45 protein-coding genes and 1 riboswitch are annotated in these 50,811 nt (G+C 29.9%); of the genes, 43 read left to right on the top strand and 2 right to left on the bottom strand.

Annotation, left to right across the window (positions count from 1 at the left end; genetic code table 11):
• Nucleotides 1–54 precede the first annotated feature (54 nt).
• From HUU89_RS09770 to tenA, 3 genes are all read left to right on the top strand, one after another.
• Entirely contained in the window at nucleotides 55–342 is a 288-nt protein-coding gene (locus tag HUU89_RS09770) for a hypothetical protein (RefSeq protein WP_032090643.1), read from the top strand.
• 40 nt (nucleotides 343–382) lie between these two features.
• A riboswitch (TPP riboswitch) is annotated at nucleotides 383–489 on the top strand.
• Nucleotides 490–737: 248 nt separating this feature from the next.
• On the top strand, nucleotides 738–1,559 hold the full coding sequence (gene thiM / locus HUU89_RS09765; protein WP_175301638.1) for a hydroxyethylthiazole kinase: 822 nt from the start codon (nucleotides 738–740) through the stop codon (nucleotides 1,557–1,559).
• Nucleotides 1,560–1,601: 42 nt separating this feature from the next.
• Nucleotides 1,602–2,261: a thiaminase II gene (tenA, locus tag HUU89_RS09760; protein ID WP_175301637.1), complete on the top strand. Its 660-nt coding sequence runs from the start codon at nucleotides 1,602–1,604 to the stop codon at nucleotides 2,259–2,261.
• 65 nt (nucleotides 2,262–2,326) lie between these two features.
• Here tenA and HUU89_RS09755 read toward each other — a convergent pair whose 3' ends face one another.
• A complete protein-coding gene (locus HUU89_RS09755) occupies nucleotides 2,327–3,058 on the bottom strand; it encodes a YebC/PmpR family DNA-binding transcriptional regulator (protein WP_032090637.1) in 732 nt (243 codons plus the stop codon).
• Nucleotides 3,059–3,192: 134 nt separating this feature from the next.
• Here HUU89_RS09755 and HUU89_RS09750 point away from each other — a divergent pair, with 134 nt between their 5' ends.
• From HUU89_RS09750 to HUU89_RS09590, 35 genes are all read left to right on the top strand, one after another.
• Nucleotides 3,193–4,269, top strand: a complete 1,077-nt coding sequence (locus HUU89_RS09750) for an NAD(P)/FAD-dependent oxidoreductase (RefSeq protein ID WP_175301636.1) — start codon at nucleotides 3,193–3,195, stop codon at nucleotides 4,267–4,269.
• 38 nt (nucleotides 4,270–4,307) lie between these two features.
• Nucleotides 4,308–4,484 (top strand): winged helix-turn-helix domain-containing protein, encoded by a 177-nt coding sequence (locus HUU89_RS09745; RefSeq protein WP_117850408.1) that lies wholly within the window; start codon nucleotides 4,308–4,310, stop codon nucleotides 4,482–4,484.
• 8 nt (nucleotides 4,485–4,492) lie between these two features.
• Entirely contained in the window at nucleotides 4,493–6,052 is a 1,560-nt protein-coding gene (locus HUU89_RS09740; protein WP_175301635.1) for an NAD(P)/FAD-dependent oxidoreductase, read from the top strand.
• Nucleotide 6,053: 1 nt separating this feature from the next.
• Nucleotides 6,054–6,602 carry a manganese efflux pump MntP family protein gene (locus HUU89_RS09735; protein WP_175301634.1) on the top strand — a complete coding sequence of 183 codons (549 nt, stop codon included), beginning with the start codon at nucleotides 6,054–6,056 and terminating at the stop codon, nucleotides 6,600–6,602.
• Between the two features lie 30 nt (nucleotides 6,603–6,632).
• Nucleotides 6,633–7,808, top strand: coding sequence for an HD domain-containing protein (locus tag HUU89_RS09730; protein WP_032090632.1), 1,176 nt, complete (start codon nucleotides 6,633–6,635; stop codon nucleotides 7,806–7,808).
• Nucleotides 7,809–7,856: 48 nt separating this feature from the next.
• Nucleotides 7,857–8,183: a cyclic-di-AMP receptor gene (locus HUU89_RS09725; protein ID WP_022000754.1), complete on the top strand. Its 327-nt coding sequence runs from the start codon at nucleotides 7,857–7,859 to the stop codon at nucleotides 8,181–8,183.
• 54 nt (nucleotides 8,184–8,237) lie between these two features.
• On the top strand, nucleotides 8,238–9,749 hold the full coding sequence (locus HUU89_RS09720; protein WP_052010937.1) for a bifunctional folylpolyglutamate synthase/dihydrofolate synthase: 1,512 nt from the start codon (nucleotides 8,238–8,240) through the stop codon (nucleotides 9,747–9,749).
• 249 nt (nucleotides 9,750–9,998) lie between these two features.
• On the top strand, nucleotides 9,999–10,802 hold the full coding sequence (locus tag HUU89_RS09715) for a folate family ECF transporter S component (RefSeq protein ID WP_175301633.1): 804 nt from the start codon (nucleotides 9,999–10,001) through the stop codon (nucleotides 10,800–10,802).
• Between the two features lie 96 nt (nucleotides 10,803–10,898).
• Nucleotides 10,899–11,324 carry a MarR family winged helix-turn-helix transcriptional regulator gene (locus tag HUU89_RS09710; RefSeq protein ID WP_117827013.1) on the top strand — a complete coding sequence of 142 codons (426 nt, stop codon included), beginning with the start codon at nucleotides 10,899–10,901 and terminating at the stop codon, nucleotides 11,322–11,324.
• 13 nt (nucleotides 11,325–11,337) lie between these two features.
• A complete protein-coding gene (locus HUU89_RS09705) occupies nucleotides 11,338–13,062 on the top strand; it encodes an ABC transporter ATP-binding protein (protein ID WP_175301632.1) in 1,725 nt (574 codons plus the stop codon).
• Nucleotides 13,062–14,918 (top strand): ABC transporter ATP-binding protein, encoded by a 1,857-nt coding sequence (locus HUU89_RS09700; protein ID WP_175301631.1) that lies wholly within the window; start codon nucleotides 13,062–13,064, stop codon nucleotides 14,916–14,918. Before HUU89_RS09705 ends, HUU89_RS09700 begins: the two co-directional genes overlap by 1 nt.
• 130 nt (nucleotides 14,919–15,048) lie before the next feature.
• A complete protein-coding gene (locus HUU89_RS09695; RefSeq protein WP_175301630.1) occupies nucleotides 15,049–16,983 on the top strand; it encodes an MATE family efflux transporter in 1,935 nt (644 codons plus the stop codon).
• 80 nt (nucleotides 16,984–17,063) lie between these two features.
• Nucleotides 17,064–18,227: an MFS transporter gene (locus HUU89_RS09690; protein WP_175301629.1), complete on the top strand. Its 1,164-nt coding sequence runs from the start codon at nucleotides 17,064–17,066 to the stop codon at nucleotides 18,225–18,227.
• 1 nt (nucleotide 18,228) lies between these two features.
• Complete coding sequence (locus HUU89_RS09685) at nucleotides 18,229–18,897, top strand: HAD family hydrolase (protein WP_032090626.1); 669 nt, start codon at nucleotides 18,229–18,231, stop codon at nucleotides 18,895–18,897.
• Complete coding sequence (locus HUU89_RS09680) at nucleotides 18,884–19,363, top strand: DNA-deoxyinosine glycosylase (protein ID WP_119364354.1); 480 nt, start codon at nucleotides 18,884–18,886, stop codon at nucleotides 19,361–19,363. The genes HUU89_RS09685 and HUU89_RS09680 overlap by 14 nt, the downstream gene beginning before the upstream one ends.
• Nucleotides 19,348–19,491: a hypothetical protein gene (locus HUU89_RS15065; RefSeq protein WP_254697753.1), complete on the top strand. Its 144-nt coding sequence runs from the start codon at nucleotides 19,348–19,350 to the stop codon at nucleotides 19,489–19,491. Before HUU89_RS09680 ends, HUU89_RS15065 begins: the two co-directional genes overlap by 16 nt.
• An 82-nt stretch (nucleotides 19,492–19,573) precedes the next feature.
• On the top strand, nucleotides 19,574–19,780 hold the full coding sequence (locus tag HUU89_RS15060; RefSeq protein WP_199596391.1) for a hypothetical protein: 207 nt from the start codon (nucleotides 19,574–19,576) through the stop codon (nucleotides 19,778–19,780).
• A gap of 127 nt (nucleotides 19,781–19,907) precedes the next feature.
• Nucleotides 19,908–21,341 carry an N-acetylglucosamine-specific PTS transporter subunit IIBC gene (nagE, locus tag HUU89_RS09670; RefSeq protein ID WP_175301628.1) on the top strand — a complete coding sequence of 478 codons (1,434 nt, stop codon included), beginning with the start codon at nucleotides 19,908–19,910 and terminating at the stop codon, nucleotides 21,339–21,341.
• 5 nt (nucleotides 21,342–21,346) lie between these two features.
• Entirely contained in the window at nucleotides 21,347–22,183 is an 837-nt protein-coding gene (locus tag HUU89_RS09665; protein ID WP_254697752.1) for a PRD domain-containing protein, read from the top strand.
• A 151-nt stretch (nucleotides 22,184–22,334) separates the two neighbouring features.
• Nucleotides 22,335–27,203: a discoidin domain-containing protein gene (locus tag HUU89_RS09660; protein ID WP_175301626.1), complete on the top strand. Its 4,869-nt coding sequence runs from the start codon at nucleotides 22,335–22,337 to the stop codon at nucleotides 27,201–27,203.
• Between the two features lie 253 nt (nucleotides 27,204–27,456).
• Entirely contained in the window at nucleotides 27,457–33,084 is a 5,628-nt protein-coding gene (locus tag HUU89_RS09655; RefSeq protein WP_175301625.1) for a beta-N-acetylglucosaminidase domain-containing protein, read from the top strand.
• A 124-nt stretch (nucleotides 33,085–33,208) separates the two neighbouring features.
• Nucleotides 33,209–34,675: a 4-alpha-glucanotransferase gene (gene malQ / locus HUU89_RS09650; RefSeq protein WP_032090622.1), complete on the top strand. Its 1,467-nt coding sequence runs from the start codon at nucleotides 33,209–33,211 to the stop codon at nucleotides 34,673–34,675.
• A 441-nt stretch (nucleotides 34,676–35,116) separates the two neighbouring features.
• Nucleotides 35,117–35,245, top strand: coding sequence for a glycoside hydrolase family 125 protein (locus HUU89_RS15055; RefSeq protein ID WP_317989751.1), 129 nt, complete (start codon nucleotides 35,117–35,119; stop codon nucleotides 35,243–35,245).
• Nucleotides 35,246–35,299: 54 nt separating this feature from the next.
• Nucleotides 35,300–35,755, top strand: a complete 456-nt coding sequence (locus HUU89_RS15050) for a glycoside hydrolase family 125 protein (protein ID WP_317992339.1) — start codon at nucleotides 35,300–35,302, stop codon at nucleotides 35,753–35,755.
• Between the two features lie 366 nt (nucleotides 35,756–36,121).
• Nucleotides 36,122–37,594, top strand: coding sequence for an anthranilate synthase component I family protein (locus HUU89_RS09640; protein ID WP_175301624.1), 1,473 nt, complete (start codon nucleotides 36,122–36,124; stop codon nucleotides 37,592–37,594).
• Nucleotides 37,578–38,156 carry an anthranilate synthase component II gene (locus HUU89_RS09635; protein ID WP_032090621.1) on the top strand — a complete coding sequence of 193 codons (579 nt, stop codon included), beginning with the start codon at nucleotides 37,578–37,580 and terminating at the stop codon, nucleotides 38,154–38,156. The genes HUU89_RS09640 and HUU89_RS09635 overlap by 17 nt, the downstream gene beginning before the upstream one ends.
• The gene (gene trpD / locus HUU89_RS09630) at nucleotides 38,149–39,156 is read left to right on the top strand and encodes an anthranilate phosphoribosyltransferase (RefSeq protein WP_175301623.1); all 1,008 of its coding nucleotides are present in this window, start codon (nucleotides 38,149–38,151) and stop codon (nucleotides 39,154–39,156) included. The genes HUU89_RS09635 and trpD overlap by 8 nt, the downstream gene beginning before the upstream one ends.
• An 11-nt stretch (nucleotides 39,157–39,167) precedes the next feature.
• Nucleotides 39,168–39,959: an indole-3-glycerol phosphate synthase TrpC gene (gene trpC / locus HUU89_RS09625; RefSeq protein ID WP_175301622.1), complete on the top strand. Its 792-nt coding sequence runs from the start codon at nucleotides 39,168–39,170 to the stop codon at nucleotides 39,957–39,959.
• Entirely contained in the window at nucleotides 39,946–40,539 is a 594-nt protein-coding gene (locus tag HUU89_RS09620) for a phosphoribosylanthranilate isomerase (RefSeq protein ID WP_175301621.1), read from the top strand. Before trpC ends, HUU89_RS09620 begins: the two co-directional genes overlap by 14 nt.
• Nucleotides 40,529–41,710, top strand: a complete 1,182-nt coding sequence (gene trpB / locus HUU89_RS09615; RefSeq protein ID WP_175301620.1) for a tryptophan synthase subunit beta — start codon at nucleotides 40,529–40,531, stop codon at nucleotides 41,708–41,710. The genes HUU89_RS09620 and trpB overlap by 11 nt, the downstream gene beginning before the upstream one ends.
• Nucleotides 41,703–42,476 (top strand): tryptophan synthase subunit alpha, encoded by a 774-nt coding sequence (gene trpA / locus HUU89_RS09610; RefSeq protein WP_175301619.1) that lies wholly within the window; start codon nucleotides 41,703–41,705, stop codon nucleotides 42,474–42,476. The genes trpB and trpA overlap by 8 nt, the downstream gene beginning before the upstream one ends.
• A gap of 115 nt (nucleotides 42,477–42,591) precedes the next feature.
• Nucleotides 42,592–43,035, top strand: a complete 444-nt coding sequence (gene spoVAC / locus HUU89_RS09605) for a stage V sporulation protein AC (protein ID WP_032090615.1) — start codon at nucleotides 42,592–42,594, stop codon at nucleotides 43,033–43,035.
• The gene (locus tag HUU89_RS09600; protein ID WP_175301618.1) at nucleotides 43,013–44,017 is read left to right on the top strand and encodes a stage V sporulation protein AD; all 1,005 of its coding nucleotides are present in this window, start codon (nucleotides 43,013–43,015) and stop codon (nucleotides 44,015–44,017) included. The genes spoVAC and HUU89_RS09600 overlap by 23 nt, the downstream gene beginning before the upstream one ends.
• Nucleotides 44,014–44,364 carry a stage V sporulation protein AE gene (gene spoVAE, locus HUU89_RS09595; protein WP_032090613.1) on the top strand — a complete coding sequence of 117 codons (351 nt, stop codon included), beginning with the start codon at nucleotides 44,014–44,016 and terminating at the stop codon, nucleotides 44,362–44,364. The genes HUU89_RS09600 and spoVAE overlap by 4 nt, the downstream gene beginning before the upstream one ends.
• Nucleotides 44,361–45,632: a spore germination protein gene (locus HUU89_RS09590; RefSeq protein WP_175301617.1), complete on the top strand. Its 1,272-nt coding sequence runs from the start codon at nucleotides 44,361–44,363 to the stop codon at nucleotides 45,630–45,632. The genes spoVAE and HUU89_RS09590 overlap by 4 nt, the downstream gene beginning before the upstream one ends.
• A 68-nt stretch (nucleotides 45,633–45,700) precedes the next feature.
• Here the strand turns inward: HUU89_RS09590 and HUU89_RS09585 are convergent, their stop codons facing one another.
• Nucleotides 45,701–46,522: a hypothetical protein gene (locus HUU89_RS09585; protein ID WP_032090611.1), complete on the bottom strand. Its 822-nt coding sequence runs from the start codon at nucleotides 46,520–46,522 to the stop codon at nucleotides 45,701–45,703.
• Between the two features lie 93 nt (nucleotides 46,523–46,615).
• Here HUU89_RS09585 and HUU89_RS09580 point away from each other — a divergent pair, with 93 nt between their 5' ends.
• The 5 genes from HUU89_RS09580 (at nucleotide 46,616) to HUU89_RS09560 (ending at nucleotide 50,733) form a co-directional block, all read left to right on the top strand.
• Nucleotides 46,616–47,344, top strand: coding sequence for a segregation and condensation protein A (locus HUU89_RS09580; protein ID WP_032090610.1), 729 nt, complete (start codon nucleotides 46,616–46,618; stop codon nucleotides 47,342–47,344).
• Nucleotides 47,344–47,910 (top strand): SMC-Scp complex subunit ScpB, encoded by a 567-nt coding sequence (gene scpB, locus HUU89_RS09575; protein WP_032090609.1) that lies wholly within the window; start codon nucleotides 47,344–47,346, stop codon nucleotides 47,908–47,910. The genes HUU89_RS09580 and scpB overlap by 1 nt, the downstream gene beginning before the upstream one ends.
• On the top strand, nucleotides 47,910–48,425 hold the full coding sequence (locus HUU89_RS09570; RefSeq protein WP_119363765.1) for a DUF5662 family protein: 516 nt from the start codon (nucleotides 47,910–47,912) through the stop codon (nucleotides 48,423–48,425). The genes scpB and HUU89_RS09570 overlap by 1 nt, the downstream gene beginning before the upstream one ends.
• 71 nt (nucleotides 48,426–48,496) lie before the next feature.
• Nucleotides 48,497–49,384, top strand: coding sequence for a LysR family transcriptional regulator (locus HUU89_RS09565; protein ID WP_119363764.1), 888 nt, complete (start codon nucleotides 48,497–48,499; stop codon nucleotides 49,382–49,384).
• A gap of 131 nt (nucleotides 49,385–49,515) precedes the next feature.
• Nucleotides 49,516–50,733, top strand: coding sequence for an iron-containing alcohol dehydrogenase (locus HUU89_RS09560; protein ID WP_022001846.1), 1,218 nt, complete (start codon nucleotides 49,516–49,518; stop codon nucleotides 50,731–50,733).
• Nucleotides 50,734–50,811: the final 78 nt, after the last annotated feature.

Raw genomic sequence — 50,811 nt, 5'->3', positions numbered from 1 at the left:
TCAAAAAGAAGTTGATTTTGATGGAACAATGACAGTAATGATTTGTACATTATAATGAGATGTTATCATTGTAGTCATGAAATAAAAGATTCTGCTTTTGCTTATAAGGGTAGACAAGAATGTAAAGAATGTCATAGTATTTATCAAATCCATTTTCCTTCAGGAGTAGGATTTATTCCTATTGTGATTGCCTTTATACCGGCTTTATATATGGTAACAATTTTAAGATATGCATTTATTGTTGGACTTGCGGTCTTTGTTATCTTTTATTGGGCCATTGATATTATTATGAATAATATTTTAATTTATTTAGGTAAATATGAAATTGAAGAAATTGAATAAAACTTGTATTTAAAAAAATAAAGAGTATCATTAAATATGTAAATAGAAACAGGGGAGCTTGTATGCAGGCTGAGAGGAAGTCATCAAACTTCGACCCTTTAACCTGATATGGATAATGCCATCGTAGGAAGTCAACATTTCGATTTTTTTACAGGAGCATGTCTCCTGTTTTTTATTTAAAAAGAAGTATCCACATATGTGGCGGATTGAAGGGGAGCGCCTTGAATCTTGTATTAAGCGAAGGGAAGCTGTGTTCCAGCGTGAGAGGATACCACAAAGTATCGACCGAACTACCATAAAGTTATTTCATAAACGAAGTTTATGTTTTTGATGATGGGTAAGTTTGGTCATCTTCATATTTATGAAATAACTTGTAAAAAACAAGGAGAGAAAATATGTTAGAAGAAATGTTAAAAAATGTTAGAGAAAAAAGTCCACTCATTCACAATATTACAAATTATGTTACAGTCAATGATTGTGCTAATGTCGTTCTTGCATGTGGAGCATCACCAATTATGGCAGATGATCAAGAAGAAGTTGCTGAAATTACTTCGATTTGTACAGGACTTAATATTAATATTGGAACACTTAATACGCGAACGATTGAATCAATGGTCATTGCCGGGAAAAAAACTAATGAACTTCATCATCCAGTTGTATTAGATCCTGTAGGAGTTGGAGCATCTACGTTAAGAACTCAAACAGCTTTAAAGTTGTTAAAAGAAATTCAGTTTTCAGTTATTCGTGGAAATATTTCAGAAATCAAAACTTTAGCTTTAGGAAGTGGTACAACGAAGGGTGTTGATGCTAATCTTGCAGATAAAGTGACAGCAGAAAATATCCATGAAGTTGTCAGTTTTGCTCAAGAGTTTTCTAAAAAAACAGGAGCAGTTATCGCTATTACAGGAGCTATTGACTTAGTATGCAATGAAAATATTGCTTATGCAATTTATAATGGTCATGAAATGATGTCTTCGATTACAGGAACAGGATGTCAATTATCAGCACTTACGGCTTCGTTTGTTTCCGCAAATCCTGATTATTTACTTGAAGCAACAGTTGCTGCAGTATGTACCATGGGTCTTGCTGGAGAAATCGCACATGAAAGATTAACAGCGTTAGATGGTAATGCAAGTTATCGAAATTATATTATTGATGCTATTTATAATATGACTCCTAAGCAATTACAAGAAGGATCTCAATATAAAAAAATCTAACTAGATATGTGATTACTCTAAAATAATGAAAAGAGGAAGATTATGAAAACAACAGATAAGATGTTAGAAGCAACAAAAGAACTATGGAAATCTTATAATGAACATCCTTTTGTTAAAGGAATACAAGATGGTTCATTGGATAAAGATAAATTTAAATATTATATTATGCAAGATTATCTTTATTTAAAAGAATACGCTAAAGTTTTTGCGATTGGAGTTGCTAAAGCAAAAACTTTAGAAACAGCAAATCTTTTTGCTAAATATATTGCTGTAATGAATGGTGAATTAGATGTTCATAGTGGTTATATGGGAAAATTTAATGTAAGCCAAGAAGAAATAGATGATATGAAACCATCACTTGATAATTTATCTTATACCTCTTATATGCTACGTGTTGCTTATGAAGAAGGAGAAGCAGAAATCTTGGCAGCTATATTATCTTGTGCTTATAGTTATGAAGTTATTGCGAAAAAGATTGTTGAAAATAATCCAAATTCAATCAATGATGAATTTTATGGGGATTGGATCAAAGGCTATGCTTCTAATGAATATGCTAGTGGTAATATTATTTTAATAGAAACAATGAATCAACTTACTAAAGATTATACAGAAAAACAAATTCAACATCTTATTGATATCTTTGTAGCGTGTTCAAGATATGAACTTGCATTTTGGCAAATGTCATGGGATAAAAGTTGTTAGTAAATAAAAAAATGAAAGAGACAAAACATCTTTCATTTTTTCATTATAAAGAAAAAGAAGGAGAATTATTCTCCTTCATAATTTTCAACGTTATGGTAGATTTTATCTACATCATCACAAGCATTTAAAAGATTCATTAATCTTTCAAATAATTCCATATCTTCACCTTCAAGAGATACATATTCTTGAGGTGTTGTAGCGATTTCTTCTACATCAAATTCAGCATTAGGACAAGCTGCTTCAATAGCATCTTTCATTTTATATAAATCAGTTGGTGCACCAGTCAATTCAATTGAACCATCTTCATGAGTTTCAATTTCTTGACAATCGGCTTCACCTTCCATTAAAGCTTCTAAAGTTTGTTCTTCATCTAATCCTTTAAAAGTTAAAATAGAATATGTATCATATAAATAAGATACTGAACCTTCATTTCCTAATTTAGCTTTAGATTTTGTAAATGCAGGACGTACTTGAGAAATAGTACGATTAATATTATCAGTTAAGCATTTAACAATAACAGTTGAACCACTTGGACCATATCCTTCAAATGTTTTTTCTTGATAATCTTCAGTAGCTCCACTTTTTACTTTATCAACTGCACGTTTAATAACGTCAGCAGGAACTTGTTCTTTTTTAGCTTTAGCAATAATTCTTCTTAATGCTAAGTTACCATCTGGATCAGTACCACCAGCTTTAGCAGCTAAATAGATTTCTTTTCCATAACGAGAATATAATTTTGCTTTTGCTGCAGCAGTTTTTGCCATAGCAACTTTACGCACTTCATGTGCTCTACCCATAAAAAAGCCTCCTTAATTGTATGTAATCTCAATACTTGGTTATTATAGCGAATACATCGAGGTTTTTCAAGGTTTAATATAAATGACAAACGAGTTTTGTTCATGTATAATGAAAAAGCAAATGAGGGATAAAGATGGAAACAATTGTTATTATTGGAGCAGGTGCAAGTGGACTTGCATGTATGAATGAATTAGTAAAAACAAATAAATATAATATTATTGTCTTGGAACAATCTAATAAAGCAGCTAGAAAAATACTTGCTAGCGGTAATGGAAGATGTAATGTTTCAAATTTGAATATGGATATTAAGTACTATAATCATCAAGACCCTTTAATAGAAAAATTAATTAAAGAGTTTGATGTTGTCAATTTTTTTAAACAACTTTCTTTAAAACTACGTTATGAAAAGAACCTTGTTTATCCATATTCACTTTCAAGTTTATCTGTTAAAAATGCTTTAATGAAAAATATGGATAATGTATCGTATATCGATAATTGTGAGGTTCTAGCAATAAAAAAAGCTAAAACATATGAAATTATTACGACTAATGGTCATTATCAAGCGGATAAAATAGTCATTGCGACAGGATCACCAGCCAGTCATTTATCAGGACAAAATAATTTAAAAATGTTAGAAAAAATGCATATTTCCATGATTCCATTTACACCAAGTCTTGTTCAAGTAAAAACAAAACCCGTTTTTAAAGCTTTAAAAGGCCAAAGAGTAAAGGGAATTGCAATGCTTTATGATCAAAATCAATTGATTGAAAAACAAACAGGAGAAATCATGTTTACAGATTATGGTCTATCAGGTATTTGTGTTATGCAATTATCTAGATATTTAGAGCATTTAAAAAATCCAAAACTTGTTTTAAATTTATTGCCTGATATTGAAAAAGAAGAATTTCAACACTATGGTTTGGAAGGATTCTTTCATGAAAAAATCGTTCAGTTTTTTAAAGAAAAAAATATTGATCCTCAACATATAGAAATAAAGATTCTTGATACCATGTCAATTGAAAAAGCACAAGTTTGTCATGGAGGCGTTTCTTTAAAAGAAGTAGATGAAAATTTACAACTTAAGAAATATCCAGGCATTTATGTTTGTGGAGAAGCTTTGGATGTTGATGGTGATTGTGGAGGTTACAATTTACATTTTGCTTTTGCAAGTGGTGTACATGTGGCAAAATCTTTTAGAGAAGATAAGTAGTTTAGTAATCTTAGGTGACTAATAGGGTGAACGATACAATGAATAAGATACTAGAATCCCTATATGATGATCCTGGATATACAATTACCGAACTTGCAAATATTATGAAAATGAGTAGAAAGAGTATTTCAAATAATATTAAAAAGTTAAAGGATTTAGGAATTATTGAAAGAGTTGGAAATAACAAAAAAGGATATTGGAAAATAAAGAGATAGGAGAAGGTATGTTAAAAGTAAGTAATATTGCAGTTTCTTTAGATGAAAAAGATTATGCTAAAGTTATTGCGAATACATTAAATATAAGAAAATCACAAGTAAAGAATGTAAAGATTGCTAAAAAGGCAGTCGATGCAAGAAGAAAGAATAAAGTACATTTTAATATGGGCTTTACTTTTGAATATGTCGATGAAGATCAATTATTAAAAACACATAGTAAACAAGTAAGTAAAGTTAAAGAATATCATTATGACAAGTTAACACCAAATAATCAAACAATTATGGTTGTTGGAAGTGGGCCAGCAGGATTATTCTGTGCCTATAATTTAGCGCGTAGTGGGCAAAAGGTAATCTTGATTGAACAAGGTAAATGTGTTGATGAAAGAAAAAAAGACATTGATACTTATTTAGAAACAGGTAAGTTAAATACTCAAAGTAATGTTCAATTTGGAGAAGGAGGAGCAGGAACGTTCTCTGATGGAAAGTTGACGACAGGTATTAAGGATTATCGTAAACAATTTGTATTGAATACTTTTTATGAACATGGTGCAAGTGAAGATATTCTTTATTTAAATAAACCACATTTAGGAACAGATGTTTTAATTAATGTGGTTAAAAATATTAGAAAAGATATTGAAAAATGTGGAGATGTTCGTTTTGAAACAAAATTAGTAGATATCATTATTGAAGATAATCAATTAAAAGAAGTTGTTTTAGAAAATAATGAAGGAACATATAAAGAAAAAGTAGATCAACTGGTATTGGCTATTGGTCATAGTGCGAGAAAAACATATGAAATGCTTTATCAAAAACAATTAGAAATTTCTCAAAAAGCTTTTGCAGTAGGAATGCGTATTGAACACAGTCAAGAATTTATTAATAAAAGCCAATATGGAAAATTCTATGATCATCCTGCATTAAAAGCGGCTGATTATAAATTGGCGGTGCATACAAGTCAAAAAAGAGGAGTCTATACTTTCTGTATGTGTCCTGGTGGTTATGTCATGAATGCAGCCAGTGAAGAAAAAAGACTGGTTGTTAACGGTATGTCTAATTACAAACGTGATAATAAATACGCTAATAGTGCTGTCTTAGTCAATGTGACACCTGATGATTTTGGTAGTTCACATCCTCTTGCTGGGATGTATTTTCAAAGAAAATTGGAAGAAAAAGCTTTTGAACTCGGTGGAAGTGATTATTCAATACCTGTTCAAAAAGTAGAAGATTATTTAGAAAATAAAGAAGGTATTGAAAATATTGAAACAAGTTTAAAAAGAGTTAAAAATGCTAATCTCAATGCATTACTTCCTGAAACCTTGAATATAAATTTAAAAGAAGGACTTCTTTTAATGAATAATAAGATTAATGGATTTACAAGTAATGCCACATTACTTGGTGTTGAATCAAGAAGTTCTGCACCAATCCGTTTTTATCGAGATGAAAATATGGAAAGTAATATTAAAGGGATTTATCCAATTGGCGAAGGTGCTGGATATGCTGGAGGTATTATGTCAAGTGCAATTGATGGTTTGAAATGTAGTGAGGTATTACTCAAAGGAGAGAGATAATGTGTCATTATTTGAACTTGTTGTTATTTCAATTTCATTAGCGATGGATGCTTTTACTGTTTCGATGATGTATGGTATTTCTATGCCAAAAGGAAATATTAAGAAACAAAGCTTCATTGCTTTTTATTTTGGCTTTTTTCAGGCATTGATGCCTTTTTTAGGATATCATTTAGGATGTGTATTTTCAAAAAAGATACAAGCTTATGATCATTATATCGCTCTTATCTTTTTAATGATTGTTGGCATCAATATGTTAAAAGATGCTTTTAGTGAAGAAGAAACAAATTATAATTTTAAATTATTAGATTTAACAATTCTTGCTTTTGCAACAAGTATTGATGCTTTTGCTATTGGTATGACTTTTGCTTTTTTAGAAGTAGCTATTTATCAAGCTTTATTGATTATAGGAATTATTACTTTTCTATTATGTTTGTTTGCTTTACAAATTGGACGTTATTTAAACAATAAGTTTCAAAATAAGGCACTTATTTTTGGGGGCATTGTTTTGATTTTAATTGCTTTTAAAACATTGTTGGAGCATCTCTTTTGAAAAAAGTATATAATGAAATAGGTGACAAGTATGAAAGAAGAAGAAAAAATTATAAAAAATACTATAAAGAGAACAAAAGAATATGATCGAACACTTTCTCCCTATGCTTGTAAAACAAGTGAATGCCAAAAATTAAGAAAAGAAGAAAGTGAACATGAAGAGTTTGATATTCGTTGGCCTTTTGAAGAAGATATTGATCGTATTTTATATTGTAAATCTTATCAACGTTACACAGATAAAACACAGGCTCTTTCATTTTTTCAAAGTGCCCATATTTCTAAACGTTCAATCCATGTTCAATGGGTTTCACGTATTGCCAGACAAATAGGAAAAGGTTTGAATTTAAATTTAGATTTAATTGAAGCGGCTGCTTTAGGACATGATTTAGGACATGCTCCTTATGGTCATGTAGGAGAAAGAGCGTTGAATGAAAAACTACAAGAAAAAGGTTTTGGATATTTTTGTCATAATGCTAATAGTGTACGAAATATTCTTTATTTAGAAAGAAATGGGAAAGGCTATAATGTTTCTTTACAAGTCTTAGATGCTATTTTGTGTCATAATGGTGAAATGCTTTCTAAAAAATATGAACCAGATCGTAAAAAAACAAAAGAACAATTCTTACAAGAGTATCATGATTGTTGGCATAAAGAAAATGCCAGTCTTGAGTTAAAACCAATGACTTTAGAAGGATGTGTGGTTCGTATTTCAGATGTGATTTCTTATATTGGAAAAGATATTGAAGATGCTATGAGTGTAGGTATCTTACAAAAGAAAGATCTTCCTGAAAATGTAGTAAAAGTATTAGGAGATAATAATAAATCAATTATGAATAAATTAATTGGTGATTTGATGATTCATAGTTATCAAAAACCATATTTACGTTTTTCTCATGAAGTCTTTGAAGCATTATCATCCCTACTTTCCTTTTTAGGAGAAAAAGTCCATCATCATCCTGTTCTTGAAAAAGAAAATGCTAAACTTTCAAGAATGGTTAAAGAACTCTTTGATGTTTATTTAGAAGAATTGGAAAATAATGATCAAGATTCGAATATTGTTAAGTTTAAAAATAAGATGGTAGAAAATTATCAAAATATGCCCAATCCTTTGATTGTTTCTGATTATTTATCAATGATGACGGATACTTATGTTTTAAATGATTATGAAAGAAAGTTTTTACCAATTCTTCATGGTGAAAAACTTTAATAATTATTTTATTTGGTGTAAAATATAAATATACAGGAGGGATGGCTTATGAAATTAATTATTGCTATCGTAAATTCTGATGATAGTTCATCAGTACAAGCCGCACTTACAGAAGAAGGATACTTCGTTACAAAATTATCAACAACAGGTGGATTCTTAAAGAAAGGAAATACAACATTCTTTATTGGAACAAATGATGATAAAGTTGAACATGCTGTAGGTATTATTAAAGAAAATTCTAAAAAACGTGTAGAAAAAGAACCTACTGTTCCACCTACTGAAATGGGAGAATTCTTTACTCCAATCATGGTAGATGTACTTGTTGGTGGAGCAACAGTTTTTGTATTAGATATTGAACAATTTGAAAAATTTTAGAAAAAGGACATTGTCCTTTTTTTTTAATCCTTTATAATATTTGTGGGTGAAATTATGTCTATCAAATTATTAAATGAAAAAAGAATGGATGAATTAATACAATTTATCCATCAAGAAGAAATAACAAAAGAATATTTAAAACAAAATCAAAAGATTATTTATATCAATGAAAATCAAAATATCAATGGGGTTATTATTTTTGATGTTATCAAAAATGAAATAGAACTTTGTTTAGGAACTGATGAAATTAAACAACAATTAATAGCAGTCATTAAAAAAATAGCTCTAAAAGATATCGTTTATCAAAATAAAATCATACAAATAAAAACAAAAAAACAATTTAAACACTATGAAGAAGTCTATGACTTTATTCATCAACAAAAAGATCGTGTCTATAGTTTAGATAACTTTAAAAAATATATGCAAGAATTTTATAATATCCAACATGCTTTAAAATGTATCCATGTTTGTGGAACAAATGGGAAAGGTTCGACTGTTAATTACATGAAAGAAGTTTTAAAAAAACAGGGGTATATTGTAGGAACTTTTACTTCACCAGCACTTATTTCTAGGTTAGATGTCGTACGTATCAATGATGAATGGATCAAGGAACAATTTATTGTTGATGTTGCTAATAGATATGTGGATAATTGGTTAAAGTATGAGATTTCTTTATTTGAAATAGAAGTTTTTATTTCTATTCTTTATTTTATTTATCAAGGAGTCGACTATGCTATTTATGAAGTTGGTTTAGGTGGAGAATTAGATGCAACGAATATTATTTTACCAATGGTTTGTGTTAATACGAATATTGGTTTAGATCATATGGATTATTTAGGTGATAGCTATGAAAGTATTGCTAGAGCGAAAGCGGGAATTATTAAAGATCATGTTGATTTTATTACCGGAGAACATAAACAAGAATGTGTTGATATTTTTAGAGATACTTGTGAAAAGCGTCACAGTCATTTGATTCGTTTAGATCGTATTCATGATTTACAAGATGGTGAAAATGTTAAATATACATATAAGGATTATAATATTGTTTTAAATACACCAGCTCTTTATCAAATTGAAAATAGTGCTTTAGCATTAGAAACCTTATTATATTTAAAGGAACATCATTTTATTGAATTAGATGAATCTTCAATTGTTGAAGGTTTATTTGAAGCTAAGTGGGCAGGACGTTTTGAAATCATAAGTGAAAAACCACTGATTATTTTAGATGGGGCCCATAATCGAGAAGGTGTTGATGAACTCTATCGTTCTGCACGTAAATTACATAATTTAAAAATCATCTTTTCAGCATTAAGAGATAAAGATACGGACTATATGATTGAAAGATTATTAGATTTGACGTATGATATAACCGTCTGTGAATTTAAACATCCACGTAGTCAAAGTGCAAAATTATTAGCAGGGGACTATCCGGTAAAAATTGAACCGGACTTTAGAAAAGCTTTAGACGATATTTATTTACAAGAAGGAACATTTTTGATTACGGGATCATTGTATTTTATTTCTGAAGTAAGGAAATACTTATTACAAAAGATTCATAGCAAATAATAAAGAAGGAGGAGTCTACTTTTAGTAGCAATTGTGTACGGTTTTATATCGGAATTAACGCCCGTGGACTAGCAAGAGGACGAAGCGGGAAAGCATATGTACGGTTTTATATCGGAATTAACGCCCATGGACTAGAAAGAGGACGAAGTGGGAAAAAACATATGTACGGTTTCTTACCGGAATTAACGCCTGTGGACTTATAAGAGGACGAAGCAGGAACAATTGGTTTTTTTAAGTAGCAATCAAACGATGATTCAAATTATTTTAGGGGTTATTATTGTTTCGATTGGGATATTTGTTTTTTATAAATATCCAATGAAAAGCGATGTGCGACAAATGACATTGGGGGCTTTATTTGTCATTCTAGCTATTATTTTAAAAAGGTTAGCTGTGATGGTACCTTTTCTTGGCTTTCCAAGTTTAAAAATTACATTAGAGGTATTACCTTTAATCGTTGCTGGTTTAACATTACAACCAGGGTATTGTTTTATAGTTTCTATTGCCACAGATTTTCTAGGTCTTGTTCTAGCAAATGCTGGAGGATTTCCATTTTTAGGATTTACTTTAAATGCGGTTTTACAAACTGAAATACCATGTCTATTAAAGATTTATTTAAATGAAAAAAATGAAAGATTATTAGAAAGAATTGTAAAAATAGTAATGGTCATTATTTCGTTACTAGGATGTCTTTATGTTTTTAAAATCAATGAAGTTAATATTTCAGGATCTTCATATCAAGTAACATTACCAATTAAATTTACAATCTTTGTCATCATTGCAGCAATGCTTACTATTCTCTTTATTTTTATAAGATATTATAAAAATAAACTCAAAGAAAAAGATTTACACTTATTTCATTTAAGTATTCTATCAGTTGTGGCTATTGAACTAACAGTAACGATGTTTTTAACACCATATTGGTTACAAACAATGTATGGAATACCATTCTTTGCATCACAATTTGTAAGAATTTTAAAATCATGTGTGATGATACCTGTAGGTATTATCGTTGTATATACAATGAATCGAATGATTCAAAAAGTTATTAGATAAAGTTTTGGATATTGTCCAAAGCTTTTTTCTTGACTTTTTTCTTTATATGAATATTGTTAGTATACTAATAGTTAGGATGCTAACATAGGAGGTATTATGAAGACACCATTTTATTTGATGTTGTTTAAAACACAACATGCTCAAAGTAAAAAGAATCGAGAAACGATGGATGAGTATCATCTATCACCAGGACAACCTAAGGTTTTGAGGTATTTAAATGCTCATCAAGACTGTAAATTAAAAGATATTGCAGATGAATGCGATATTGAAAGTGCTACTGTCAGTAAGATGATTGATAACTTAGAGAAAAAGGAAATGTTGACAAGAGAGATCAATCCTAAAAATAAAAGAGCTTATCAATTAAATATTACAGAATATGGAAAAGAGTCTTTAAAAAAATGGAATGCTCACTGTATTGAAATTGAAAATATTTCTTTGAAAGATTTTAGTGAGGAAGAAAAGGAACAATTTGAAGATTTTTTAAATCGTATGTATAAAAATCTGACAAATAAAGAATTATAGGGGGAGTTATTTTATGATTAAACGTTTAATACCATTTGCAAAAAAATATAAAAAAGCGTTTATTCTAGCGTTTTTATGTGTTGTAGGAGAAACGGTCTTTGAATTAGTTATTCCAGTATTGATGGCTAATATTATTGATATTGGAGTAGCTCAAAAAGATCAACATTATATTATTATGCAAGGTGTTTTAATGGCAGTTTGCGCTTTAATTGCTTTAGTATTAGGAATCCTTTATTCACGTTATGCGGCGGTTGCTGGTCAAGGGGTTGGTTTTGAAATAAGAAAAACTGAATTTGAAAAAGTACAAAACTTTTCTTTTTCAAATACAGATCATTTTTCAACCTCCTCTTTAATTACACGACTTACAAGTGATGTGACGATTATTCAAAATGCTATTTGTAATGGTTTTAGACCACTTGTAAGAGCACCATTTATGTTTTCAATGGCTTTATTTTTATCAATTAAGATGAATGCCAAACTTGCTTTGATTTTTATTGTCGTTGCACCTATTTTAGGAATTGGTTTATTTTTTATTGTTAAAACAGTCGGACCATTATTTCGCTTTATGCAAAGTAATGTCGATGAAGTCAATACAGTTGTTCAAGAAAACTTAATTGCGATTCGTACAGTAAAAGCTTATGTTAAAAGTGATTATGAAAACGAAAAGTTTGAAAAAATCAATCAAGAACTTAGAACTCATAGTGAAAAAGCTTTTCGTTATTCAGTACTCAACATGCCTTTATTTCAATATATGATGTATACCACAATCGTTTGTATTCTTTTCTTTGGAAGTCAAATGATCTTTGCTGGTGAAATGAAAGTTGGGCAACTTACCGGATTTTTAAGTTATGTCTTACAAATTCTAAATGCATTAATGATGATTTCAAATGTTTTCTTAATGTTGACTCGTTCACTTGCAAGTTGTAAACGTATTGTAGATGTTTTAGATGAAGTGAATAATTTACATGATCCAATTGATCCAATAATTGAAATGAATCAAGGTGAAATTGAATTTAAAAATGTTTCATTTAAATATAAAGAAAGTGCTCAAGAAAATGTTTTAAGTAATATTAATTTACATATTGAACCAGGTTCTACAGTAGGTATCTTAGGAGGAACAGGTTCAGCTAAAACAAGTTTAGTTCAATTGATTGATCGTCTTTATGATGTAAGTGAAGGAGAAATATTGATTGATGGACATAATGTCAAAGATTATTCCTTAGAATATTTAAGAAATCAAGTAGGAATGGTTTTACAAAAAAATACTTTATTTTCTGGAACAGTGAAAGAAAATCTTTTATGGGGAAATAAAGAAGCCAGTGATGAAGAAATTAAATGGGCTTGTAAACAAGCTTGTGTGGATGAATTTATTGAAAACTTTCCAGAAGGTTATGATACGTATCTAGAACAAGGTGGTGTCAATGTTTCTGGTGGACAAAAACAACGTTTATGTATTGCTAGAGCATTATTGAAACATCCTAAAATTCTTATTTTAGATGATTCAACAAGTGCAGTTGATACAGCGACAGAAGCAAGTATTAAAGAAGCTTTAGCTTCTTTAAAAGGAACAACAAAGATTATTATAGCTCAACGTATTTCTTCACTTCAACATGCTAATCAAATCATTATCTTAGATAATGGAAAAATTCATGCAATTGGAAATCATGAAGAGTTATTAAAGAATGATGAAATTTATCAAGAAATCTATGATTCTCAATTGAAAGGAGTTGATTTATAATGGCTAGACAACTTACAAATGCGAAACCAAAAAATATGAAAAAGACGCTTTCATCTTTTAAGAAATATATTGGTAATCATAAATACGCTTTTGTTTTTATTGGATTGCTTGTTATTCTTTCGACTTCGATTAGTTTATGGGGGACTTATCAAATTAAAACAGTCGTTAATCGTTATGTTTTAAAAAATGATTATCATGGACTCGTTTCATTTATTATTTTAATGGCGATTGTTTATTTTATAGGAGCTACTGCTACAGCTATTTATAAACAATTAATGGTACATACTGCTCAAAGTATTGTCCAAGAATTAAGAAATGATTTATTTGCGAAAATGCAAAAATTACCTATTTCTTATTTTGATGGACACCCTCATGGAGAAATCATGAGTCGCTTTACCAACGATTTAGATACGATTCAAGATGCTTTAAATAACTGTTTTGATACATTGATTCAAAGTTTTATTATGATTGTAGGTACACTCTTTTTGATCTTTGTATTAAGTTGGGAATTATCCTTGATTGTATTTGCTTGTATGATCTTAATGTATTTTTTAATTCAATATTTAAGTCAAAGAAGTAAAAAATACTTTAAGAAACAACAAAATGCGATGGGTTATTTAAATGGTTTCATTGAAGAAATGGTTGATGGTATCAAAGTTGTTAAAGTCTTTAACCATGAAAAAGAAAACTCAATTGAATTTGATTATCGAAACCAAGAACTTTATGATTCAGCAGTAGAAGCATTAACTTATTCAGGAAGAACAATACCAACTGTTGTTTCTATTTCTTATCTCAACTATGCTCTTGTCGCAAGTATCGGTGGTTTATTTGCTATTAATGGTATTATGGATCTAGGAAGTTTATCATCTTATCTTGTCTTTGTAAGACAAACAGCAATGCCTATTAATCAATTTACACAACAATTAAACTTTATTCTTGCTGCCATGGCAGGTGCCGAAAGAATCTTTGATTTAATGAATGAAAGTGAAGAAGTTGATGAAGGGAAAGTGACATTAACACAAGTAGAAATCTTAGAAGATGGTTCAATGCAAGAAAGTGACCATTATACAGGATATTGGGCTTGGAGACATCCAAGAGACAATGGCATTGAACTTGTTGAATTAAAAGGAGATGTTCGTTTCCATGATGTTGTTTTTGGTTACAATGAAACACATCCAATTTTAAAAGATATTAATCTTTTTGCAAAACCGGGACAAAAAATTGCTTTTGTTGGAAGTACAGGGGCTGGGAAAACAACAATCATTAACTTAATTAATCGTTTCTATGATATTACGAAAGGGTCAATTACTTATGATGGTATTGATGTAAAATTGATTAAAAAAGATGATTTAAGAAAATCGATTTCTATTGTTTTACAGGACACTCATTTATTTACGGGAACTATTGCGGATAATATTCGTTATGGAAAACTTGATGCAAGTGATGAAGAAGTTATTGAAGCCGCTAAGCTTGCTAATGCAGATAGCTTTATTAGAAGATTACCAAATGGTTATCAAACAATGCTTTCTAGTGATGGAACAAATCTTTCACAAGGGCAAAGACAACTCTTAGCGATTGCTAGAGCAGCTATTTGTAATCCACCTGTATTGATTTTAGATGAAGCAACAAGTTCGATTGATACCCGTACTGAAAAGTTGATTGAAAAAGGAATGGATCGTTTAATGGAAAATAGAACAGTTTTCGTGATTGCTCATCGTCTATCTACAGTTAGAAATTCTGATGCCATCATGGTCTTAGATCATGGACAAATTATTGAACGTGGTAGTCATGATGAATTGCTTGAAAAGAAAGGACGTTATTATCAACTTTATACAGGACAATTTGAATTAGATTAAAAAATTCTTACATCATTTTTAATTTTTTGTTATAATGCTTTTGTAAAAATGATGTGTAGCTAAATGCGTAAGTCCAATCTATTTGGAGATTGGTACTTGCGCATTTTTTTATACAAAAAAGGAGGAAATGATGGAAAAAAATAAGATGGCCGTAGTGCCTTTAAAAAAATTATTTTTGAAAATGGGATTACCAATGATCATATCAATGGTTTTACAAGCTCTCTATAATGTTATAGATAGTATATTTATAACAAACATGGGAAGTGATGGAGTTATTGCTAATCAAGCCTTAACTTTAGCTTTTCCTATTCAATTATTAATTATCGCTATTGGTGTAGGAACTGGTGTTGGTATTAATGCTTTATTATCTAAAAGTTTAGGTGAACAAAATAAAGATAAAGTTAATAAGATTGCCGGAACAGGAATCTTTTTAAGTATTTGTATTTATGTTGTTTTCTTAGTGTTTGGATTATTTGGGTCAGAAAAATTTATAAGATTGTTTGCTGGAAGTAATCAAAAGGTTATTGAAATGGGAACAACCTATCTTAAAATTTGTTGTTGTTTTTCTTATGGTTCTATTGGTTTTACCGTCTATGAAAGATTTCTACAATCAACAGGTAAAACACACTTTTCAACAATTGCTCAAATATCAGGAGCACTTACAAATATTGTTTTAGATTATATCTTTATTTATCCTATGAAGATGGGCGTTGCGGGAGCCGCTTTAGCAACAATTATTGGACAATTTGTTTCTTTATTTGTAGCAATGTATTTTCATTATTATAAAAATAAAGAAATTAATGGAAATATTTGTTATATCAAGGCGAATGCTTCTCTAATTAAAGGAATCTATATGATTGGTGCTTCAGCTGCTTTAATGCAATGTTTACTTGCAGTGATGATGGCAGGAATGAATGCTATATTAGGATTAGCTCAAGTTGATCCAGCTATTTTAATTGGTTCTTTTGGTATTTACTATAAGATCCAACAAATTGCTTTATTTTCAGCATTTGGATTGTCTAATACAATTATTTCCATTTTATCTTTTAATTATGGAATGAAAGATAGAAAAAGAATAGATGAATGTATTAAGTTTGGTATTGTTGATACAATCATTGTTTCTTTAATGATTACTTTATTATTTGAACTTCTTGCTCATCCATTATCACAATTATTTGGATTATCAGGAAGTACACAAGAAATGATTGATATTTGTAGTACAGCTTTACATATAGCAAGTCTGGGATTTGTTTTTATGGGTATTTCTGTCGCGATTCAAGGTGTTTTACAATCTATTGGTTATGCCATTAGACCTTTAATTATTGCTTTACTTCGCTTGGTTATTTTTGTATTTCCAATAGCCTACTTCTTTACTTTAACAGAAAATGTAACAACGCTTGTTTGGTGGACATTTCCAATTTCTGAATTGTTGACAGTTATTGTTTCACTTATTATCTTGAAAAAATCATATAATGAAAGAATAAGCCCTATTAAAAATGAAAGTATAACAAATAATTTAGTAATTGCTATTTCAAGAGAACATGGCACAAATGGAAAAGAAATTGCGAGACAAGTCGCTAAAGAATTAAACATTGAATTTTATGATAAAGAAAGAATCAAAGAATTTGCTCTTAAACATGGATTTGTAAGTAATAAAGAAAGTGAAGATTATATTTATAGTCAATTCTTATCATTAGACATCAATAAAAATTCAATTATTCTTTTATCAAATGTTATTAAAGAAATTGCTAAGAAAGGAAATTGTGTTATTGTTGGAAGAGCTGCAGATTATATTTTAAAAGAAGATGAAAAATTAGTAAGAATCTTCTTATATGCTCCTTTAGAATATCGTCTAAATAAAGTAATGGAAATTTATCATGATAGTCATGAGGATGCCCTTCGATATATTCATAAATCGGATCATTCTAGAAAAAGTTATTATGAAGTTATTTCTAATAAAATATGGGGTGATAAATCAAACTATGATTTATGTTTAGATTGTAAATTAGGGAATGAAACAATCAAAGATATTATTTGTAACTATGTTAAATCTTTAAATAAATAAAGAAGTCTTTCAAAAAATGAAAAGACTTCTTTTCTTTTAAAGATATTCTATATAATGTCTTTTACATAGGGAGGGCTTATATGAGTAAATTAAGAGATCATTATTTATTTCATGCAGGTATTTCATGTTTTTTTTATTTAGGGTATGGTGCCTTTACAGTTGTTTTATCAATGTATTGTCAAGATATAGGAATGTCAGCCTCACAAATTGCTTACATTGTATCCTTTGCACCACTTTTATCTATTGCAACTCAACCATTTTTTGGATACTTGGCAGATAAGTGGCAATCACCAAGAAAAGTATCTATTTTATTATCATTTGCAAATATTGTTTGCATGTTTATTTTTGCAATTAGTCGTAATTTTTGGATTTTACTTTTATCATCAGGTCTAGCAGTATCTTTTATGAATGCTGTTACTCCTTTAACAGATCGTATTGGTGTTTCTTCACCTTATCAATTTGGTAAGATTCGTTTATGGGGTTCTGTAGGTTATGCCATTATGGCACAAGTCAGTGGACTTTTATATCAATATATTTCACCATTTGCGAACTTCATAGCTGGTATTTTAGGAACATTAATTACCATTATTTGTATTTATATGGTTTCTGATCCAAAGCTTTCAGAAGTTCCCGAAAAAGAAAAAAATAAATTATCGACAGTTGTTGTTATGAAAGAGCTTGTTCATAATATACCATTTATGCTCTTTCTAGTGATTTCCTTTTTCTTTTGGGGAGCATGCTCCACAAACTTTAACTATTTATCATTATTTATTAAATCTCAAGGTGGAACAGCTTCACAAGTAGGAACCTACCAACTTTTTGCGACATTATTTGAAATTCCGATGATTCTAGCAACAGACTATATCATTAAAAAGATACCTTATCGTTATATCATGATGTTTGCGATTATCATGTCAATGATTAATTTTGCATGGTATGCAACTTTACCTTCTGTTAATATGATTATTTATGTTTTTGTATTTAAAGGTTTTTCTACTGTACTCTTTACGATGATTACTGTAAGATTAGTAATGGTTTTAGTAAAAGAAGAATATGTCTCTACAGCCTATGGAATTCAAGCTATGCTTGGTAAAGGCGTAGGTGCAATGCTTTTCCAATTAATTGGAGGTAGAATTATTGATTCCATAGGAATGAATGGTTTCTATTTATTCTTATTTGCAGGAATTACGATTGCTTTTGTAGTGACACTTTTCTTTAGAATGCCTAAGAAAGTGAGAGTGTAGTATGTTAGAATTAAATGCTGTTATTTTTGATATGGATGGTTTGATGATTGATACAGAACCTGTAGGAAAGATGTTAGTGAAAACATCTCATGAAAGGTTTGGTTATGAAATTACTGAAGATATGTTTTATCATTTGATTGGTACAAATGAAAAGACATCAAAAGCTTATTATCATAGTGTTTTTGGTGAAGATTATCCTTATCAAAAGATTAAAGATTATCGAGATCAATTAAGAAAAGAATATTTTAATAGTCATCCTTTAGAAGTAAAAAAAGGTTTATATGATTTATTAGAAGATTTAAAAAAGAAAAATATTAAAATGGCAGTGGCTTCTTCAACACGTTATGAACGTGTTTTATCTAATTTAAAGAGTATTAAAGTTGATCATTATTTTGATGCCATTATTGGTGGTGACCAAATCCAACATGGGAAGCCAGCCCCAGATATTTTTTTAAAAGCAGTTGAGTTATTAGGGGTAAGTAAAGAAGATGCCCTTGTTTTAGAAGATAGTAAAAATGGAATTTTAGCAGCACATGCAGGAAATATTCCTGTTATTTGTATTCCTGATTTGATTCATCATTCTAAAGATATTCTTGATTTAACTGTAGGATGTTATGATTCTCTTGATCAATTAATAGATGTTATTGTTAAAAAAGATGACAAAGCATAATATAGAACCCGTTTATAATCAAGATTCTAGGATTCTTATTCTAGGATCTTTTCCATCTGTTAAATCAAGAGAAGCTAAGTTTTTTTATCATCATCCTCAAAATCGTTTTTGGAAAGTTTTAGCTGCTTTATTTCAAGAAGAAGTTCCACAAACAATTGAAGAGAAAAAAACTTTTTTACTTAGAAATCATCTTGCTTTATGGGATGTTATTGAAAGTTGTGAAATTAAAGGATCAAGTGATGCGAGTATTACGAATGTTAAAGTCAATGATTTAGATTTAATTGTTAAAAATTGTCCTGTTGAAAAAATCATTACTAATGGCAAAGCTGCCAATCGTTATTATCATCAATATTTTGATTATAATTTACCCGTTATTCAATTACCTTCTACTTCACCAGCGAATGCCATGTATTCACTTGAAAAATTAATTGAGAAATGGAAGGTGATTTTATGGAAAGAGATTTAACTCAAGGAAAGATAGGAAAATCTATTTTATTATTTTCTATTTCGATGATTTTAGGAAATTTATTACAACAATTTTATAATATAGTTGATACTTATATTGTAGGAAAATATATTGGTAGTAATGCATAAGCTGCTGTTGGATCAAGTTATACATTAATGACGTTTCTAACTTCTATTATTATTGGTTTATGTATGGGAAGTGGTATTTTCAATGTATTTTGGAGCTAAAAAATATGAAAAGATGAAAATGTCATTGATTCTAACAATTGTTTCACTTGGAACAAGAGTTCTTCTAGCCTACTTATTAGCGCCTTCATTTGGTGTAGAAATGATTTGGTGGGCAATTGTTATTGGATGGATTTTAGCGGATACAATTGGTATTGTATATGGTATAAAAATAGAAAAATGGTTCAAGTAAAAAATACTGCTTTTGCAGTATTTTTTATTAGCTATTTTGACTAGACAAGTGTATAATAATCTTTACCGTATGTGTCTGCTTAGCATTATTTGGTATGATACGTAAGCGTTTACTAAAGGAGTTCGCTATGAAATATTTACAAAGATTAGGTAAATCACTCATGTTACCTGTTTCAATCATGCCCATAGCAGCACTACTTAAAGGAATTGGGTATTGGATTGATCCTACTGGATGGGGTATACATAACCCAATTGCTGCTTTACTCATTGCTGCTGGTGGAGCAATTATAGATAACCTTCCCATTTTATTTGCGATAGCTGTTGCCATGGAAATGTCTAAAAAAAGAGATACAGCAATAGTGTTAAGTGCTCTTGCTTGTTATATGATGATGACAACAATTCTATCATCTAAATGCATCGCATTAATTTTGCAAATTCCAGAATATGCTGTGGATTTAGCTTTTCATAATACGCAAAGTGCTTTTATTGGTATTTTGGTAGGTTTGATTGTGGCTATTTCTTTTCAAAAGTTTGATCAAAAAAGATTACCTCAGTTTTTAGCTTTTTTTGATGGAAAGAGATTTGCTTCCATTATTTCTATAGGAATTACACTTTTGATATCTTTAATATTTATTGATATTTGGCCAATGTGTTATCACTTTTTTATTTGGTTTGGAAAAGAAATCGCTAATTTTGGACCTATAAGTGCAGGAATCTATGGTGTTTTAAATCGTTTATTGATTCCAACAGGCTTACATCATGCCCTCAATTCTGTATTTTGGTTTGATGTTACTGGTATTAATGATATTGGAAAATTCTGGGGAACAATTTCCGGTGGTGTTAAAGGTGTAACAGGAATGTATCAAGCGGGATTTTTCCCAGTAATGATGTTTGGTCTTCCTGGAGCTGCTCTAGCTATGTATCGTTGTGCTAGAAAAGAGAATAAGAAAAAAGTAGGTGCTATCTTATTTTCAGCTGCTTTGGCTTCATTTTTTACAGGTGTGACTGAACCTCTTGAGTTTGCTTTTATGTTTGTAGCACCAACACTTTATTTTATCCATGCTTTACTTACAGGATTGATGCTTTTTATTGCAGCAACTTTTAAATGGATGGCAGGGTTTGGTTTTTCTGCAGGACTTATAGATTATGTTTTAAGTTTTAAATCACCATTTGCTAATAATATTTTATTTTTAATTCCTTTAGGAATTCTATGCGGATTGATTTATTACATTGTTTTTAGAGTATTGATTACACGTTATAATATTATGACACCTGGAAGAGAAGAAAATGAGGTAAAGAAAGTAGAGAAAGTCGAAAATAATTTTGATGAAATTGCTATTCAATTATTTGAAGCATTAGGTGGTAAAAAGAATATTATAAGTGTTGATCATTGTATTACGCGTTTACGTGTAGAAGTTAAAGATATCTCACTAATAGATAAACAGACTCTATCAAAGATGAATTTTTCTCATATTGTTGAATCAAGTGAGCATGAAATACAAATCATTATAGGAACTGAAGTTCAATTTATTGCTGAAATATTAAATGAAATACTAATGTAGGAGAAATGAAATTGAAGATTATAAAAATATTTAATAATAATAGTATTGCTGCTTTATCTGATGAATTAGGGGATATTATTTTAACAGGATCAGGAATCGGCTTTCAAAAAAAGATAGGTGATTTAGTTGATGAATCACGGATTGAAAAAACATATATCTTTAAAGAAAAAGTTGAAAAACGTATACGTAGAGGAATCAATGATATTGAACCTATTTATTATGAGATTACTAGTTTATTAGTAAGCAAAGCAACAGAACAATTGAATACCCAATTTTATGAGGAAATCTTTCTAGCAATTAGTGATCATATTGCTTTTGCTATTAAACGAAAAAAAGAAAAAATTGATTTACCTAATGTTGTTTTATCGGAAACGAAAGCAATTTATAAAAATGAATATCAATTAGGTTTATGGACAATAAAACTTATTAAAGAAAAAATAGGTATACAGTTAGAAGAAGCTGAAGCGGGATATATAGCTTTACATTTAGTGAATTTTTCTACTAAGAATAGTTCACAAAATACTTCTAAAATTGTTAACTTTGTAAGAGATGTCATTGAAGTGATTGAACAGACAATGAATGTTCAATTAGAATTAGATTCAATTAATTATGCAAGATTATCAACACATCTTAAATTTTTAGCTGAAAGAGTTTTTCGTAATGATGTTGAAAATAATATTGATACGACAGAAAATATTAGAGATATGCTAAAAGAAAATATACGCTTATCCTTATGCATTAATCGAATAAAAAAACGAATAGAAAATAAATATCATTATCTATTAACTCCAGATGAACAGACATATCTATGTATACATATTAAAAAGAATTGTCATATTTAAAATGTAAGCGTTTGACAATAGAGGTATTTTTTTGCTATTGTATAGACAAGGGTTGTTACTTTAAGTAGGCAAGACCAGATATATTAACGGCATTTTTGAATGTTGTTTTTATGTTTGGTCTTTTCTTTTTAAAGAGAAAGGGAAGAAAAATATGAAATTGAAAAAGAAAAGTGTTGCAGCTGTATTAACATTATCGATGTCGATGGGTTCAGTATTATCGATGGTTCCTGTTTTTGCAGAGTCAGCGCAACAAAACTTAGCGTTAAACAAAACGTCTTATGTTTCAGCTGAATATGGAACATTGCCGAGAAAAAACCTAACAGATGGTGATGATGATACACGCTGGTCAACTGAAAGTGCACCAACTCAATGGGCCTATGTAGACTTAGGTCAAGAATTTGAAATGAATAAATTCCAAATGATTTGGGAAAATGAAGGTAATTATGCTTCAAATTATAATATTTATGTTTCAAATGACCCTAATAATTGGGGAGAACCAGTACTTTCAAGAACAGATAATAAAAATGTTATCAGTGAAGAATTATTAGGAAGTAAAGTCAGTGGAAGATATGTTAAATTAGAAGTAACAGCAGTTAAAGGTTATCCAAATGTATCTTGTCGAGAATTTAAAATCTTTAATACGGATGAAAAAGTACAAGATCCAAGTGAAAATATCGCTTTAAAGAAAACTGCAGTTGCAAGTTCTGAAGAAGCAGCGAGTGTTAAAGCAGCAAATGCAGTAGATGGTAATACATCATCACGTAGTTCTCGTTGGGGAAGTGATGTTGGAAATGGACCAGATTGGATCTATGTTGATTTAGGTGAAAGAATGAATGTCAATACGGTTAAGGTATTCTGGGAAACACGTAAAGCAACAGCTTATAAGATTCAAATTGCTGATACTGAATCTACGCCTCAAGAAAGTGATTGGCAAACAGTTAAAGAATTTAAAGATCGTCCAAAATCTTTAACAGAAAAAATTGTTTTAGATCAAATCTATAAAGCAAGATATGTGCGTTTATATGTTGATTCACATACTTCAGAAGATCCAGATGGTGGTATTGCTTGGAATACGATTTCTATTTATGAATTAGAAGTTTATGGTGGAAATCCTGATGAAAAAATGTCAATGAGTGATGTTTTAAATGAAATTCAAGTAGAAACACCAAAAACTGGAGATAAAAAGTTAAAAGTCACTTTACCAGAAGTTGAAGGTTATACTGTTGAATATAATGGTACTGATTTTGAACAAATCATTGATGAAGATTTAACAATTTATCAACCTATTAGTGATAAAGATGTTAAAGTATCATTCAAGATTACAGATAATGATACAAATGATTATAAATTCAAAGAAATTGCTGTTACAGTTCCAGGTAGTCAAAAAAATGATGAAACAGCGAATAAAGCACCAAATGTTTTACCAGAATTAGCTGAATGGAATGGTGGACATGGAAACTATACAGTTTCTAAAGGAGCAAGAATTGTTTATAAAGATAGCTCACTTCAAAAAACTGCAGAAGCACTTGCTAATGATTATGAAGATATTACTGGAAAAAGTATTGCTGTTGTAAAAGGCGAAAGCAAAACAGGAGATATTACTTTAGCTCTTACAAAAGATAAATCGTTAGGGTTACAAGATGAAGGATATTTAATGGATATTGATGATTCAATCAATATTAAAGCTGAAACAACAACAGGGGCTTATTGGGCAACCAGAACGATTTTACAAAGTATTAAACAATCAGGAAATGTTCCTTGTGGGACAACAAGAGATTATCCACTTTATAAAGTAAGAAGTTTTATTTTAGATGTTGGACGTAAAACATTTACAATGGATTATTTAAAACAAATTGTTAAACAAATGTCATGGTATAAAATGAACGATTTCCAAGTTCACTTAAATGATAACTTAATTCCAATTGAAAGTTTAGCTGATCCAATGACAGGTTATTCAGCATTTAGATTAGAATCAGATGTTAAAAAAGGTGGAAACAATGGCTTAAATCAACAAGATTTAACAAGTACAGATTTATTCTATACAAAAAAAGAATTTAAAGATTTTATTAAGGATTCAAGAGATTATGGGGTAGATATTGTACCAGAAATCGATACACCAGCCCATTCATTAGCTCTTACAAAAGTAAGACCTGATTTAAGACATGGGACAAACGGACGTGAAAACGATCATTTGGCTTTAAGAGATAAATATGATGAATCATTAGAATTTGTACAAAGTATTTTTGATGAATATATGACAACAAGTGATCCTATTTTCGATGAACAAACAACAGTTCATGTGGGTGCAGATGAATATAATGCAGACAAAGAAGCTTATCGTCGATTCTCAGATGATATGTTAAAATATGTACAAAATTCAGGAAGAACAGCACGTATTTGGGGAAGTTTAACTCAATGTTCAGGAAAAACTCCGGTTAGAAGTAAAGATGTTCAAATGAATTTATGGAACTTTGGTTATGCGAATATGGATCAAATGTATGAACAAGGTTATGATTTAATTAACTGTAATGATGCACAATATTATATTGTTCCTAATGCTGGATATTACTATGATTATTTAAATAGCAACATTTTATATAATCAAGCAATCAACTCGATTAGTGGTGTCACAATTCCTGCTGGTGATGAACAAATGTTAGGGGGCGCTATTGCTGTATGGAACGATATGACAGACTATTTAGAAAATGGTATTAGTGAATATGATGTTTATGATCGTTTACAAAATGCAATTCCATTATTTGGTGCTAAATTATGGGGTAAAGGAGATAAAACATTAGATCAGGCTAATAGTTTAAGAACAACATTAGGGGCTGCTCCAGGTACAAATTTTGGTTATGAAGCAGCTAAAGATGAAAATGGTATGATTGCTCATTATGATTTAGATAATCTTGATCAATTAAAAGGCCATGAAAATATCGAACTTGCATCATTAGATAGTCATGATGCATTGCATTTATTAGGAGATACAAGTTATGCAACAACTTCATTAGATACAGTTGGTTTAAATAATGATTTACGTGTAAAAGTAAAACGTGAATCATCAAGTGAAGAAGAACAAATTTTATTTGAAAGTAGCTATGGTTCAATTAAAGCTGTTCAAAAAGGAACAGGTAAAGTTGGATTAAGTAGAGAAAATCATGACTATTCATTTAATTATGAATTACCTGTTAATCAATGGGTTGAATTAGAATTTAAAAATAGAAAAGAAGTTATTGATCTTTATGTAAATGGTCAACTTGTAGATACACTTGGAGATGATGAACAAGTAAATGGTAGACCATTAAAAGCAACAATGATGATTCCAATGGAAAGAATTGGAAGTAAAGAACATGCCTTTAAAGGATATGTAGATGATATTCGTTTAGGTTCAGAAAAATCATTTGCTTCAACAATGGAATTAGATTATTTAGTGACAAGTGCAAGTCATATTGCAGAAGAATCACAAAATAAACAATTACAAGAAAAACTAAAAGAAGCAAAAGTTGCTTTAAAAGAATATGATCCAAATGAACAAACAATTTCAACTCTTACAGATGAAATTAAAGAATTAGTAAATGGAATTGATTACAAAAAAGCAAATTATACAAGAGTAGATCACTATTTAAATTCAATTCCAAAAGATTTATCTATTTATACAGAAGATTCTGTTAAAAACTTGCAATTTGTTATTGATATGATTCAAAGAGAATTACCTAAATCAATGCAAGATACAGTCGATCAATATGAAGTAGAACTTACAAAAGCACTTACTAAACTACAATTAAAATCACAAGTTAATGTCAATTACATTGATAAAAGCAAACTTACAGCAACTGCTTCATCTTATCAACATGATGGATCAGATCCTAAAAATGTATTAGATGATAATCCATCAACAATGTGGCATACAGATTGGAATTTATCAACACCTCATTGGATTGCTTTTGAAAATAAAGAAGAAATGAGTGTCAATGGTTTAACATATGTTCCTCGTCAAACTGGTAAAAATGGAAATGTTACAAAATATCGTATTGAAATAAGTGATGATGGTGTTAATTGGAAAACAGTTAAAGAAGGTAATTTATCAAGTGATTCATCTACAAAAGTCATTGAATTTGATACAGTAAAAACAAAACATCTTCGTTTATACTACGTAGAAGCTGTTAATAATAACGGAAGTGCTGCAGAAATTAAATTACATCGTGCAGATGTACCAGCAGATGTTGATGGTTTAAAAGATGTTATCAATAAAGCTAAAGCTATGGAAGATATTGGATATTTATCTACTTCATGGAATCATTTACAGGATACAATTAAAGCTGCTGAAGGTTTAGTCAATGCAGAAAATCCTAACGCTAATGAAATTGAAATTATGAAACGTCAATTAACAGATGCAATGGTAAAACTTGTATTATCTGTTGATAATGAAAAATTAAAATCATTCGTTGATGATTTATCAAATCTTGAACAAAAAGATTATACAAAGGATTCATGGAAACAATTCCAAACTGTTCTTAAAGAAGCACAGGATGTTTTAAGTAATCTTGATGCTACAAAAGATGAAATCAATGATATGTATCAAAAATTATTAGATGCTTATAATGGACTTGTTATACTTAATGATAAATCTGGATTAACTGATTTGATTAGTAAAGCTGATCAACTTCAAGAAAAAGATTATACAAAAGATTCATGGAAACAACTGGTAGAAGCATTAACTCAAGCAAAAGAAGTATCTGCTAAAGAAGATGCTACAAAAGAAGAAATAAACGAAGCTATTTCTAATCTAGAAAAAACTATGAATGCTCTTAAAAAAGTAGATTCATCTACTAAAGATGATAATACTTCAAAAGGAAATACTTCATCTAAAGATAATCAAGTAATTACTTCTACTACTAAAAATGATAAAAAACGATCTTCAACTGCTAAAACAGGTGATGAAACAAATATTATTTTATTTGTATTAATGGCTTTCATGTCATGGTTAGGTATTAAAAAAGTAAAAAAAGAAGAATTATAAAAATAGATGCCACTATTAAGTAGTGGTATTTATTTTGTCTAGACAAATTTATTGTAAGCCCTTGCATAGACAAAGAGTGTATGTTACAATACAGGATGTAAATACGGATTGTTACTTTAAGTAGGCAAGACCAAATAACTTACACTTTTTTAGTGTATCTTGTTTGGTCTTTATTTTTTGGTTTGTATTTGCAAATTAAGATTACATTATTCATTTAAGGGAGCAGTAATGTAAATAAGAAAGGAAGAAGAATATGAAAGAAAAGGTAAAGAGAATTGTTTCTCTAGCACTTGCATTTTTAATGTCAATTGGATGTATTCACTCTTATCCAATCGTCAGTGCTTTGGAAAATGATTATGAAGTCTATCCAAATCCTCATATGATGGATTATCAAGATGGTTCATTTGATATGACATCTACTGTCAATGTTGTTTATGAAGATGGTATTGATAAATATACAAAGGATAGAATGAATGAAGTATTAGCTATTAAAAATATAAAAGCAAGTACTTCTGAAGAAGTAAAAGAAGACCAAACAAACATTTTAGTAGGTATTAAAGATTCAAATCAATATGTTGATCAATATGTTGGTGAACATTATTCAGTAAAAACAACCCAATTATTTGATCAATTAGATTCATACTTATTAAAAGTTGATAATGGAACAATTACAGTATTAGGTAAAGATACAGATGCGGCTTTTTATGGTCTTACAAGTTTGTATCATATCTTTAAACAATTAGACGGAACAAATATCCGTAATTTTACAATGGAAGATTATGCTAATGTTGCTAGTCGTGGATTTATTGAAGGTTATTATGGAAATCCATGGTCTACTACGGATCGTATGAAATTAATGGAATGGGGAGGATACTACAAGTTGAATTCTTATTTCTATGCTCCTAAAGATGATCCTAAACATAACTCCAAATGGCGTGAACTTTATACAGATGAAGAAATTGAAACAAAAATCAAACCTCTTGCTGAAGCAGGAAATAAATCAAAATGTCGTTTTGTATTTGCATTACATCCATATATGTATAATGCCATCAGGTATAATAGTGAAGAAAACTATCAAGCAGACTTAAAAGTATTACAAGCTAAATTTGAACAAGTTATTAAAGCAGGTGTTCGTCAAATTGCTATTTTAGCAGATGATGCTGGAAATGTTGGTGGTGCTAACTATACAAAAACATTAACTGATATGACAGCATGGTTAAAAGAAATGCAAAAAACATATCCAGATTTAAAATTAACATTACCATTCTGTACACAAGAATATATGTATAATGGTGAAAGTTATTATCAAAATTTCCCAGCAAATATTCAAATCGTTATGACTGGTGGTAGAGTATGGGGAGAAGTTACAAATAACTTCACAACAACTTTTACAAATAATGCAGGGCGTGGCCCTTATATGTGGATCAACTGGCCATGTACAGATAACTCTAAAAAACACTTAATTATGGGTGGATATACAACATTTTTACACCCTGGTGTAGATCCAAATAAGATTCAAGGAATCGTTTTAAATCCAATGCAACAATCTGAGCCAAGTAAAGTTGCAATTTTTGGGAATGCATGTTACTCATGGAATATTTGGCAAAGTGAAGAAGAAGCTCAAAAATGCTGGAATGCTTCCTTTAAATATGTCGATCATAATAGCGCTATTGAAACTCAAGCATCAGCTGCTTTAAGAGAACTTTCAAAACATATGATCAATCAAAATATGGATGGTCGTGTAACAGCATTACAAGAATCAGTAGATTTAAAAGATCGTTTAACAAGCTTCAAAGAAGCTCTTACAAATGGAACAACAATCAGTGATGAGCAATTTAAAGATTTGATCAATGAATTTACAATCTTAAAAAATGCTAGTGCTACATATAGAGCACAAGCAGGTGATATAAGAATAAAAGATCAAATTGTATATTGGTTAAACTGTTGGGATGATACAGCGGATGCAGCAATAAATTATCTTAAAGCTGTTAAAGCTGTACAAGATGAAGAAGCTAATGATAAGATTTGGGATCTATATTCTACTGGACAAGCTGCTTTTGAAAAATCAAAAACATATGGATTCAATTATGTTGATCATTTAGAATATGCAGAAGTAGGAGTACAACATATCGTACCATTTATTAAAGCAATGGATTCTTATTTAGGAGATATTGCTTCAACTATTGTTGATCCAAATAAACAAGTCACTAAATTTATTACAAATCGTAATGATAGTCCAACAGGTAATATTGATAATGTATTCGATAATAAAGCCAATACTGAAATTGTTTATAAAACACCAAATACAATTAGTAAAGGAACTTATGTAGGCGTTAGTTATTCAAAAGCAATTGATATTGATAGAGTGACTTTTAGATTAGGAACAAATTCAAATTCAAAAGATACTTTTTCTAAAGCTAAAGTGCAATATACAACAGATGGTAAAAAATGGGTTGATTTAGATAATCAAGAATATACTTTACCAAATGATGTAGCTTTAACTGACTTAAATTTAAAAGGGGTTAAAGGTATTCGCATGATTGCTACTGAAGATAAAGCGAATACTTGGTTAGGTATTAGAGATATTGCTGTTAATGCAGATGAAGTAGTAACTGAAGAAGATCCAGGTACATTATCTGTCGATAAATTGACACTTAAAGGTGGTTCTTTAAATAATTTATTAGATGACAGTAATGCTACTTATGCTCATTTTGCTGAAAGTCCTTATAAAGGTGGAGAAATTAAAGATTATTTACCAGTTGATGCAAGTATTACATTAACTTTCAAAAAAGCAAAAACATTAGGTACAATTTATTTTGGACAAGATACAGGAACAGATAAATCAACAAAATATGTCATTGAATATACAACGGATGGTCAAACATGGAAAGTATTAAAAGAATATAATGGTGATGCTTCTGTTGAATTAGATGTATCAAGTCAAAATATTAAAGCAAAAGCAGTTCGTATTAGAAACTTAGAATTAAATTTAAAAAGTAATACAGCAGGATATTGGTGGAAAGTCAATACATTTAAAATGGCTGATCCAGGACAAATGAATGCAACATTTATGTATACAGATACATGGGGAATTTATCAAGGAACAGTAGATAATTTAACAGATGGTGATAGTTCAACAGCATTAGATTTTAGTACCTCAGGTGATACAACAAGAAAAGGTGATTATATAGGTTGGGATTTAGGTAAAGAAACAGCTATTGGTAAAGTTTATGCAGTCATCGGTGGAAATCGTAGTGCTGGAGATAAATGGAAAAAATATAGTTTACAATACTCTAATGACAACCAAAACTGGACTACTTATAAAACATATCAAGGTTTAGCTAGTGGTAAAGATACAATTGATGAAAATTTCCATGGTTTAAAAGCACGTTATGTACGTTTAGTAAATGAAGAAGAGAGAGCTGTATGGGTTATTTTCTCTGAATTCTCTGTAAAAGCTTATAATCCAGATGAAGATTTCAATAATGCTAATGTTTATACAAATACAGATTATAGATTAGCTTCACAAAGTGAAGAAGCACTTACAGAATTGATCTATAATCAAGAAATTACTTTAGAAAAAGGTCAATACGTTGGTGTTGATTTATCAAGAATCAAAGATTTAAGTACATTCAATATTGATTATGAAAATGGTCAAGGAGCAACTTTACAAGTTTCAAAAAATGGTGTTGAATGGACAACTGTAACAGGTCAAGAAAAAGAACTTCCAGATGGAAGATATGTAAGATTAATTAATAAAACAGACAAAGCTATTAAATTAACAATTAATCATTTTGAAGTACATTCAAATGAAATTACAGCACCATATTTATATAAAGCAACTATGAATATTAATCCTTCATGGGGTGTTGGTGAAGATACTAGAAATAATGGTGCTGCTTTTGATGGTAATATCGATTCAACAACAGAATTTGGTGATTTTCCACAAAAAGGACAATATATTATTTATGATTTAGGACAAGAAAGAACAATTTCTAAAATTCAAATGTATTGCCAAGATAGTGCAGTTAACTATATTAGAGATGCTGATATTTTAGTATCAGATGATTTAGAAAGCTGGACAAAAGTTATTACTATTGGAGATGGTGTTGAAAATACAAATGATGCTGGGGTTAAATGTATTGATTCAGATGCAGGTTATAAAGCATCAAGCACATATCCAAATAAAGTCTATGTAGAAGGAACTGCTAATAATGTTAAAGCACGTTACTTAAAGATCTTAATGACAGCAACAAATAATAATAGAGCTGTTGTTTTCAATGAAATTGTTATCAATGATGGAGAATATGTACCAGTTTCAAATGATCCAACATATACTTCTTCAACTGTAGAAGCAAATGGATTTATTCCTCAATATATGTTTGATGGAGATTTATCTACAGCTTATAGACCAGGTTCTAAAGAAGCTGGAAGCATTACTTATACGTTATCAAGTGATTTAGATGTTAAGAAAATGCATATTATTCAAAAAGGTGAAATTTCAAATGCAAGAGTATCTGTTCTTGTAGATGGTGAAAATGGAAAGAAATGGGTTCAAGTTGGAACTCTTAAAAAATCATTAAATGAATTCTATATGCCTGAAGGAAACGTTTATGAATTAAAGATTGAATGGGATGAAAATAAAATTCCAACAATTTCAGAAGTTATTATGTTAAATGATGATGAATATGCTTCAACAGCAGCTAATGATTTACAAAAATATATTAATTCTTTAGATGTTAAAGAAAATAAATATACAGCAGATTCTTATAAAGAATTTGAAAAGGCATTAAAACAAGCTCAAAAAGTTTTAGATAAACAAGCGGGTGAATTAGATGCTATTACAAATGCAAAAGCTGAATTAGAAGTTGCTTATGCAAATCTTGTTAAACGTGGAGATATTCAAAGTGTTAAAGATGAACTTAATACAATTAACAAGTTAAAAGAAAGAGATTATACAAGTGAAACATGGACTATTTTACAAGATCAAGTGAAACTTGCTCAAGAATTCATTAAAAAGGATGAAGCAACAATTACTGAAAAAGAAGTTATTGATATGGTAGATGCTTTACAAAAAGCAAAAGCTCAATTAGTAACAAAAGTATCAGTAAGTAAAAAAGAGTTAAAAGATTATATTGCATCAAATGAATTAGATAAGTTAGATACAAATAAATATTTAACATCTACTGCTGATTCATTTAAAAAAGCATTAAAGAATGCACAAACATTAATCGAACAAGAAGATGCAACAAAAGAACAATTAGATGAAGCTTTAAAACAATTACAAGATGCAAGAACAAAATTAGTTTTAAAAGCAACAGATGATGAAGTAAATGCATTAAAAGCATTAATGGATCAATATCAAGAAAAAGATTATACAGCATCATCATGGAAAGAATTTGAAAAAGTTTACAATAATGTTAAAGCTGCTTTAGAAAATGAAAACACAAGTGATAACGTTCAAGCATTAACTAATACTTTAAAAGAAGCTGCTCAAAAACTTGTTAAACGTGGTAATTTAGATGGTATCCATGGTTTATTAGATCAAATTAAACAATTAGATAGTAAAAAATATACAGAAGCATCTTATTCTAAATTAATAGATGTTGTTACTGAAATTTCTAAGAAATTAGAAAATTCATCAGAAATGACACAAGAAGAAGTCGATGCCCTTGTAGGTGAATTACAAAACGCTATTAATGCATTAGAAAAAGCACCAACAATCACTACAGATACAAATGAACCTGCTCATAAACCTCAAGTTGTAACAAATAACAAAGTGAAAACAGGTGATTCAACATCTGCATGGACATTTGCAACATTTGCATTAATGGCAGCAATCGTTTATGTATCTTTAAGAAAAAGAACAAAAGAAGACTAAAATAAAAGGTTTCTATTTTCAAGATTAAGAAAATAGAACCTTTTCATTTTAAAACAAAAAAAGATAGCGTTTTCATAAGCGAAGACGCTTTTTTTATGGTATATTTAAAGAAGAGGTGAAAATCATGAAATTAAAAGCACTTGATCAAAGACAAGCTGGTATTTTGTTACCGTTATTTAGTTTACCAGGAAAACATGGAATAGGGGATTTAGGAAAAGAAGCTTATGAATTTGTTGACTTATCTGCTCAAGCAGGTTTTTCTATTTGGCAAATTTTACCATTAAATCCATCAAGCTCCGGGAATTCACCCTATACTCCTTATTCATCTTTTGCTGGTGATGAAATATATATTTCTTTAGAACTTTTAAAAGATTGGCATTTGTTAGATGAAGTTCCTAACTATTTACAAGATTTAAAAAGAGTTGATTATAAACGCGTACGTTTATTTAAAAATCGTTATTTAAGAAAAGCTTATCAAGTTTTCTTAAAAGATAAAGAATTAAAGAAAGAATATCGTACTTTTGTTAAAGGAACATTTTGGTTAAAAAAATATGCGCGTTTTATGGCTTTAAATAAAGCAAACGAAGGTTTACCTTGGGTAGATTGGAATGATGAAGATCAAAATATTAAAGGAAGTAATGAAGGATTAGAAGCAGAAATTGATTATATTCAATTTCTTCAATATATTTTTGTAAAACAATTTAATTTATTAAAAATACATGCACATCAAAAAGGAATATCTATCATGGGAGATTTACCTTTATATGTAGGTGATGATTCTGCGGATGTTTATGAGTATCGTAAATGTTTTCAATTAGATGATAAATTTTATCCTAAATTCGTATCTGGAGCATCACCTGATTATTTTTCAAAAGATGGCCAACTATGGGGACATCCTTTATATGATTGGGATTATTTAAAGAAAACAAGATATAATTTTTGGATCAAAAGATTAAAATGGAATAATGAAATTTTTGATATTTTAAGAGTTGATCATTTTAGGGCTTTTGATACATATTGGTCAGTTCCTTATGGAAGTGCTACAGCAAGAGAAGGAAAATGGATAGAAGGACCAAGTTATCATTTTTTAGATTCAGTTTATAAACAATTGCCTAAACTTAATATGATTGTTGAAGACTTAGGAGAATTACGTCCACAAGTACATGAACTGAGAGATCATTATGATTTATTAGGAATGAAAGTTATGCAATTCTCTTTTGGAGAAGATGAAAGAAAAGTTAAATATAAAATTCCTCAACATTGTGTTGTTTATACAGGAACACATGATAATGCTACTCTTAAACAATGGTATGAAGAATTAGATGATAAAGAAAGAATGAAAGAAATTATGAAGGGGCTAGGATATATAGGAGAAAATCTTGTGGAAGATATGCTGGCATATACACTTGAATGTGATGCAGTGATTTCTATTGTTCCTTTACAAGATCTACTTGGCTATGGCAAAGAAGCTCGTATTAATTTACCAGGGACAGTAGGTCCACATAACTGGTCTTATAAACTTACTTCATTTGATGATTATCAAAATCAAATACAAATAATTCAAAAAATGTTAAAGAAAGCTAAAAGATAAATACCATACTTATTATTTATATATCCTAAAAAACCGTGATAAAAGCGGTTTTTTTTAAATTTTAGGAGATGTAATCGCTTTTATTTATTAAATTATGACAATAAAATTGATTTTTAAAAAGAAAAAAATATAATAAGTTTCGTAGACAAGTCATGAACAGGTTTTTCTTCCTTAAATATTTTTTTGACAACAACATTCTAAATTTGTACATAGACTTGAAGTTAAGACCGAATGGTCTTTTTTTATTTTATAAAATAAAATTTGATTGAATAAAGAAAAGGATGATGTTTTACCAATAATTTAAAATATATATTTTTTTTATTTCATTATATAATAAGAAAAAGAGGAGAAAATTAATAGGACAATACAAATAGAAAAAGTATTAAAAGAGGCAGATTATGTTTTAAAAGGCAATCCCCAATTATTAAAAATGTTTAAACAATTGAAACAACTTTAAAAAAGATGAATGATGATGAAACTTTTATCATTACAGGAGACATTCCCGCCATGTGGTTAAGAGATTCTTCAGCTCAAGTGAATCACTATTTACCTTTTGTAGCTCAAGATTAAGAATTATCAGATCTAATTGCTGGACTTATTAATAAATAAGTTCAATGTTATGGAATTTATTTACATCCTCAGTTTGGAAAAATATACGCTTATGAAACGGATGGCTTCGGTAATTATTGTTTGATGGATGATGCTAACGTACCATCTTTACTTTCTATGCCTTATTTAGGCTATTGTAAAAAGGAGGATACACTTTATCAACATACACGATCATTTATTTTAAGTCATCATAATCCTTATTATTATCAAGGAACCTGTGCAAGTGGTATCGGTAGTCCACATACTCCTAAAAATTATATTTGGCATATTGCTTTATCAATGCAAGGATTAACAGGGACTAAAGAAGAAGCTAAAAAAATGATTAATTTGATTTTAGAAACAAGTAATAATGAAGGATTATGTCATGAGGAATTTAATAAGGATGAACCAAGTGAATATACAAGATCTTGGTTTGCATGGGCTAATTCATTGTTTGCAGAATTGGTATATCAAACATATTTTGTAAAATAAAAGGATATACCTAAGTGTACAAAAAATAAAACATTATTTAATAATGTTGACTTTATTTTTAAAACCGATTTATAATACATACAATAAGTGAAACCGATGAAGTGGAGATAAAAATAGAACGTGCACTTATAGAGAGTTTGGATGGTGGAAGCAAACAGAACGCAGTCTATTAAATGGACCACTGAGGGCAAAAGGAAAGGCATTAGCTGAGTATTTTTTGACGTAAGGCTTACGTAAGTAGTCATAGATGTGATAGCATCTAGTAAAGTGCATGAGTGTATCATGAATCAAGGTGGCACCGCGGACATAACCGTCCTTGAAAGTTTAACTTTCAAGACGGTTTTTTTAATTATTAGGGGGAATTATATGTATTATCCAAGTTTAGAAATGTTAGAAGAAATGGATCTTAGTCAGTCTGATTTAGTTCCAATAAAAAAAGAAATCTATAGTGATATGATTACACCTATAGAATTAATGAGAAAATTAAAACAATATTCTAAACATGTTTATATGTTAGAAAGTCATGAAGATAAAAATAAATGGGGAAGATATACTTTTATAGGATTTGATCCTAAAAGCGAAATTACTTGTTATAACAAGATGATGAAAGTGGATGATAAGATTTTTAAAGTGACACATCCCAAAGAATATATTAGAAAAGTTTTAAATGAACATCGTAGTTTAAAATTAGAGGGTTTTCCTACTTTTACAGGAGGCTTAGTTGGTTATTTTAGTTTTGATTATTTCAAATATAGCGAACCTTCAATTATTAAAAATCAAAAAGATAATGGTTTTAATGATGTTGATTTAATGTTATTTGATAAAGTTATTTGTTTTGATCATTTTAAGCAAAAGTTGATTTTAATTGTTAATATTGGAACAAATGATTTACAAAAGAATTATAAAAAAGGAATCAAAGAATTAGATGAATTAGATTATATTATTAGAAAACATGTTAAAACACTTGTTCAACCATTAAAATTATTAGAAGATTTTAAACCAGTTCTCTCTAAAGAAGAATATTGTCAAATGGTTGAAAAAGGTATTGATTATATTAAAGAAGGTGATATCTTCCAAGTTGTTTTATCAAATAGACTTTATGCAAAAGCAACAGGTTCATTATTTGATAGCTATCGTGTTTTAAGAACAACGAATCCATCACCTTATATGTTCTATTTTGCAAGTGATAATATTGAAGTAGCTGGAGCTTCTCCAGAAACTTTAATTAAATTGGAGGAAACAAAGTTAACAACTTTTCCAATTGCTGGAACGAGAAAAAGAGGAAAAGATGATCAAGAAGATCAACAATTAATAGATGATTTATTAAAAGATGAAAAAGAATTAGCTGAACATAATATGCTCGTTGATTTAGGAAGAAATGATTTAGGAAGAATTTCTAAATTCAATAGTGTACATGTGGTATCTTATATGGATATCTTAAAGTTTTCAAAAGTTATCCATATAGCAAGTGTTGTTAGCAGTGAAATTAAAGAAGAATATGATGCTTTAGATGCAGTTGATGCTTTACTTCCTGCAGGTACTTTATCAGGAGCACCAAAGATCAGGGCATGTCAAATCATTAATCAATTAGAACAAAGTAAAAGAGGTATTTATGGAGGAGCGATTGGTTATTTAGATTTTACAGGAAATATGGATCTATGTATTGGTATTCGTTTAGCTTATAAAAGAAATAATGAAATTTCTATTTGTAGTGGTGCAGGAATTGTTTATGACAGTGTTCCTGAAAATGAATATCAAGAATGTTTAAATAAAGCAGGTGCGGTTGTTGAAGCAATCAAGATGGCAGATGGAGGTATTGATTATGATTCTACTCATTGATAATTATGATAGTTTTGCTTATAACCTTTATCAATTGATAGGTTCAATCGATGAAGATATCAAGGTTATAAGAAATGATGAAATGACAGTTGAAGAAATAGAAGAACTTCAGCCATCATGTATTATTATTTCACCAGGTCCAGGGAAACCGAGTGAAGCGGGTATTATTGAAGAAGTTGTTCAAAAATGTTATACGAAATATCCTATTTTGGGAGTTTGTTTAGGGCATCAAGCAATTGTTGAAGCTTTTGGAGGAACAGTAAGTTATGCTCAAAGCGTCATGCATGGAAAGTCTTCAATAATTAAAGTAGATACTACAAATCCAATTTTTAAGGGAATCGGGGAAAAGACAGCAGTGGCTAGATATCATAGCTTAGCTGCTAAAAAAGAAAATTTACCAGAATGTTTGAAGATTATAGGGGAAAGCGATGATGGTGAAATCATGGCAATCAGTCATAAAAACTATCCTGTTTATGGGTTACAGTTTCATCCGGAGTCGATTTTAACAAAAGAAGGTAAAAAAATAGTTGAAAATTTTTTAAAGGAGATACAAAATGATTAGGGAAGCAATTATTAAATTATCAAAAAAAGAAGATTTAACATGTCAAGAAGCTTATGAATGTATGAATGAGATCATGGATGATCAAGCTTCTGATATTCAAAAGGCTGCTTATTTAACAGCACTTTCATTAAAAGGTGAAACAATTGATGAAATAACTGCAAGTGCTAAAGGAATGAGAGAACATTGTGTGAAGTTATTGAATGATCAAGATGTTCTTGAAATTGTAGGAACTGGAGGAGATGGATCAAATTCTTTCAATATTTCTACAACTTCATCTATTGTGATTGCTAGTGGTGGTGTTAAAGTTGCTAAGCATGGAAATCGTGCGGCAAGTTCAAAAAGTGGCGCAGCAGATTGTTTAGAAGCTCTTGGAGTGGATATTACAATCAATGAAAAAAGAAGTAAGGAATTATTAAACGATATTAATATTTGTTTCTTATTTGCTCAAAACTATCATTTAGCGATGAAATATGTTGCACCAGTAAGAAAAGAACTAGGTATTCGTACAGTCTTTAATATTTTAGGACCACTTACGAATCCAGCAGGAGCGACTTATCAAGTAATGGGAGTTTATGATGGATCATTAGTTGAACCACTTGCTCAAGTTTTAAGTAATTTAGGGGTTAAAAGAGCTATGGTGGTTTATGGAAGAGATGGTTTAGATGAAATCTCAGCATCTAATGAAACTTTTGTTTGTGAAATTAATGAGAAACAATTTAAAACATATACAATTTCACCTGAACAATTTGGTTTACAAAGATGTTTAAAAGATGAACTTGTTGGAGGAACTCCAAAAGAAAACGCTCAAATTACACGAGATGTTTTAAATGGTAAACAAGGTGGACCTAGAACAGCTGTCTTAATGAATGCGGGGGCAGGTTTATATATTGGTGGTAAAGTTGATTCTTTACAAGCAGGAATTGATTTAGCAGCAAAGTTGATTGATAGTGGAAAGGCAAATGAAAAACTAGAAGAGTTTATAAAAGAATCAAACAAATAGGAGCGTATATTATGATTTTAGAAGATATTGTTGAAAGTACAAAAGAACGTGTTGAAACAAATAAAAAACGTCATTCAATTTATGAATTAAAAGAAAAAGCCTTTGCAATGCCTATTGACCAAAGTTTTCCTTTTAAAAAAGCTTTAGAAAAAGATGGAATGTCTTATATTTTAGAAGTTAAAAGACATTCACCATCAAAAGGACAAATTGTTTCCACTTTTGATTTTAAAGCAATTGCGAAAGAATATGAAATGATTGGAGCAGATGCTATTTCAGTAGTAACTGAACCTGATTATTTTAAAGGGGATGATGATTTTTTAAGAGAAATCAAACGTATTGTGAAAATCCCTGTTTTAAGAAAAGATTTTGTTGTAGATGAATATATGGTTTATGAAGCTAAAATCTTAGGAGCAGATGCAATTTTATTAATTGCAGGTGTTTTAGATGAAATTACATTAATGCGTTGTGTTAATTTAGCACATAATTTAGGTATGTCAGCAATTGTTGAAACACACAGTTCAATGCAAGTAAAAAAAGCGTTGCGTGTAGGCGCTAAAATTATTGGTGTAAATAACAGAGATTTAAGAGATTTCAGTGTTGATTTAGATACAACATTAAAATTAAGAGATATGGTCGATGATGATGTTATCTTTGTCTCTGAAAGTGGTATTAAAACAAGAAAAGATATTGAATTATTAGAAAAACATCATGTAAATGCTGTCTTAATTGGTGAAGCTATGATGAAAAGCCATGATAAAAGACATACATTAGAAGTTTTAAAAGGTATTGATGAAGAAGATTAAAATTTGTGGTTTAAAAAGAAGCGAAGATGTTGATTATGTAAATACATATCAACCTGATTATGTTGGCTTTGTTTTTGCGGGAAAAAAAAGAAAGATTACTTATGATCAGGCAAAAGAATTAAAAAAAGGTCTTTTATCTTCGATTCAAGTTGTAGGTGTTTTTGTAAATGAGGATATTTCTTTTGTTGAAAAATTAGTTAAAAATGATGTTATTGATCTAGTACAATTGCATGGTCAAGAAACAAATGAATATATAAAGATTTTAAAACAAAAAATAGATGTTCCAATTATTAAAGCAATTCAAATTAAAAATGATGATTCTTTCAATGTAGACTATGACGTTGATTATTATCTTTTCGATCATGGTTCTGGAGGAACTGGGGAAAGTTTTGATTGGTCTATGTTGAAAGAAGTCAATAAGTCTGTATTTTTGGCAGGGGGAATCAATCTTTCTAATATTGATGAAGCTTTAAAACTGAATGTTTATGGATTAGATGTTTCAAGTGGTGTTGAAACAGATGGTTTTAAAGATAGGGAAAAAATTAAGGAAATCGTAAGGAGAGTTAGAAATGAAAGGTAGATATGGAATACATGGGGGACAGTACATACCTGAAACTTTAATGAGTGAAATTCATAAAATTGAAGAGGCTTATGAATTTTATAAAAATGATCAAGCATTTAATGATGAACTTAATATATTATTAAAAGAATATGCTGGTAGACCATCTTTATTATATTATGCGAAAAAGATGACAGAAGATTTAGGTGGCGCTAAAATCTATTTAAAAAGAGAAGATTTAAACCATACAGGTTCTCATAAAATCAACAATGTATTAGGACAAGCTTTAATGGCTAAAAAAATGGGAAAAACAAGAATTATTGCTGAAACTGGTGCTGGACAACATGGTGTAGCTACAGCCACAGCAGCAGCCTTGCTTGGACTTGAATGTGAAATTTTTATGGGAAAAGAAGATACAGATCGTCAAGCTTTAAATGTTTATCGTATGGAACTTTTAGGAGCTAAAGTACATCCTGTAACTACAGGGACAATGACTTTAAAAGATGCGGTCAATGAAGCAATGAGAGAATGGACAAAACGTGTGGATGATACGATGTATGTTTTAGGTTCTGTGATGGGACCTCATCCATTTCCAATGATGGTGAGAGATTTCCAAAGTGTGATTTCTAAAGAAGCAAGAGAACAAATTCTTGAATATGAAGGTAAACTTCCTACAGCTGTGATGGCTTGTGTTGGTGGTGGAAGTAATGCGATGGGAATGTTCTATAATTTTATCAGTGATAAAGATGTAAAACTTATTGGTTGTGAAGCCGCTGGTAAAGGTGTCGATACAGCTTTAACAGCAGCAACAATTGCGACAGGATCATTAGGTGTCTTCCATGGAATGAAATCTTACTTCTGTCAAGATAAATACGGTCAAATTGCACCTGTTTATTCTATTTCAGCCGGTTTAGATTACCCAGGTATTGGACCTGAACATGCTTATTTACATGATACAAAACGTGCGCAATATGTACCAGTTACAGATGATGAAGCAGTGGATGCTTTTGAATACATTGCAAAAACTGAAGGAATTATTTGTGCCATTGAAAGTGCACATGCGATTGCACATGCAATCAAAATAGCACCAACTATGAAAAAAGATGATATTTTAATTGTCTGTCTTTCAGGTAGAGGAGATAAGGATGTTGCAGCGATTGCAAGATATAGGGGGAAAGAAATCTATGAATAGAATATATAAAGCTTTTGAAAATAAAAAAGCCTTCATTGGGTTTTTAACAGCAGGAGATCCTGTAATAGATAAAACAGTAGACTATATTTTAGATATGGAACAAGCAGGGGCTAGTTTGATTGAAATTGGTATTCCCTTTTCTGATCCAATTGCTGAAGGACCAACCATTCAAGAAGCAAATGTACGTGCTTTAAAAAACAAAGTTACAACAGATGATGTTTTTGAAATGGTTAAAAAAGTAAGAGAAAAAAGTGATATTCCTTTATGTTTTATGACTTATTTAAATGTTGTTTTCCATTACGGTTATGATGAATTCTTTAAAAAATGTCAAGAAGTTGGCATTGATGGTATTATTCTTCCAGATTTACCTTATGAAGAAAGCCAAGAAGTCAAAGATGTTTGTTATAATTATGATGTTACTTTAATTTCAATGATTGCCCCAACAAGTAAAGATCGTGTTGAAATGATTGCAAAAGAAGCAAAAGGATTTATCTATCTTGTATCGTCAATGGGTGTTACAGGAACAAGAGATAATACTTCATTTGCTAATAATCTTGAAGAAATTATTGGACATATTCGTCAAGTAACAAATACACCAGTAGCTATTGGTTTTGGTATTAATAAACCAGAACAAGTAAAAGAGTTTAAACAATATGCTGATGGTGTCATTGTTGGTAGTGCAATTGTTAATATTATTAAAGAACATGGAAGTCAAGCAGATGAACCTTTAAAAGAATATATTCAATCACTTACAAATGAACTATAAAAGTGCAAGCTAAGTCTTGCCTTTTTATTTTATTAGTTATATCGAATATCGATAATTTAATTAAAATGTTTATATTCATTGTTTTTGTCTATCCTAAAAATGTGGAGGTAAATCTATGAATATAAAAAAATATAATGAAATTGCAGATAAAAACAAACCACAAAAGCAAGTATTAAAACATACAGCAAGTGCTTTTTTAGTGGGTGGAGTGATTGGTATGATAGGAGAATTTTTTTTAAATCTATACAAAGAATTATTTTCTTTTAGTGAAAAGGAAGCCACCCCTATTATGTTGATTACTCTTATTTTAATTGCAGCAATACTAACGGGTTTAGGAATCTATGACCGTTTAGGTGATTTTGCAGGGGCAGGTTCTTTTATTCCTATTACAGGTTTTTCAAATGCGATGACTTCAAGTGCAATGGAGGCAAGAAGTGAAGGTTTCGTGACGGGAATAGGGGCTAATATTTTTAAACTTGGTGGAGCGGTGATTACTTTTGGAATTGTTGCTTCATTTGTATTAGGAGGAATTCGTTATGTCATCACCTATTTCTGGTAGTAGTTTTGTTTTTCAAGATGTTTATATTCAAAGTGTTGGGACAACAGCAGGAATTGTTGAACATCAAGGACCTTTAGGACATTATTTTGATAAACATTATCCTAATCATTATCATCATCATGCAAGTTATGAACAGGCAGAAATTGAAATGCTGAAAGATGCTATCCTTATTTGTTTAAAAAAAGGAAAAGTAAAAAAAGAAGAAATTGATTTATATTTTGGAGGAGACTTAAATAATCAAATTACAGCGTGTTATTATTACGCTAATCATTTACATCGACCTTTTATTGGCTTATATAGTGCATGTAGTACGATTGGACTTGCTCTAGCAAATGCTTCAATTATGATTGAAAATCATAATATTCATAGTGCTATGGCTTGTACAGTTTCTCATAATGCCACAGCAGAAAGACAATTTAGATATCCTTTAGAATATGGTATACAAAGAAAAGAAACGATGACTTTTACGGCTACAGGAAGTGTCGCTGTCTTTTTATCAAATAAACCAAGTCAAATAAGAATTGAATCTATTACTTTAGGAAAAGTCATCGACTTCGATCAATATGACGCTAATGATATGGGGCGTGCCATGGCACCAGCAGCTTTAGATACCTATTTACAACATATGAAAGATCTAAAGAGAGATGGTACTTATTATGATTTAATTTTAACCGGAGATCTTTCTCGTTATGGAAAAACAATTATGAAAGATCTTTTAAAAGAAGAAAATCAAAAGTATAACGAGTATGATGATTGTGGTTGTTTACTTTATGATGTTACTCAAAATGTCAATCAAGGAGGAAGTGGTCCTGTTTGTAATGGACTTGTTAGTTTTGGCTATATTTATCAGATGATGTTAAAAGGAAAGTATCAACGTGTGCTTGTTCTAGCAACAGGGGCTTTGTTAAATCCGGTGATGACAAATCAAAAATTATCGATTCCTTGTGTTTGTCATGGCTATGTATTGGAGGTTGTCAAATGAATTACGTCTTATCCTTTTTGTTTTGTGGGTTTGTCTGTGCTGTTGCTCAACTAATTTATGAATATACTAAATTAACGCCAGGACATATTACATGTAGTTTTGTTGTACTAGGAGCACTGTTAGATTTATTTCATATTTATGATCGATTGATTAAAATTTTTCATGCAGGGGCAATGCTTCCCATTACGAGTTTTGGCCATTCTTTAATGCATGGGGCCATGGCAATGACAAAAGAATACGGGGTCTTTGGTCTAGCAATGGGAATGTTTGATTTAACAGCAGCAGGAATTTCTTCGGCCATTTTATTTGCGTTTATTATTGCTCTTTTCTTTAAACCAAAATCATGAAAAACTCTTCGTTTGATTTAAATGTTAGATATTTAGATTTTGATGGTCGAAAAATTGAAATTGATTATATTTCTAGTTTATGTTCTGATGAATTGATTGCTTATTTAGTTGAAGGAATTACAAATGCAAAAGGAAAAACTTTAAAAGATTGTTTAAATAATGGAGATGTCAAAGAAGAATTAAATAAAGAAAATTACGAATATGCGATGCTTACAGGTTGTGCAATCGTTAAAGATATAGATAAAAGTAAAGTCTATGTTTTAGATACAAGACATTTTCCTACACGTTCAATCGAAGAACCAGATACAGAAAAATCGGTTAGAGGAAGTAAAGATGGATTTAATGAAAATCTATTAAATTGTGCAGGTTTGATTAGAAGACGTATTCGTACATTAGATTTAGTAATGGAAAAAGTTACGGTAGGTAAAAAAAATAAATTAGATATTTGTTTATGTTATTTAAAAAGCGAAATAGATCAAACCATGTTAAAAAGTGTTAAAGAAAGACTTAATGAAATAAAAAATGAAGATTTAATTATGACAGATCGTGCTTTGGAAGAATTGATTTTTGACCAAAGTTATAATCCTTTTCCCCTTGTAAGATACAGTGAAAGACCAGATGTGGTTTCTACACATATTCATCATGGTTATCTTGCCATTATATGCGATACTTCAAGTTCTGTTATGATGTTACCTACAACTTTGTTTGAAATTCTAGAACATGTTGAAGAACATCGACAAACACCTATTATTGGTACTTTTATTCGTTTAATTCGTTTTAGTGCTGTATTTCTTTCAATTTATTTGGTTCCTTTATGGATGTTGATTGTAAATCAAGGAAGTGTCAGTCTAAAAAAATTATTTTCAATTATTTTAGTTGAACTGGCAGTAGAGCTTTTAAGAATTGCAACCATTCATACGCCCAATTCTATTTCAAATACGATGGGGATGATTGCTGCTATTTTACTAGGAGAATTTGCGATTGAACTCGGTTTTTTTTCAGGAGAGATTCTTTTATTTGTATCTATTGGAGATGTTTGTGGTTTTGCCACACCTAATTATGAATTATCTTTAACCAATAAATATGTAAAAATATTTATGATTCTATTTTCAGGATTATTTGGTTGGCTAGGCTTTATTGCTTATCAAGTTATTTTATATATGTATTTAATATCATTAAAACCTTTTGGCTTTTCCTATCTTTATCCATTAATTCCTTTTAATGGAAAAGATTTACTCCAATTCATTATTAGAGAACCTAAGAAATAAAAATTTTATTAAATTAATCAAATGATTATAGTTTATCAAAAAACAGAGGTTCCTATTTAACCTCTGTTTTAAAATAAAGTAAAAATAATTAAACTACATGTAGCAATAGCAACAGCTGGTGGATCGATATGTGTACCACAATCTGTATTGAGCACCATCCCAAAAATTAATCCAATAAAATGAGCAATGATACCAAAAATAACAGCAATCAAAATATTACCTGTTTGTGCCATTGCATAACCTACAACAAGAGTTGTATGGTGTGTAGCAGGGAAAGCAGGATCACTTAAAGCAAAGATAAGTGTTAAAGCACTAATTGAAAAACCAATTGTATAAAGACCTGTTTCTTTTGCAAAATAAGCCATAACTGTTGATACAGCTAAACCAATTAAAAATTGAAATCCCCAAAATGAAGGAGATGCTTTTTCTAAGAAATCTAAATTCTTTTCATTATATGTATCTTCTTGATTGAATAAGATTCTTCCTAAAACTCCTACAAGAATAACCGAAACTGCTCCGGTATCTACTGGAAATGAAAAATAATTTTCAAAAGCAAAAATCAAATAACCTAAAACCCCACCGATAGCACCTACGAGTAAAACCTTTGGATCATTGGTAAAAGCAAGTGACCTAGAAGTTTCAACGCCTCTTATTTCATGTTTTGTTCCTGCATAGGCAGTTGCAAGTCCTGCAGCGTTAAAGATAATACATGGTAAAAATAAATTATTTGATAAAGCTTCATTTAAAAATGTGGTATTAACACCAACATGTTCTAATAAAAATATAAGGAGACCGACAAAACCTGTACAAATAAAGGTTTGTGTTCCACCAATTAGTGTTCCTAAAATTCCTGCAAAAAAAGCTAATATAATTGATGATAATGAAAACATTTTATAACTCCTTTCAGGCGTATTATATAGGAAATAATCAACATAATAAATACAAAATATAAATTTATGTTATAATACCTAAGAGGTGAAACAATGGAATATCAAGTTATATTAGATGATTTTCAAGGCCCTTTAGATTTATTGTTACATTTAATTAAAGAAAAAGAGATGGATCTACAAACACTTGAATTATCAGTTATTACAGATCAATATTTACAATATATACATATGATGGAATCATCACAACTTGAAGTGATGTCTGAATATTTAGTCATGGCTGCACAGCTTATTGAAATGAAAAGTAAAATGCTTTTACCTAAAGAAAAAGTACAAATTGAAGATGAGTATCAAGAAGATCCAAGAGAAGCACTCATTAGAAGACTTATTGAATATAAAAGATATAAAGATGTTTTAGACGAGATTCAAGAAAAATATGAAAAAAGACAATCTATGTTGATTAAACCCTCTAATAATATGGAAGAATATGTCATTGATACTTCAACAATGATTCCAAAGGGGTTAGAAGTATATGATTTAATGAAGGCTATGCAAAAAATGTATCAAAGAAAAATGTTATCACGACCATTAGATACACATATTTCTAAAAAAGATATTTCCATTGAACAAAGAAGTGATCAAATTAGAAATTATTTTAAAGTAAGAGTTAATAAAAGGGTAAAATTAGATGAATTATTTGATAGAGGAGATCGCTATTATTTTATCGTGACATTTTTATCGATTTTAGTTTTAGCTAATGATAAAGAAGTTGAAATTATCCAAGAAGGATTGTTTGATGATATTTATGTAGAGGGGAAAGAGTAATGGAAGATTATAATAATATTATAGAAGGTATCCTTTATCTAAAAGGTGATGAAGGTATTGATATAAAAGAATTATCACTGATTTTAGAAATTTCTAAAAAAGAAGCTGTGGAAGCTATGGATCATTTTATAGAAGCTTATTCAAAAAGAGGCTTTGATGGCCTACAAGTTGTTGATTTTGGTGGTAAATATAAACTTGCAACGAATCCTCAATATTTTCCTTATTATCAAAAAATGGTAGAACAATCAAAAGCAACACTTTCTCAAGCAGCTTTAGAAACACTCGCTATTATTGCCTATAATCAACCAATTACTCGTGCTAAAGTTGAAGATATTAGAGGAGTTGGTTGTGATGGCATGATTAGAAAACTCATTGCTAAAGCGCTTATTAAAGAAGTAGGCAGAGAAGAAAGTCCAGGACTTCCTATTTTATATGGGGTGACAGATGAATTTATGGATGCTTTTTCTTTAGCGTCTTTAGATGAACTTCCAGAACTTGGTGATGTTGTAGAGACAGAAAGTGATGAAGATATATTTAAAACGAAATATCAAGAGAGGGATTTATAGTGAAACTCATCAATCATTTAAAAACAATTAATAAACATAAATACTATGTAACAATGCTTTGTTTTAAATGTGGTTTATATAAACAAGGATTACTACATGATTTATCAAAATATTCGCCAACTGAACTAAAAACAGGTGCTAAATATTGGGTAGGGACGCGTTCACCTAATTCAATTGAAAGAGAAACGATTGGTTATTCTTCCGCTTGGCTTCATCATAAAGGAAGAAATAAACATCATTGGGAATATTGGGTTGATTTTTCAAGAGAAGGGGTTGTTCCTGCCAAAATGCCTACAAAGTATGTTGTGGAAATGTTTTGTGATCGAGTAGCAGCAACAATGGTTTACCGTGGAGAAAATTTTGATGTATCGGCTCCTTTAGATTATTATAATAAGACACATGGTTATTATGTCATTCATCAAGAAACAGATGCAATGATTAAAGATATGTTAGTTCATTTATCTAAAAGTAATTTAGAAGAAACAATTGATTATATTAAAGAAACTTATTTATAAATTCTATGTTTTGCATAGAATTTTTTTATAGAAATGATATAATAGTTACATTATATTTAAGGAGCTTGAAGATGAATTTTTTACATTTAAAATATTTAATAGAAGTTGAAAAATATGAATCTATTTCTAAAGCAGCACAGCATCTCTATATTAATCAACCACGTTTATCTAAAATTATTAAAGAAATAGAAGAAGAAGCTAATATAAAGATATTTGAAAGGCATAATAAAGGGGTTGTTCCAACAACTAAAGGAAGAGAATTTTTATCACAGGCTAAAAAAATTGTTCAAGAAGTAGATTATTTAAAAAATATGTATCAGGATGATCCTCATAAATTGAATTTAGATATTTGTGTCCCTCGTTCAAGTTACATCTCAGAAGCTTTTATTGAATATTTAAAAATGGATAATAATATGAAAAAGGAATTGAATTTAAATTATCGAGAAACAAATTCAATTGATACGATTCAAAATGTTTATGATGGAGAAAATAATTTAGGAATTGTACGTTTTCCTTTAAGAGATCAAGATTATTATTTCAATATTTTAAATTTAAAAGAATTGACTTATGAAAAACTATTTACTTTTGATTATCAAATTCTTATTTCAAAAGGTAATCCTCTTAAAGATAAAGATATCTATATGAAAGATTTAAAGAAACAAATTGAATTGAAACATGGAGATATTCATATTCAAGAAGATCATCATAATCATAAGCATATGAACATTTATGAAAGAGGAATACAATTTGAACTTTTAAGTGAGATTCCAGAAACTTATATGTGGGTTGCCCCAATGCCTAAAAAGCTTTTAAAACAAAATGATTTTGTTTTAAAAGCTTGTAAAGATAAGAAAATACCCTATGTTGATTATTTAATTTATCGAAAAGGATATGTTTTATCAAAAGAAGATCAAAATTTTATAGAATGTTTGAAAAATGGAATCGAACAAGTAAAGTAAAAAAATGTACATGTAATGTGAAAAAAATAACTTGATATATAAAAAAAAGCATATCACTATGCCTTTTTAGTATCTAACCAAAAATAAATGTAAGTGCTATCATTAGAGATAGGAAAAGAGGAGAATAAGTTATGCAAAGATTTACATTACCTAGAGATTTATATCATGGAAAAGGTGCTTTAGAAGCCCTTAAAACATTAGAAGGAAAAAAAGCTATTGTATGTGTTGGTGGAGGATCAATGAAACGTAATGGTTTCTTAGATCGTGCTGTTAACTATTTACAAGAAGCTGGAATGGAAGTTAAATTATTTGAAGGTATTGAACCAGATCCATCAGTTGAAACTGTTATGAAAGGTGCAGCTGTTATGGAAGAATTTAATCCAGATTGGATTGTTGCCATGGGTGGAGGTTCACCAATTGATGCAGCAAAAGCTATGTGGATTAAATATGAATATCCAGATATTACATTTGAAGATATGTGCAAAGTATTTGGTATTCCAAAATTACGTAAAAAAGCTCATTTCTGTGCTATCCCATCTACTAGTGGTACAGCAACAGAAGTTACTGCTTTCTCAATTATTACAGACTATAATAAAGGAATTAAATATCCTATCGCTGATTTTGAAATTACACCAGATGTTGCTATTGTTGATCCTGATTTAGCTGAAACAATGCCAGTTAAATTAGTTGCTCATACTGGTATGGATGCAATGACTCATGCTATTGAAGCATATGTTTCTACAGCAAACTGTAATTATACAGATCCACTTGCTATTCATGCAATTGAATTAATTCAAGCTAACTTAGTAAAATCATATAATGGAGATATGGCAGCAAGAGATACAATGCATGATGCTCAATGTTTAGCTGGTCAATCATTCTCTAACGCTTTATTGGGTATCGTTCACTCAATGGCACATAAAACAGGTGCTGCTTTCGTTGATCAAGGTGGACATATTATTCATGGTGCAGCTAATGCAATGTATTTACCAAAAGTTATTGCTTTCAATGCCAAAGATCCAACAGCTAAAAAACGTTATGGTGTCATCGCTGATTACATGCATTTAGGTGGAGCAGATGATGATGAAAAAGTTGCTTTATTAATTAAATATTTAAGAGGTATGAATGATGAATTAAATATTCCTCATGGAATCAATAAATATGGCGCAGATGGTATGCCAGCTGAAACTGGATTTGTTCCAGAAGATATCTTCTTAGCACGTGTTGATGAAATTGCTGATAATGCAATTGCTGATGCATGTACAGGATCAAACCCACGTATTCCAAACCATGATGAAATGGTTGCTTTATTAAAAGCTTGCTACTATGATACAGAAGTAGATTTCTAATAGAATAAATGAGGTTCTAAATAGGCTCCATGTCAATAGTGGAGGGGCTTAAGAGATAGCGAAAGCTATCTCTTTTCT

This window comes from Faecalibacillus sp. H12, assembly GCF_013361255.1.
GTDB lineage: Bacteria > Bacillota_I > Bacilli_A > Erysipelotrichales > Coprobacillaceae > Faecalibacillus > Faecalibacillus intestinalis.
This window is presented reverse-complemented; position numbering and strand designations above follow the sequence as displayed.

Coding starts and splice junctions, on each gene's coding strand:
- HUU89_RS09770 (WP_032090643.1), top strand. CDS start 55: ATGAGATGTTATCATTGTAGTCATGAAATAAAAGATTCTGCTTTTGCT.
- thiM (WP_175301638.1), top strand. CDS start 738: ATGTTAGAAGAAATGTTAAAAAATGTTAGAGAAAAAAGTCCACTCATT.
- tenA (WP_175301637.1), top strand. CDS start 1,602: ATGAAAACAACAGATAAGATGTTAGAAGCAACAAAAGAACTATGGAAA.
- HUU89_RS09755 (WP_032090637.1), bottom strand. CDS start 3,058: ATGGGTAGAGCACATGAAGTGCGTAAAGTTGCTATGGCAAAAACTGCT.
- HUU89_RS09750 (WP_175301636.1), top strand. CDS start 3,193: ATGGAAACAATTGTTATTATTGGAGCAGGTGCAAGTGGACTTGCATGT.
- HUU89_RS09745 (WP_117850408.1), top strand. CDS start 4,308: ATGAATAAGATACTAGAATCCCTATATGATGATCCTGGATATACAATT.
- HUU89_RS09740 (WP_175301635.1), top strand. CDS start 4,493: ATGTTAAAAGTAAGTAATATTGCAGTTTCTTTAGATGAAAAAGATTAT.
- HUU89_RS09730 (WP_032090632.1), top strand. CDS start 6,633: ATGAAAGAAGAAGAAAAAATTATAAAAAATACTATAAAGAGAACAAAA.
- HUU89_RS09725 (WP_022000754.1), top strand. CDS start 7,857: ATGAAATTAATTATTGCTATCGTAAATTCTGATGATAGTTCATCAGTA.
- HUU89_RS09720 (WP_052010937.1), top strand. CDS start 8,238: ATGTCTATCAAATTATTAAATGAAAAAAGAATGGATGAATTAATACAA.
- HUU89_RS09715 (WP_175301633.1), top strand. CDS start 9,999: ATGATTCAAATTATTTTAGGGGTTATTATTGTTTCGATTGGGATATTT.
- HUU89_RS09710 (WP_117827013.1), top strand. CDS start 10,899: ATGAAGACACCATTTTATTTGATGTTGTTTAAAACACAACATGCTCAA.
- HUU89_RS09705 (WP_175301632.1), top strand. CDS start 11,338: ATGATTAAACGTTTAATACCATTTGCAAAAAAATATAAAAAAGCGTTT.
- HUU89_RS09700 (WP_175301631.1), top strand. CDS start 13,062: ATGGCTAGACAACTTACAAATGCGAAACCAAAAAATATGAAAAAGACG.
- HUU89_RS09695 (WP_175301630.1), top strand. CDS start 15,049: ATGGAAAAAAATAAGATGGCCGTAGTGCCTTTAAAAAAATTATTTTTG.
- HUU89_RS09690 (WP_175301629.1), top strand. CDS start 17,064: ATGAGTAAATTAAGAGATCATTATTTATTTCATGCAGGTATTTCATGT.
- HUU89_RS09685 (WP_032090626.1), top strand. CDS start 18,229: ATGTTAGAATTAAATGCTGTTATTTTTGATATGGATGGTTTGATGATT.
- HUU89_RS09680 (WP_119364354.1), top strand. CDS start 18,884: ATGACAAAGCATAATATAGAACCCGTTTATAATCAAGATTCTAGGATT.
- HUU89_RS15065 (WP_254697753.1), top strand. CDS start 19,348: ATGGAAAGAGATTTAACTCAAGGAAAGATAGGAAAATCTATTTTATTA.
- HUU89_RS15060 (WP_199596391.1), top strand. CDS start 19,574: ATGTATTTTGGAGCTAAAAAATATGAAAAGATGAAAATGTCATTGATT.
- nagE (WP_175301628.1), top strand. CDS start 19,908: ATGAAATATTTACAAAGATTAGGTAAATCACTCATGTTACCTGTTTCA.
- HUU89_RS09665 (WP_254697752.1), top strand. CDS start 21,347: ATGAAATTGAAGATTATAAAAATATTTAATAATAATAGTATTGCTGCT.
- HUU89_RS09660 (WP_175301626.1), top strand. CDS start 22,335: ATGAAATTGAAAAAGAAAAGTGTTGCAGCTGTATTAACATTATCGATG.
- HUU89_RS09655 (WP_175301625.1), top strand. CDS start 27,457: ATGAAAGAAAAGGTAAAGAGAATTGTTTCTCTAGCACTTGCATTTTTA.
- malQ (WP_032090622.1), top strand. CDS start 33,209: ATGAAATTAAAAGCACTTGATCAAAGACAAGCTGGTATTTTGTTACCG.
- HUU89_RS09640 (WP_175301624.1), top strand. CDS start 36,122: ATGTATTATCCAAGTTTAGAAATGTTAGAAGAAATGGATCTTAGTCAG.
- HUU89_RS09635 (WP_032090621.1), top strand. CDS start 37,578: ATGATTCTACTCATTGATAATTATGATAGTTTTGCTTATAACCTTTAT.
- trpD (WP_175301623.1), top strand. CDS start 38,149: ATGATTAGGGAAGCAATTATTAAATTATCAAAAAAAGAAGATTTAACA.
- trpC (WP_175301622.1), top strand. CDS start 39,168: ATGATTTTAGAAGATATTGTTGAAAGTACAAAAGAACGTGTTGAAACA.
- HUU89_RS09620 (WP_175301621.1), top strand. CDS start 39,946: ATGAAGAAGATTAAAATTTGTGGTTTAAAAAGAAGCGAAGATGTTGAT.
- trpB (WP_175301620.1), top strand. CDS start 40,529: ATGAAAGGTAGATATGGAATACATGGGGGACAGTACATACCTGAAACT.
- trpA (WP_175301619.1), top strand. CDS start 41,703: ATGAATAGAATATATAAAGCTTTTGAAAATAAAAAAGCCTTCATTGGG.
- spoVAC (WP_032090615.1), top strand. CDS start 42,592: ATGAATATAAAAAAATATAATGAAATTGCAGATAAAAACAAACCACAA.
- HUU89_RS09600 (WP_175301618.1), top strand. CDS start 43,013: ATGTCATCACCTATTTCTGGTAGTAGTTTTGTTTTTCAAGATGTTTAT.
- spoVAE (WP_032090613.1), top strand. CDS start 44,014: ATGAATTACGTCTTATCCTTTTTGTTTTGTGGGTTTGTCTGTGCTGTT.
- HUU89_RS09590 (WP_175301617.1), top strand. CDS start 44,361: ATGAAAAACTCTTCGTTTGATTTAAATGTTAGATATTTAGATTTTGAT.
- HUU89_RS09585 (WP_032090611.1), bottom strand. CDS start 46,522: ATGTTTTCATTATCATCAATTATATTAGCTTTTTTTGCAGGAATTTTA.
- HUU89_RS09580 (WP_032090610.1), top strand. CDS start 46,616: ATGGAATATCAAGTTATATTAGATGATTTTCAAGGCCCTTTAGATTTA.
- scpB (WP_032090609.1), top strand. CDS start 47,344: ATGGAAGATTATAATAATATTATAGAAGGTATCCTTTATCTAAAAGGT.
- HUU89_RS09565 (WP_119363764.1), top strand. CDS start 48,497: ATGAATTTTTTACATTTAAAATATTTAATAGAAGTTGAAAAATATGAA.
- HUU89_RS09560 (WP_022001846.1), top strand. CDS start 49,516: ATGCAAAGATTTACATTACCTAGAGATTTATATCATGGAAAAGGTGCT.